The sequence below is a fragment of the Antrihabitans stalagmiti genome (assembly GCF_016482825.1).
Taxonomy (GTDB): domain Bacteria; phylum Actinomycetota; class Actinomycetes; order Mycobacteriales; family Mycobacteriaceae; genus Antrihabitans; species Antrihabitans stalagmiti.
The window spans coordinates 287,767-345,437 of the sequence record NZ_JAEMNV010000001.1 but is presented as its reverse complement, the minus strand read 5'-3'; the positions used below and the strand labels follow the sequence as shown (position 1 = coordinate 345,437).

The 57,671-nt window shown below is 63.8% G+C and carries 52 protein-coding genes (2 of these 52 only partly in view); 28 read left to right on the top strand and 24 right to left on the bottom strand.

From position 1 onward, the window contains the following. Positions 1-1,353: the 3' portion of an alanine/glycine:cation symporter family protein gene (locus tag JGU71_RS01650; protein ID WP_199701324.1), read on the top strand. Its footprint begins 195 nt before the window's first position; 1,353 of the gene's 1,548 nt are visible here — the last part of the coding sequence; the start codon falls outside the window, past its left edge; its stop codon occupies positions 1,351-1,353. 31 nt (positions 1,354-1,384) lie between these two features. Here JGU71_RS01650 and JGU71_RS01645 read toward each other — a convergent pair whose 3' ends face one another. Beyond that, a complete protein-coding gene (locus JGU71_RS01645; RefSeq protein WP_199701323.1) occupies positions 1,385-2,326 on the bottom strand; it encodes an ADP-ribosylglycohydrolase family protein in 942 nt (313 codons plus the stop codon). A 60-nt stretch (positions 2,327-2,386) separates the two neighbouring features. Here JGU71_RS01645 and JGU71_RS01640 point away from each other — a divergent pair, with 60 nt between their 5' ends. The 4 genes from JGU71_RS01640 to JGU71_RS01625 are packed head-to-tail and all read left to right on the top strand — an operon-like array spanning position 2,387 to position 5,581. Beyond that, on the top strand, positions 2,387-3,088 hold the full coding sequence (locus tag JGU71_RS01640; RefSeq protein WP_199701322.1) for an NUDIX hydrolase: 702 nt from the start codon (positions 2,387-2,389) through the stop codon (positions 3,086-3,088). Between the two features lie 5 nt (positions 3,089-3,093). Then, positions 3,094-3,723 carry a nicotinamide riboside transporter PnuC gene (pnuC, locus tag JGU71_RS01635; protein WP_199701321.1) on the top strand — a complete coding sequence of 210 codons (630 nt, stop codon included), beginning with the start codon at positions 3,094-3,096 and terminating at the stop codon, positions 3,721-3,723. Beyond that, a complete protein-coding gene (locus JGU71_RS29630; protein ID WP_199701320.1) occupies positions 3,716-4,768 on the top strand; it encodes an AAA family ATPase in 1,053 nt (350 codons plus the stop codon). Before pnuC ends, JGU71_RS29630 begins: the two co-directional genes overlap by 8 nt. 45 nt (positions 4,769-4,813) lie before the next feature. Continuing rightward, entirely contained in the window at positions 4,814-5,581 is a 768-nt protein-coding gene (locus JGU71_RS01625) for a CPBP family intramembrane glutamic endopeptidase (RefSeq protein ID WP_199701319.1), read from the top strand. Between the two features lie 3 nt (positions 5,582-5,584). On the opposite strand, the gene JGU71_RS01620 is transcribed toward JGU71_RS01625, so the two are convergent. The 3 genes from JGU71_RS01620 to JGU71_RS01610 form a co-directional block, all read right to left on the bottom strand. Further along, on the bottom strand, positions 5,585-6,601 hold the full coding sequence (locus JGU71_RS01620; protein WP_199701317.1) for a hypothetical protein: 1,017 nt from the start codon (positions 6,599-6,601) through the stop codon (positions 5,585-5,587). A 79-nt stretch (positions 6,602-6,680) separates the two neighbouring features. After that, positions 6,681-7,532 (bottom strand): SDR family NAD(P)-dependent oxidoreductase, encoded by an 852-nt coding sequence (locus tag JGU71_RS01615; RefSeq protein WP_199701315.1) that lies wholly within the window; start codon positions 7,530-7,532, stop codon positions 6,681-6,683. A gap of 14 nt (positions 7,533-7,546) precedes the next feature. Continuing rightward, positions 7,547-8,023 carry a hypothetical protein gene (locus JGU71_RS01610; RefSeq protein WP_199701313.1) on the bottom strand — a complete coding sequence of 159 codons (477 nt, stop codon included), beginning with the start codon at positions 8,021-8,023 and terminating at the stop codon, positions 7,547-7,549. A gap of 131 nt (positions 8,024-8,154) precedes the next feature. Here JGU71_RS01610 and JGU71_RS01605 point away from each other — a divergent pair, with 131 nt between their 5' ends. The 4 genes from JGU71_RS01605 to JGU71_RS01590 are packed head-to-tail and all read left to right on the top strand — an operon-like array spanning position 8,155 to position 11,235. Then, positions 8,155-8,841, top strand: a complete 687-nt coding sequence (locus tag JGU71_RS01605; RefSeq protein WP_307829450.1) for a glycosyltransferase family 2 protein — start codon at positions 8,155-8,157, stop codon at positions 8,839-8,841. Then, positions 8,838-9,875 (top strand): acyl-CoA dehydrogenase family protein, encoded by a 1,038-nt coding sequence (locus JGU71_RS01600; RefSeq protein WP_199701311.1) that lies wholly within the window; start codon positions 8,838-8,840, stop codon positions 9,873-9,875. Before JGU71_RS01605 ends, JGU71_RS01600 begins: the two co-directional genes overlap by 4 nt. Next, positions 9,860-10,609 (top strand): PIG-L deacetylase family protein, encoded by a 750-nt coding sequence (locus JGU71_RS01595; protein WP_307829449.1) that lies wholly within the window; start codon positions 9,860-9,862, stop codon positions 10,607-10,609. Before JGU71_RS01600 ends, JGU71_RS01595 begins: the two co-directional genes overlap by 16 nt. Continuing rightward, complete coding sequence (locus tag JGU71_RS01590) at positions 10,606-11,235, top strand: class I SAM-dependent DNA methyltransferase (RefSeq protein ID WP_199701303.1); 630 nt, start codon at positions 10,606-10,608, stop codon at positions 11,233-11,235. Before JGU71_RS01595 ends, JGU71_RS01590 begins: the two co-directional genes overlap by 4 nt. Positions 11,236-11,241: 6 nt before the next feature. Here the strand turns inward: JGU71_RS01590 and JGU71_RS01585 are convergent, their stop codons facing one another. After that, a complete protein-coding gene (locus JGU71_RS01585) occupies positions 11,242-12,651 on the bottom strand; it encodes a diguanylate cyclase domain-containing protein (protein ID WP_307829447.1) in 1,410 nt (469 codons plus the stop codon). Between the two features lie 192 nt (positions 12,652-12,843). Here JGU71_RS01585 and JGU71_RS01580 point away from each other — a divergent pair, with 192 nt between their 5' ends. After that, positions 12,844-15,048, top strand: coding sequence for a DUF2254 domain-containing protein (locus JGU71_RS01580; RefSeq protein WP_199701301.1), 2,205 nt, complete (start codon positions 12,844-12,846; stop codon positions 15,046-15,048). Here JGU71_RS01580 and JGU71_RS01575 read toward each other — a convergent pair. Next, the gene (locus JGU71_RS01575) at positions 15,023-15,244 is read right to left on the bottom strand and encodes a hypothetical protein (protein ID WP_199701300.1); all 222 of its coding nucleotides are present in this window, start codon (positions 15,242-15,244) and stop codon (positions 15,023-15,025) included. The genes JGU71_RS01580 and JGU71_RS01575 overlap by 26 nt on opposite strands. Then, positions 15,244-15,585, bottom strand: coding sequence for a hypothetical protein (locus tag JGU71_RS01570; RefSeq protein ID WP_199701299.1), 342 nt, complete (start codon positions 15,583-15,585; stop codon positions 15,244-15,246). Before JGU71_RS01570 ends, JGU71_RS01575 begins: the two co-directional genes overlap by 1 nt. 67 nt (positions 15,586-15,652) lie before the next feature. On the opposite strand from JGU71_RS01570, the gene JGU71_RS01565 reads away from it, so the two are divergent. The 3 genes from JGU71_RS01565 (at position 15,653) to JGU71_RS01555 (ending at position 18,934) form a co-directional block, all read left to right on the top strand. Next, on the top strand, positions 15,653-16,285 hold the full coding sequence (locus JGU71_RS01565) for a type 1 glutamine amidotransferase domain-containing protein (protein WP_199701298.1): 633 nt from the start codon (positions 15,653-15,655) through the stop codon (positions 16,283-16,285). 280 nt (positions 16,286-16,565) lie between these two features. Beyond that, positions 16,566-18,113: an aldehyde dehydrogenase family protein gene (locus JGU71_RS01560; protein ID WP_199701297.1), complete on the top strand. Its 1,548-nt coding sequence runs from the start codon at positions 16,566-16,568 to the stop codon at positions 18,111-18,113. Next, positions 18,110-18,934: an SDR family oxidoreductase gene (locus tag JGU71_RS01555; RefSeq protein WP_199701296.1), complete on the top strand. Its 825-nt coding sequence runs from the start codon at positions 18,110-18,112 to the stop codon at positions 18,932-18,934. Before JGU71_RS01560 ends, JGU71_RS01555 begins: the two co-directional genes overlap by 4 nt. 16 nt (positions 18,935-18,950) lie before the next feature. On the opposite strand, the gene JGU71_RS30325 is transcribed toward JGU71_RS01555, so the two are convergent. From JGU71_RS30325 to JGU71_RS01540, 3 genes are all read right to left on the bottom strand, one after another. Further along, positions 18,951-20,000 carry a GGDEF domain-containing protein gene (locus JGU71_RS30325; protein ID WP_199701295.1) on the bottom strand — a complete coding sequence of 350 codons (1,050 nt, stop codon included), beginning with the start codon at positions 19,998-20,000 and terminating at the stop codon, positions 18,951-18,953. Between the two features lie 137 nt (positions 20,001-20,137). Beyond that, positions 20,138-20,980, bottom strand: a complete 843-nt coding sequence (locus JGU71_RS01545) for a leishmanolysin-related zinc metalloendopeptidase (protein WP_199701292.1) — start codon at positions 20,978-20,980, stop codon at positions 20,138-20,140. Positions 20,981-20,991: 11 nt separating this feature from the next. After that, complete coding sequence (locus JGU71_RS01540; RefSeq protein ID WP_233528562.1) at positions 20,992-21,474, bottom strand: GtrA family protein; 483 nt, start codon at positions 21,472-21,474, stop codon at positions 20,992-20,994. Positions 21,475-21,584: 110 nt separating this feature from the next. Between JGU71_RS01540 and JGU71_RS01535 the strand changes: the two genes are divergently transcribed. The 4 genes from JGU71_RS01535 (at position 21,585) to JGU71_RS01520 (ending at position 28,722) form a co-directional block, all read left to right on the top strand. Continuing rightward, positions 21,585-25,508 (top strand): PDDEXK-like endonuclease domain-containing protein, encoded by a 3,924-nt coding sequence (locus JGU71_RS01535; RefSeq protein ID WP_199701291.1) that lies wholly within the window; start codon positions 21,585-21,587, stop codon positions 25,506-25,508. A 241-nt stretch (positions 25,509-25,749) separates the two neighbouring features. After that, positions 25,750-26,850 carry an ATP-dependent DNA ligase gene (locus JGU71_RS01530; RefSeq protein WP_199701288.1) on the top strand — a complete coding sequence of 367 codons (1,101 nt, stop codon included), beginning with the start codon at positions 25,750-25,752 and terminating at the stop codon, positions 26,848-26,850. Further along, positions 26,847-27,854: a non-homologous end-joining DNA ligase gene (gene ligD / locus JGU71_RS01525; RefSeq protein ID WP_199701286.1), complete on the top strand. Its 1,008-nt coding sequence runs from the start codon at positions 26,847-26,849 to the stop codon at positions 27,852-27,854. Before JGU71_RS01530 ends, ligD begins: the two co-directional genes overlap by 4 nt. Positions 27,855-27,891: 37 nt before the next feature. Beyond that, a complete protein-coding gene (locus JGU71_RS01520; RefSeq protein WP_199701284.1) occupies positions 27,892-28,722 on the top strand; it encodes an alpha/beta hydrolase in 831 nt (276 codons plus the stop codon). Here the strand turns inward: JGU71_RS01520 and JGU71_RS01515 are convergent. Then, complete coding sequence (locus JGU71_RS01515; protein ID WP_199701282.1) at positions 28,719-29,576, bottom strand: oxygenase MpaB family protein; 858 nt, start codon at positions 29,574-29,576, stop codon at positions 28,719-28,721. The two genes, JGU71_RS01520 and JGU71_RS01515, sit on opposite strands and share 4 nt — an antisense overlap. A gap of 95 nt (positions 29,577-29,671) precedes the next feature. Here JGU71_RS01515 and JGU71_RS01510 point away from each other — a divergent pair, with 95 nt between their 5' ends. Then, positions 29,672-31,156: a TIGR03560 family F420-dependent LLM class oxidoreductase gene (locus tag JGU71_RS01510; RefSeq protein ID WP_199701280.1), complete on the top strand. Its 1,485-nt coding sequence runs from the start codon at positions 29,672-29,674 to the stop codon at positions 31,154-31,156. Between the two features lie 8 nt (positions 31,157-31,164). Here JGU71_RS01510 and JGU71_RS01505 read toward each other — a convergent pair whose 3' ends face one another. From JGU71_RS01505 to JGU71_RS01480, 6 genes are all read right to left on the bottom strand, one after another. Continuing rightward, positions 31,165-33,201 carry a CocE/NonD family hydrolase gene (locus tag JGU71_RS01505; RefSeq protein WP_199701279.1) on the bottom strand — a complete coding sequence of 679 codons (2,037 nt, stop codon included), beginning with the start codon at positions 33,199-33,201 and terminating at the stop codon, positions 31,165-31,167. A gap of 45 nt (positions 33,202-33,246) precedes the next feature. After that, positions 33,247-34,572, bottom strand: a complete 1,326-nt coding sequence (locus JGU71_RS30320) for a cytochrome P450 (protein WP_199701276.1) — start codon at positions 34,570-34,572, stop codon at positions 33,247-33,249. Positions 34,573-34,574: 2 nt separating this feature from the next. Further along, a complete protein-coding gene (locus tag JGU71_RS01495; RefSeq protein ID WP_199701275.1) occupies positions 34,575-36,371 on the bottom strand; it encodes a peroxidase family protein in 1,797 nt (598 codons plus the stop codon). 107 nt (positions 36,372-36,478) lie between these two features. Continuing rightward, positions 36,479-37,105, bottom strand: coding sequence for a TetR/AcrR family transcriptional regulator (locus JGU71_RS01490; protein ID WP_307829446.1), 627 nt, complete (start codon positions 37,103-37,105; stop codon positions 36,479-36,481). A 22-nt stretch (positions 37,106-37,127) separates the two neighbouring features. After that, positions 37,128-38,276: an acyl-CoA dehydrogenase family protein gene (locus JGU71_RS01485; protein WP_199701271.1), complete on the bottom strand. Its 1,149-nt coding sequence runs from the start codon at positions 38,274-38,276 to the stop codon at positions 37,128-37,130. Positions 38,277-38,352: 76 nt separating this feature from the next. Further along, positions 38,353-39,117, bottom strand: coding sequence for an NRDE family protein (locus JGU71_RS01480; protein WP_199701269.1), 765 nt, complete (start codon positions 39,115-39,117; stop codon positions 38,353-38,355). A 105-nt stretch (positions 39,118-39,222) separates the two neighbouring features. On the opposite strand from JGU71_RS01480, the gene JGU71_RS01475 reads away from it, so the two are divergent. From JGU71_RS01475 to JGU71_RS01450, 6 genes are read left to right on the top strand one after another with little or no spacing between them, the layout of a single operon-like run. Further along, entirely contained in the window at positions 39,223-40,689 is a 1,467-nt protein-coding gene (locus JGU71_RS01475) for an SDR family NAD(P)-dependent oxidoreductase (protein WP_199701267.1), read from the top strand. 31 nt (positions 40,690-40,720) lie between these two features. Beyond that, positions 40,721-42,214: a glutamate-cysteine ligase family protein gene (locus tag JGU71_RS01470; RefSeq protein WP_199701262.1), complete on the top strand. Its 1,494-nt coding sequence runs from the start codon at positions 40,721-40,723 to the stop codon at positions 42,212-42,214. Between the two features lie 25 nt (positions 42,215-42,239). Continuing rightward, positions 42,240-42,617, top strand: a complete 378-nt coding sequence (locus JGU71_RS01465; RefSeq protein ID WP_199701261.1) for a DUF2784 domain-containing protein — start codon at positions 42,240-42,242, stop codon at positions 42,615-42,617. Between the two features lie 4 nt (positions 42,618-42,621). Beyond that, a complete protein-coding gene (locus tag JGU71_RS01460; RefSeq protein WP_199701260.1) occupies positions 42,622-43,866 on the top strand; it encodes a CoA transferase in 1,245 nt (414 codons plus the stop codon). Positions 43,867-43,869: 3 nt separating this feature from the next. Continuing rightward, positions 43,870-44,913 carry a nucleoside hydrolase gene (locus JGU71_RS01455; protein WP_199701259.1) on the top strand — a complete coding sequence of 348 codons (1,044 nt, stop codon included), beginning with the start codon at positions 43,870-43,872 and terminating at the stop codon, positions 44,911-44,913. After that, on the top strand, positions 44,910-45,788 hold the full coding sequence (locus JGU71_RS01450; RefSeq protein WP_199701258.1) for an amidohydrolase family protein: 879 nt from the start codon (positions 44,910-44,912) through the stop codon (positions 45,786-45,788). Before JGU71_RS01455 ends, JGU71_RS01450 begins: the two co-directional genes overlap by 4 nt. A 12-nt stretch (positions 45,789-45,800) precedes the next feature. Here the strand turns inward: JGU71_RS01450 and JGU71_RS01445 are convergent, their stop codons facing one another. Then, the gene (locus JGU71_RS01445) at positions 45,801-47,177 is read right to left on the bottom strand and encodes an NAD-dependent succinate-semialdehyde dehydrogenase (RefSeq protein WP_199701257.1); all 1,377 of its coding nucleotides are present in this window, start codon (positions 47,175-47,177) and stop codon (positions 45,801-45,803) included. Between the two features lie 69 nt (positions 47,178-47,246). Between JGU71_RS01445 and JGU71_RS29615 the strand changes: the two genes are divergently transcribed. Next, positions 47,247-48,731 carry a serine/threonine-protein kinase gene (locus JGU71_RS29615; protein ID WP_233528561.1) on the top strand — a complete coding sequence of 495 codons (1,485 nt, stop codon included), beginning with the start codon at positions 47,247-47,249 and terminating at the stop codon, positions 48,729-48,731. Between the two features lie 70 nt (positions 48,732-48,801). Here the strand turns inward: JGU71_RS29615 and JGU71_RS01435 are convergent, their stop codons facing one another. Genes JGU71_RS01435 through mutA form a run of 4 tightly spaced genes read right to left on the bottom strand, consistent with a single transcriptional unit; the run spans position 48,802 to position 54,509 of the window. Further along, positions 48,802-49,311, bottom strand: a complete 510-nt coding sequence (locus JGU71_RS01435) for an Rv2240c family protein (RefSeq protein ID WP_199701256.1) — start codon at positions 49,309-49,311, stop codon at positions 48,802-48,804. Positions 49,312-49,357: 46 nt separating this feature from the next. Next, on the bottom strand, positions 49,358-50,341 hold the full coding sequence (meaB, locus tag JGU71_RS01430; RefSeq protein WP_199701254.1) for a methylmalonyl Co-A mutase-associated GTPase MeaB: 984 nt from the start codon (positions 50,339-50,341) through the stop codon (positions 49,358-49,360). Then, positions 50,338-52,590 carry a methylmalonyl-CoA mutase gene (gene scpA / locus JGU71_RS01425; protein WP_199701252.1) on the bottom strand — a complete coding sequence of 751 codons (2,253 nt, stop codon included), beginning with the start codon at positions 52,588-52,590 and terminating at the stop codon, positions 50,338-50,340. The genes meaB and scpA overlap by 4 nt, the downstream gene beginning before the upstream one ends. Then, positions 52,587-54,509, bottom strand: coding sequence for a methylmalonyl-CoA mutase small subunit (gene mutA / locus JGU71_RS01420; protein ID WP_199701251.1), 1,923 nt, complete (start codon positions 54,507-54,509; stop codon positions 52,587-52,589). Before mutA ends, scpA begins: the two co-directional genes overlap by 4 nt. A gap of 164 nt (positions 54,510-54,673) precedes the next feature. On the opposite strand from mutA, the gene JGU71_RS01415 reads away from it, so the two are divergent. From JGU71_RS01415 to JGU71_RS01405, 3 genes are all read left to right on the top strand, one after another. Next, on the top strand, positions 54,674-55,357 hold the full coding sequence (locus tag JGU71_RS01415) for a TVP38/TMEM64 family protein (protein ID WP_199702762.1): 684 nt from the start codon (positions 54,674-54,676) through the stop codon (positions 55,355-55,357). Positions 55,358-55,423: 66 nt separating this feature from the next. Further along, positions 55,424-56,008: a hypothetical protein gene (locus JGU71_RS01410; protein WP_199701249.1), complete on the top strand. Its 585-nt coding sequence runs from the start codon at positions 55,424-55,426 to the stop codon at positions 56,006-56,008. Beyond that, positions 56,005-56,520, top strand: a complete 516-nt coding sequence (locus JGU71_RS01405) for a hypothetical protein (protein ID WP_199701247.1) — start codon at positions 56,005-56,007, stop codon at positions 56,518-56,520. Before JGU71_RS01410 ends, JGU71_RS01405 begins: the two co-directional genes overlap by 4 nt. On the opposite strand, the gene JGU71_RS01400 is transcribed toward JGU71_RS01405, so the two are convergent. Further along, a complete protein-coding gene (locus JGU71_RS01400; RefSeq protein ID WP_199702760.1) occupies positions 56,513-57,646 on the bottom strand; it encodes an SPFH domain-containing protein in 1,134 nt (377 codons plus the stop codon). The two genes, JGU71_RS01405 and JGU71_RS01400, sit on opposite strands and share 8 nt — an antisense overlap. Further along, on the bottom strand, positions 57,646-57,671 hold the final stretch of the coding sequence (locus tag JGU71_RS01395) for an NfeD family protein (protein ID WP_199701245.1). Its footprint extends 406 nt past the window's final position; 26 of the gene's 432 nt are visible here — the last part of the coding sequence; its start codon lies beyond the right edge, outside the window — the gene reads right to left on this strand; it ends in the stop codon at positions 57,646-57,648. Before JGU71_RS01395 ends, JGU71_RS01400 begins: the two co-directional genes overlap by 1 nt.

The window sequence follows — 57,671 nt, the reverse complement described above, 5'->3', positions numbered from 1 at the left end:
TCGCTGGCCGGACGCGTCGGCACGGGCAATATTGCCGGTGTAGCGACCGCGATCGCATTCGGCGGACCGGGCGCGTTGTTCTGGATGTGGGTGGTCGCCTTTTTGGGAGCGTCGACATCCTATGTGGAATGCACGCTGGGGCAGATCTACAAGATTCGCGACGCACTCACCGGCGAATACCGCGGGGGGCCCGCTTATTACTTGAGCCGTGCATGGTCTCACACCGCCGCGGCCCCCGCGTTCAAGGTGTACGGGTACATCTTCGCCTTTGTCACTATTCTTGCCTGCGGTCTGCTTCTCCCAAGTGTGCAGTCGAACTCGATGGCCCTGGCGATGAACAACGCCTGGGGCGTTTCCACGTGGTGGGTCGCGATCTGCACGGTGATCGTGCTCGCGTTCATCATCATCGGCGGCGTGAAGCGCATCGCTACCTTCGCCTCGATCGTGGTGCCGTTTATGGCCATCATCTACATCGTGCTCGCGTTGATCATCGTGGCCATGAACGCCAGTGAGGTTCCCGGCATGATCAGTACGATCTTCGCCAGCGCGCTCGGAATCGATTCCGCATTCGGTGCCATCATCGGTTCGGCGGTTATGTGGGGTGTCAAGCGCGGCATCTACTCCAATGAGGCGGGCCAGGGGACCGGTCCGCATGCTGCTGCGGCTGCGGAGGTATCGCACCCCGCAAAGCAGGGCCTGGTGCAGGCATTCGCGGTATATATCGACACCCTGTTCATCTGCACCGCCACCGGGTTCCTGATCCTGTCGACAGGCGCTTACCGGGTGTACGAGGGCGAGAGCGCAGATGGCCGGGTGATCGCCGAAGGAGGCATCCTGCCGGCTGACGTGGCAGTCGGGCCGACCTTCGTCCAGACCGGATTCGATACCTTGTGGAGCGGGGCTGGTTCGTCGTTCGTGGCAATATCGCTGCTCTTCTTCTGCCTGACGACGCTGATCGCCTACTACTACATGGCCGAAACCAACCTGCGGTTCGTCCTCGGTAAGCATTCGCCGGTGAACGTCAGGTTCATCGGTGGAACCGTTGGATCCAACGCGACTCTGCTACTTCAGGCACTCGTGCTGGTGTCGGTCGCGATCGGCGCGGTCTCGACGGCCAGCGAGGCCTGGACGCTCGGAGACATCGGCGTTGGCCTGATGGCTTGGCTGAACATCATCGGCATCATCATCCTGCAGCAGCCCGCGTACAAAGCACTCCGCGACTACGAGAAGCAGAAGAAGGATGGCGTCGACCCGATCTTCGATCCCGTAGCCCTCGGCATACCCAATGCGACATTCTGGGAGACCCGGGATCCGCTCACCGGGAAGGAACGGGATCTCCGCGTCGACGCGTGAGCGGAAATCTGGAGCGGGCCAACGCGACTGATCAGCGCTTGCCCTTCAGTACAATCTGCACCGCAATTCCGGCGAGGTCGTCAGCACGAAAACCCGGGTAGCCGTGCAGGATTCGACGCCAGCGTGCGGGCACCGCCGACGCTCCCCACCGTGCGCCAAGGAGTCCACCCGCGATCGCGGCTGTCGTGTCCGTGTCACCGCCGGCGCGCACGGCCATTTCTAGGGCGTGCTGGAGGTGCGCGGGACCGGAATCATCAGTGTTGGTGATCGCCCACCACGCTGTCTGAAGTGCGTGGACTACCCAGCCGTTGTTGGCGAAATCGGCCGGGACGCCCTTCTCGGCCGCGTCGAGCAACGGGGACCAGAATTCGGCGACTGCTGTCGGCGCCTTGCCGACGTACTCGCGGAGTCCGTCGAAACTGCTGTGCAGGACCGCATGCCTGATCGCGTACGTCCACATCTGACACGCCTCGGTCGCGCGGTGGTCGGCGTGTGTCAGTCGACTGACCGCGGCGGCCGCCGCAAGACACCCAGCCTCGTCGTCGAGATACGCAAGCGCCACGGGCGCAGTACGCATCAGCGAACCGTTGCCACCCGTCCGGCCACCGAGCCTCGAAGCGCACCTGGCCATCTCGCCAGCGGACTGCGAGCGAGACGAGAGAACCGATCGGGTCTGGATGCCCATATCAGGCGGGTTGGAGTCGAACCAGTCGACGAATCCAGCGGCGACCGCGTCGAGTCCGTTCCCCCGACCGATGTCCGCACCGTCCTTGGCCGCGATAGCGACCGCGATCGCCATCGAGGTGTCGTCCGTCCACTCCCCCGGAGCCCAGTTGAACGATCCACCGCCAACCATGTCGATCGCCTGCTCCGCGGTCGGGTGGGTGAACTCGTACCCAGCGCCGAGGGCATCGCCGGCAGCGGTACCGAGCAGCACTCCGGCAGCTCGATCGAGATCGATATCCGTACGCATAATTTCCCCTTAGATTGAATTTGCGCTAACTATAGCTCAATTGTGCGCTAAGGTACCGACATGGCCGAATGGCGCAACACAAGTGGCAAGACATTGCGGGACTATCCGAGACCCTCGCTCGCGGTCGATGTCGCGGTCCTGACCGTCGTCGACGCGCGACTGCACGTACTTGTCGTCGAGTCACCCCACGACGGTCTGGCCCTGCCGGGGACGTTCGTGCACCCCGACGAACGCACCCACGACGCGGCCGAACGGGCGTTGCGCACCAAAGCCGGCGTCGAGGACGTGCAGATGCATCAGCTCGCGATATTCGACGAGCCGACGCGCGACTATCGCGGCTGGGTCATGTCCATGGCCTACGGAACGGCGCTCGCCCGAGATCGCCTGCCAGGCAACGCCGTTCTCGTTGGCGTTACCGGCGGCGAACCGGACCAATCTTTGGCGTGGGACCACGCACGAATGGTGCGGCTCGCTGTCGCCGATCTGCGTGCTCGGTACGCAGACGAGGTAGATCCCGACAACCTGATCGGACACCAGTTCACAGTGCTCGAGCTACGCCACCTGTACGAGGCGGTCTACGAGAACCCGCTCCCCAAGGACACCTTTCGCCGGCAAGTAAGTGACGGCCTGGACAGCACCGGGAAGGTGTCGTCCTCGGCAGGCGGTCGGCCTGCGGAACTGTACCGGCGACGAGCCGGGACCTACCTGCCGCGATCTGCCGCGGGAGTTTTCGAAGGACATCGAATCGACGTGACGAGGTGATCGGCATGCAGGACTGGTGGATTGCACATTGGGTCGAGGTCATGGGATTCGTCACGGGCGCAGCGTGTGTGGTGCTGGCGTGGCGTCGAAACATCTGGAATTACCCGATCGGAATCGCGAACACGATGCTGTTCATGGGCTTGTTCTGGACCGCTGGCCTCTACGCGCAGGTCGGCTTACAGGTTGTGTTCCTCGTCCTTGCCGGTCATGGCTGGATCGACTGGATGCGGACCCGCCAGCGTGAAGCCTCCGCGAACCTGCGGCGCGACGAGGCGTTCGTCTCGAGCGTGCCGCGCCTCGCCGTGCTGGCGCTCGTTGCGGCTTTCGTACTGGTGACTCTCACCGTGCGGTGGGTGCTACTCGAGTTCACCGACTCGACAGTCGCGACGTCGGACGCCGCGACGATGGCCGCAAGCGTCGTCGCCCAGATCATGCTCAACCGCCGTTGGTGGCAGAGCTGGCTGGTGTGGCTTGCGGTGGATATCGCCTACGTGTGGCTGTATTTCTCGGCCGGCCTGTGGATTACGGCGTTGCTCTACGGCGGATTCTGCGTCATGTGCGTGCTTGCTCTTCGGGAGTGGTTGGCTGTGCGCCGCGCTGCTCAGGACAGCCGACCGGACCTCGTCCGTGTCTGAGGCCGGAGCTGGTCGACGCTTCCGCCACGGACTCGTGCTCGGAAAGTTCTACCCCTTCCACTCCGGTCACCAGGCCGTGATTCGCACGGCGCAGCGAGCCTGTGAGCGGCTGACGATCGAGATCCTCGGCGCGTCGGTCGAGACCATCCCGCTCGATGTTCGCGTGTCCTGGCTACGAGAAGAGCATCCGACCGCGCGGGTGGTCGGCGCGATCGACGACGCACCGATCGACTTCGACGACGCCGATATCTGGGATCTCCACATGCCGATCATCGAAGAACTACTCGACGAACCTGTCGATGCTGTGTTCACCAGCGAGCCCTACGGCATCGAATTGGCCCGCCGGCTCGACGCCGCGCGGGTGCACGTCGATCCCGGCCGACTCACCAATCCGGTGTCCGGCACCGCGATACGCGACGACCTCATCGGCAACTGGGCCGAGCTCCCTCCGTCGGTGCGGGCGTGGTTCACGCAGCGGGTCGTTGTTCTCGGTGCGGAGTCGACCGGTTCCACCACGCTTGCGATGGCGCTTGCCGAATCCTTTGCCACCGAGTGGGTTCCGGAATACGGCCGCACCTATTCCGTCCTGCGCCCCGGCGGACCGAATAGACCGTGGCGCAGTGACGAGTTCGATCTCGTCGTGGACCGCCAGATCGAGTCCGAGACACACGCGCGGCGGCGAACACCCATTCCGTTGCTCGTCTGCGATACAGACGCTCTCGCAACGACGATCTGGCACGAACGCTATGTCGGTCCGTGTCCCGAGCACCTTGTCGAACGCGCCGCACAGCACCGACCTCTGGCGTATGTGTTGACCGGCGACGATATTCCGTTCGTCCAGGACGGACTCCGCGACGGCGAGCATCTGCGCCGGGCCATGCAGCAGCGATTCCGGGAAGTGCTTGCGGCGCAGTCTGTCCCGTGGATCGAGGTGCACGGCAGGGTCGACCACCGCGCAGCCGAAGTGCGCGCGTTCGTCGAACCGCTGCTGGCGACAGCGTTGCGCATCGGCCCATCGCTGGAGGAAATACAGACCCGCGCGTGACCCCACGGAATATGCTTGTCGTTCGATGCGGGAGCAGGAGCACGCATGACATCGACAGCAGCGTGGGTTCGCGACCACCGCATGGTCGCATTCTTCGGTCTCACCTATGCGATCTCGTGGTCCCTTGTCCCGTTCGGGTCGTTTCTCCCGACCGGTGCGCTGATTGCGGCTCTCATCGTGATCAGCGTCGCCGACGGCCGAGAAGGCTTGCGACAACTCGGCTCACGCATCGTGAAGTGGCGAGTCAGCCCTTGGCTTTACCTCGCGGCCATCGCAATTCCGGTCGCCGTACTCACGTTCACGATCGCGACGAGCAGCGCTCTGGCATCGACTTCACCGTCGTTCGATCAGTTCGATGCCTGGTACTCGGTGATCGTCGTGTTCGCCGCACGGATGATCGATCCGCTCAACGGCCCGGTCGCCGAGGAACCGTCGTTTCGCGGTTTCGCGCAGCCGACGCTCGAGGTCGGCCGCTCACGGTTCGCCGCCACCGCAATTCTCGCCGTGCTCGTCACCATCTGGCACGTACCGCTGTACTTCATCGACGAATTCGAGCTGCAGCCGATCGAGTCCCTTGCGACCGTCGGATGCACCTTCTTCTACGCCTGGCTGTTCGCACGGTCGGGCGGCAGCGTCTTGATCACCTTGATTGCTCACGTCACGGAAGGCTGGGTCCGCATCGGACCTCTGTGGGGCGACGGACCCGACACCGACCGTGCCGTCACCATCTATACGGTGGCCTGGTTCACGGTCGGTGTACTTGTCGTCGTGTGCGATCGATCGATCTGGCGCGTGCGGACCGAACGCCCGTAGGCGCTATCCCTCGGCGACGATCGCGATGGCCGCGTCGGAGGAGAAGAACGGCTCCAGCCGCTGCCGAAGCTGATCGGCGAGCACACCGTTGGCGATGAGCGCGTCGATGATCGGCGGTGCGAATCGCGCAGCTTCGGCGATCAAATCGTCACGACTCAGACCCAACTGGTCGAGCAACTCGCGAACGGTTGACTGGCCGAAGTTCTCGAAGAAGGTGTCGATCCACGCGTCGACGAGCGCAAGGAGGTATTCCTTGTTGCGCGTCGACATTGCCGCTCCGTACGCGAGTTCGGCCAGTTCGCGGTTTTCTTCCTCCGACACGTACAGGCGCAGTTCGCTGACCGGTTCGTTCGCGTGCAGATCCCACACTTCGAGAACTGCTTTTTCGACAGGTCCGTTCTTGACCAGATCGCGGACTGCGCTTTCGGTCTGCTTGAGGGCGTACTGCGCACCCATGCCTGCGACGGCGTCGAGTTGACCTTTGCCGACTTTCGCGGCTGTCGAGACCACCTTGTCGCCGACCGAGAAGATCGACGACATACCGGGTAGTTTCTCGGCCTTCTTTCGGTTGCCTGCGACGAAGTCACCGACGATCGATCCGACGAACCGCGATGCGAGCTGAGCGACCAAGGGGCTCAACGTCAATCGCTCGAACAGCCGTTCCTGTGCGGTGGTGAGTCCGAGTCCGGCATTGATGAGTGCCTGGACCTGATCTCGATCGATCACGTCACCCAGATTGTGTTCCGAGGCGGCCTCGAGGTTGTAGAAGACGTCGGCGAACGGAACGACGAGTTGGGAGACGACAGCGCTGCCGCCGACCTGATCGACACCTATGCGAGCGGTGACCTTCACGTCAGCCGGATCGACGACGTCACCCAGTCGGATCGAATCTGCTCCGGCAAGCACCAGATCGATCTCTCTGACGACAACGTCGTCGAACCGGTCGGTGACCTCGGCCAGAATGAACTCGACGAGCGCGTCGAGCAATTTCCCTGTGACAGCCTGTGGATCGTTGCTCATTCGCTTTCTAAACCCTTCCGAAGCTGACGACTGATGTGTCGAACTCTTGCACACACCAATGGGGTTCGCCCGACTGGACTCAGCGCACCGCGAGTGCCTCGATATCGGCCAGCGCAGCGCTGCGCCGATAGAGGTCGTCCTGCTTCCCGATATCGCGCGAGGTACGGCTCGCGAAGCCCGGCGGCTGGGCTGTGAAGTATTCACCCGAGCGTCCGCGATAGCGGTCACCGATCGCGAGGTCGGCGCCCAGCTTGCTCGGCTTGTCAGGCGAGATCAGAAAAAGGCGAAGGGGCTTCAACACGAGCGCCGGCAACTCGCGGTAGACCTCGGAGTCCACGCCGCCGGGGTGCATCGCAGTCGAGGTGATGCCGGCAGGCAGCCGTCGGGCAAGTGCGTTACTGAACATCAGATTGCCGAGTTTCGACTGGGCGTAGGCGGTGAGAGCGAAGTACCGCGAGCAGCCGGTGAACGTCTCCGGATCGATTCTGCCGATGTTGTGCATCACCGAGGACAGGTGCACGATCCGTGCGTCGCCTGTCTTCGCGGCCGCAACCTGCAATTGCGGAAGGAGCAGGTGGGTCAGCAGATACGGGCCGAGATAGTTTGCCCCGAACTGCATTTCGAAGCCTTCCTCGGTGAAGTGCTGCTGCATCGGCGAGGCGCCCGCGTTGTTGATCAACGCATCGACATGGTCGTGACGTGCGGCCAGTTCGGTTGCGAAGGTTCGGATGTGCTCGAAGGACGACAGATCGAGAGACAGTACGTCCACCTCGGCTCCGGGGGTCCGCCCGACGATTGCCGTGCGCGCGGCCTCGGCCTTCACCTGGTTGCGGCAGCCCAACACGAGCGTCGCGCCCCTGGCAGCCAACTCGTGAGCCATACCGAGTCCGATACCGCTGTTCGCGCCGGTGATCACAACAGTCTTGGTCATGGGGTTACTTCTTACTAGCCCTCCCTCAATACCGCGACAGCGACCTCGCTCCGCATCGCTTCCAGCGCAGCGATCTGCCCTTCGGCAAGGGAAAGGAGATAGTCGAGTTCGGCACTGTCGAGGCGGTCGTCCTCTTTTGCCAGCAACCGCAACGCCCGCCACAGCGCGGCCTTGCCTTCGACGCCGAGCAGCATCGCTTCGAGTTCGGTGAGCGCGGTCAGCGGCGTCCGTCCGAACACGCGGTCAGTCAGCTGCAGACCTGCGACCTGGCCACCCAGCCACGCGCCGAGCACCGCGGTACGGCTCGGCGTGATGTCGAGTTTCTTCATGATGTCGCTCAGTTTTCGGCGGTCGTAGTCGATCTCGCGTACGAGCCTGTCGAGCACGTCTGTCGAACCGTGATGCGATGCTGCGATCCGCCTGATGAGTTGGGTGCCTCCGGTCGAACCGACGAAATGGGTGCCGACGTAGATGTCCAGTGCGCTTGCCATGGCTACCGAGTACCCGCCGAAACACGGCGCCAACCTGGACGGTCGTTCGGTTTCGCAACGATCGGAACGGGTATTCGAAAGCACGCCGGGACGTGCCGACCGCCGGCATCTTCGACGAGGGGTGTAACTCTGTGCCGCACAGTCTTATCCGTCCGGATATCACTCGGATCGTCGTCGTTGTTCCCGTTCGCAACGAAGAGGACCTGCTCCCCCACTGCCTGAGCGCGCTCGATCGAGCTACGACGAAGGTGGACGTTCCGGTACACGTCCAACTTGTTCTCGATGCGTGCACCGATAGTTCCGCCGACATCGCGGGCGACGGCGTCAGCACGTTCGCTGTCGACGAGAGAAACGTCGGAGCGGCGCGAGCTGTCGGCTTTTCGATCGCGGGGCGCACCTGCAGAGCCGACACCTGGTTCGCAACGACGGACGCGGATTCCGAGGTCGACGAGGACTGGCTGGCGTCCCAACTGGTCCGTGCTCGAGCGGGCGTCGAAGTTGTCGTCGGCACCGTCGGGGTGCGGTGGTCCGAACACTCAAAAGACCTCGCGCCTGTCTACGAACGCAGCTACCGAAATCACCCGGACCCGCACATTCACGGCGCCAATCTGGGGTTTCGCGCCGACATCTATTGGCGTACAGGCGGATTTCGCAAGCTCAGCAACGGTGAGGACGTCGATCTCGTCGACCGATTCAGCGCGCTCGGGGCGCGGATCGAATGGACCGATACCGCCGATGTCACCACGTCGGACCGCCGGATCGGCCGAGCGCCGGATGGGTTCGCCGCACACATCCGCGGGTTGGAATTGTCGGCATGAGCGCCTCGATCAGTGCCGAACCGCACCCCACCCGACCGCACGACTCCGAATCGCACGACACCGAAGCGCACGACACCGTTGCCACACAACTCCTGGCAGCCGAACAGGCAGGCGCGCTGGACCTGCCGCTGCCCGGCGCAGGCCACACCATCGAGCGCTGGCACAGGTTGGCGCAGCTTTCCTTTCGTGACACCGTGGTCGGTCGTTTGGCAGAAGCACACACCGATGCGGTGGCGATCCTCGCCGAGATCACCGGGCGTTCGATTCCGAACGGCAGCCTGTGGGGTGTGTGGGCAGCGCAACCTCCGAAACCCGCGCTGGACGCGACGCGACGTAATGGTCGATGGGTACTCGACGGACGCAAACTGTGGTGCTCCGGCGCGACGATGTGCACCCATGCCCTGGTCACGGCGCTCTGCGACGAGAACTGGCTGCTGTTCGAGGTCGACCTCCGCCAGCCCGGCGTTCAGCCCGTACCGGACACCTGGCATGCGGTCGGCATGAGTGCATCCGATTCCGGCGCGGTCGACTTCACCGCCGCCGACGCCGAAGCGGTCGGCGAGGCCGGCGACTACATCGACCGTGCCGGCTTCTGGCACGGCGCAATCGGAGTGGCAGCCTGCTGGTACGGCAGTGCGTGTGGTGTCGCGAAGGTACTGCACGCGGCAGCAGCCCGCGGACGGGCCGACGAGCACGCACTCGCTCATCTTGGCAGCATCACCGTCGCACTGCGCGGCGCCGCAGCCGCACTGGAAACGGCGGCCCACGCCATCGATGGCGACCCGTACGACCGCGGCGGCCAGGCCCGGATCAGAGCACGAGCCACACGCGCGGTCGTCGAACAGGCAGCGTCCACAACGATCGATCGGGTAGGTCGCGCTCTTGGAGCGGGTCCGCTGTGCGCCGACCCAGCCCACGCGCGCCGAGTCGCCGACCTGACCGTGTATCTACGACAAAGTCATGCCGAACGTGATCTGGCCGACCTCGGTCGTGACGTAGCTGAAAAGGATTTCACCTGGTGGCACAACCGCTGATAGATCTCGACGACGAAGGCACCCCGGCACACCTGTGGACGGCTTGGGGCGCAGAGCATCGGGCATTGGAGATCGAATCGTGTCAGCGGCTCGTCGTCGTCGCCCCCCATCCAGACGACGAGATACTCGGCGCTGGCGGCTTGATTGCGCTCGCGCGTAGCAACGACATTCCGGTGACGGTTGTGATCGTCACCGATGGCGAAGGCGCATATCCGGGCTCGGCGTCCTACACTCCGCGCGCACTCGCAAGCCTGCGCATCGAGGAATCCCGGCGGGCGGCTCGTGTTGTCGGCGCGCAGGCACCCACGCGACTGGGGTTTCCGGACGGTGCTGTCGGCTCGCGCGAAGACGAACTGACAAGCGCTCTTCGGGGTGTTCTCTTCCGTGAGACCGGCCCAGACGTGTGGTGCGCTACGACGTGGCGAAACGACGGTCATCCCGACCACGAAGCGGTTGGGCGAGCCACTGCGGCCGCATGTACAAGTAGCGGCGCAACCCTGCTCGAGTTCCCCGTGTGGATGTTTCAGTGGGCCCATCCCGACGACTCCGTGGTACCGAGCGATCGCGCTCGCACACTTGCGCTCCCGGCCAAGATAGTTCGTACGAAGCTGGCCGCGATCGACGAATACTCCAGCCAGACGATTGCGGCGTCGACGCATCCCGCCGATCGACCGATCCTGCCGCCACACGTCCTCGAGCGCTTCGCCGGTCGATCGGAGACCTTCTTCGTATGACCAGCGATCGGAACGAAAGCAGTCTGCCGCCGAGCTATTTCGACGACATGTACGAGAAGAACCACGATCCGTGGGAGTTTCGATCCCGCTGGTACGAGGAGCGCAAACGCGCCCTCACCCTTGCTGCACTACCGAAACCCACCTACCGCAACGCATTCGAGCCGGGATGCTCGATCGGTGTACTGACCGAAGCGCTGGCGACGCGGTGCAACCGGGTGCTGGCGACCGACGTGGCCGACAGTGCACTCGCGTCGGCACGGACCAGACTGGCGGACGTAGCCGGAGTCGAACTGCGGAGGTGGGCGCTCGGCGACACCTGGCCCGACGAACGTTTCGATCTGATCGTGATCAGCGAGGTCGGGTACTACCTGGATCTGCATGCCTTACGAACCGCCTGCGACGACGCCGTCGATCACGCCGAATTCGGCGCCACCGTGGTGTTCGTCCACTGGCGACACCCCGTTGCCGACTATCCGATGACCGGTGACGAAGTCCATGCCGTCGCGCACTCGACCGGGGGGTTGGTGCCGCTCGCGCGGTACAGCGACGAGGACGTCATCATCGATGTCTTCGTCGTCGGGCACGGCATGCCGACGTCCGTCGCGCGGGCAGGCGGACTCGTCTGAGGTTCGCTACGCAACGTCGGAGACGGAGTATTGGCCCGGGCCAAGGGCTTTCGCGCTGTACATCGCCTGATCGGCGCGGCGGATCAGATCGTCCGGAGTGCTGGATTCGTCCGATATCGCGACGCCGATACTTGCACTGAAGCTGACCGATCCGGCGTCACCCGCGTCGACCGAGGTGATCGCTGTATTGATGCGGGTGGCAATGTCGATGGCCGCCTCGAGATTGTCGATATCTGCGCAGACGACGACGAATTCGTCGCCGCCGAGGCGCGCAACGGTGTCGTCCGGGCGGACCGCAGCGGTGAGCCGCTGGGCAAGACCTATCAAGGCGGAGTCGCCAGCGTTGTGCCCCAGGCTGTCGTTGATGGTCTTGAAGTCGTCGAGATCGATCAGCAACAACGCACAGCGCGACCCGGCCGCATGCGCGCCGCCCAACGCCGCGTCGATACGTTCGAATGCCAATACGCGGTTCGGAAGTCCGGTCAAAGGGTCGTGCAGACTTTGGTGCCGCAATCGAGCTTCCAGTTCGATGCGGCGAATCGCAGCCGACACGACCGCTGCGACTGCCGCGAGAAACGAGAGGTCTCGCTGTGTGTAACACCGCACGCTTGTGCTGTGGGTCGTCAGCACGCCCCACAGGATGTCTTCGCCGATCGGCAAACTGATGCCGCTCTGCAGCCCTCGCGCAACCATACCCGTTGTCGCGAAGCGTGTTTCGTCCGCTCTGTCGGGACATACGACGATCGAACCGGTTGCCCACGCGTATCCCGCCTGCGACGCTGCACCGCTACCGAGCGTCGTCGGCGCAGGAGCAGGTCCGGTGTAAGCGAGAACGTTCAGCGTCTCCCCGTCGGCGGCGATCCGGGACACCGACGAACATTCCATTCCCACCATGGCTGCTGCGGCCGCGGTCGCTGCAGTGAGAACGGTGTCGAGGTCGGAACCGACGGCGAGCTCGCTCAGCGCGGCCAACGATTGTTGCTCGCATGCGCGCTGCGCCGCCGCTTCGAGTGCCTGCTCGAGCCGCTGCTCCTGCTGCCGCGAATGACGATGATCACGCGCAGTCGTGACGATCAGGGCCGGTCCGGCGGTGTCGCGCACCAGTACGTACACCGCAATGGTCACCGGAATCGCCTCGCCGGTCCGAAAGTTGTTGACCTCGCTGAATCCCGACCAGTCGCCGCAACCGGCAAGACCTGCTTCGAGTTCGGCGTTCGACAGCGCACCGACCGCCGTCACGAAGTCCGCCGTGTGGCGGGTACAGGCGTCGTCGAGATCTTCGAGACCGACGAGACGGACACCCGCGGGGTTCAGATAAAGCACTCGCCCCGAGACGAATTCCGACAGCATGACAAGGTCGGGCGATCGCGCAACGACCGAACGAAACACGCTCGGGTCCATCGCGTCGGACTCCACCGTGTCTCCCTTCGGGTTCTGTGACCAGTAATCCGACCATGCAGCGCCGCGACGTGCCGCAGGTTTGCCGTAATACGAGTATGCGTCACAGCTGCTCGAAATCCGGTGGGCATTGTGGCAGCGGGAACTGCGGTCCTGACAAACCGGCATTTGCGCTGCACGGGTCCGATTTCGGACGCATAGTTGTCAGTTATGAGCCGATGGTTCTCGGAGGCGATCGTCGACACCGGCCGACTCCCCCTGTTCTTTATGCTCGTCGCATTTTTGCTCGCGTTTCTGTTCATCAGGTTCAGCGTGCGAATGATTCGTGCCGAAGTGTCCTGGTGGCCGGGAAATGTCACGCCCGGCGGCATGCACATCCATCACGTGATGTTCGGCCTCGTGATGATGCTGCTGTCGGGTTTCGGCCTCGTCATACTCGCCAGCGAGGAAACCCCGGTCCCCAATTGCATTCTCGCGTCGGTGTTCGGTGTCGGCAGTGCACTGGTGCTGGACGAATTCGCACTGGTACTGCATTTGCGCGATGTGTACTGGGCTGAGGAAGGCCGGTCGTCGATCGACGCGGTGTTCGTGGCGATCGCGATCCTGACCCTGTTTCTCCTCGGTCTACACCCCATCGGATTGTCCGGTGACTTCGACGATTTCCGCAAGGATCCCAACACCCTCAACCTGATCGTTGTTCTCGTCGGTTTGGCGATCGAACTGCTGCTCGTTGTCATCACGTTGCTCAAAGGCAAAGTGTGGACCGGACTCCTCGGCATCTTCATCGTCCCGTTGCTCATCGTCGGCTCCATCCGACTGAGCCGACCCAACGCACCGTGGGCGCGATGGCGCTACACCAACAAACCGAGGAAGTTCGCGAAAGCCGTTGCCCGCGAACAGCGGCTGAGAGAACCCGTGATTCGCGCGAAAATCGTTCTGCAAGAAGCGGTGTCCGGGCGCTTCGGTGTACCGGCGGACCTGCCGCAACTGCTGGCCGAGCCTGAGATCGCCGCCTTACCCGCGCGGGAGACCGCTCCCAACGCTCTGCTGACCGCGTTGCGCTGGCGGCTGACCCGACAGCGCCTGCGTCCGACACCGTCGTGGCGCTTACCGATGGTCTTGGTTGTCACCTCGATCATTGCAGCGTTCGTTTTCGTCACGATCGATGCCGATGCGGCAACCGGAGCAGGCGACATCGTCGGCGGCGGAACCGATCACGGGTCGACCGCGACGCTGCTCAGCGTCATCGCCGGCGGCATGGTCACCCTCACCGGCTTGGTTTTCACTGCGCTGACCCTGGCGATGCAGACGGGCGCGGCGCAGATATCGGTGAAGATCGTGCCGATCCTGCAGCACGATCCGCTGCTGCGGTGGTCGATCGGAATGTTCCTGTCCACCTTCGTCTTCTCGCTGATCATCGCGTTGGATCTCGCGCTCGACAGCGAGACCTCGGAACCCGTCGTATCCACGGTCATCGCGTTTGCACTGGCCTTCGTCAGCGTTTTCCTGTTGATAGCGCTCGTCGCAAAGGTCGCGTCGGTCCTCAACCCGGGCCGCTTGCTCCGGTGGACCGCGACTCAGGGTCGCGACGCGATCCTGCGGTCCTACCCGGGCGAGGCGTCCGAACGCGCAACCGACCTGCCCGCAGTCGAACCGATCGCCGCCGCACTCGGCGAACCCACCACCATCCGCCTGCGTCGGCCGGCTGCAGACGGTCGAGTTCTGTTGGCGGTCAACGTCGCTCGCATCCAGCGCCTCGCCATCCGCTGGGGTGTGAACGCTGCGGTCGAACCGAGTATCGGCGAGTTCGTCGCACTCGAATCACCACTGTTCACGATCTACGGACCCACGGAACGCGTGCGCGAACATCAACTTCTCGACTGCCTGCTGTTCGGCGAGATGAACAGCCCGATGATCAGTCCCGTTGCCGCCCTTCAGACGATCGTCGACATCGCACTCAAAGCCCTCTCGCCTGCCGTGACGGATCCAGGTCGAGCGGTACAGGCGATCGACCACATCGAGGATCTGCTGTTACTGCTCGCGGAGCGCGTGCGACGCGAATCTGCACATTCGCAGTTGTCCCGCATTCGCGGCTATCAGCAGAGCTGGGCCGACTACGTTGCCGTCGCGACGGACGAGGTCCGCCACTACAGCACGCATTCGACTCAGGTGCAACGTCGGCTGCGATCGATGTTCACGACGTTGATCGCAGCGTGCCCGCCCGACCAGCACAAGCCACTGCTCGATCGAATCGCCGCGCTCGATGCCCGAATCGAACGCGAATGGCCGGACGCTCTGGACGCCATGCTGGCACGAGTGCCCGACCCGCAAGGTTTGGGTTCCGAGAGCGGCCGGTCCACCCGGACACATCCGCTGGTGGTCGGCCCAGCTACTCCGGCGCCTGATCCTCACTGACGACGGGTTCCGTCGCCTCACGATCGTCGGCATTGCCAGGATTGCCTTCCGATCGCCGCTCCTCGGTGACGCTTTCTTCGATGTTGTTCACGATCTCGGCAAGGTCGCGGTCGCGCTCGTGTCCACCTTCCGGCGGTACTTGAATCTCATCGATCTTGGCCTGGGTCTCGCTGTCGTTATCGGGCTGTTCGCTCATCACACCTGCTCCTCCAGATCGATCGGGTCGACCTCGTCCAGCAATTCGGCATCGACCGCGTTCAGATCCGTGACGTCGTCGCTAACCTGCTCGAGGACGTCGGGGACCTCCTGCGCGAGCTTGCGGTCGAGGCTCTCACCTTCGGCCTGCTCAGCGGCCGTGACGCCGAACTTGTCGATCCCGGCAGAACGTTCCTCCGGAGCGATACCCGCATCGAGAACATCATCGACCCCGGAATCCACGAGGGTGTCCTCTGGTTGAAGCTGATCTTCGGAGTCGATGCTGTATTCGCCTGTCGATCCTTCGACTTCGGTTTCTTTGCCTGCCATGTTCACCGCCATACCCGAATCCGCCACGACGAAACGGCCTGCAGGTTTCCGAGCGAGCGGCCACGGGAATCCAACATCAATGACAACCGAAGAAACAACGACCGATGCCGAACGGACCGATGTGCCGGAGCACGTACTGGCGGGCATTCGGGTAGCCATACTCGCCACGAACGGCGTCGAACAGGTCGAGCTGACCGAACCCCGTGCAGCCATCTTCGATGCGGGCGGAACGACCGAACTTGTGTCGCTCGAAGTCGGCGAGATTCAGGCTATGAACCATGACACCGAGGCTGCCGACGTCTTCACCGTCGATCGGGCAATCTCTGATGTGTCGGCCGACGACTTCGAAGCTCTCGTATTGCCAGGAGGGACAACGAATCCGGACACGCTGAGGCAGAGCACCGAGGTCGTCGACTTCGTCAAGAGCTTTTTCGCCGCCGGAAAGCCTGTCGGTGTCATCTGTCACGGAGCCTGGACCCTGGTCGAGGCCGATGTCGTGCGCGGCCGGACGCTGACGTCGTACCCGAGCATCCGGACCGATATTCGCAACGCGGGAGGCATAGTCGTCGACGAGGAGGTCGTCGACGATCACGGCCTGGTGTCCAGTCGCAATCCCGACGATCTGCCTGCCTTCTGCGCGAAGATCGTGGAAGTGTTTGCGGTGACCCGACATCCGGTCGTCGACGCCGGAGCGACCGCGGATGTCGGCTAGGTCGAATTAGGGTCGGGCGCGCCGGCTGCAGGAGTTGAACCGGCGTGCCCTGGAGTCGGCCGTTTCCCGGGAAGCGAACGACTCTTGGCAGGTGCTTACCCGGGCTTCGGGTGCACAAACATGAGCCCTAGCGCAGCTGTCGCGCCGGGTTTGTATCCGAAGTACAAATGGACAGCACTCGTTTGAACCTGGGCGCCAAGCGAGTGCGCCGAAATTGTGTCAATCTCATAGTCGAGTGTGTTGAATCACAGCGAAGACACAATGACGCAGGAGGTCGACGATGACCACAGCCGACGCAAAACCGACAGCCGACCCTCGGATCATCGAGGTGCACAACCCCGCAGACGGGCGCTCGGTCGGAACGGTCCCCATCGAAACAGCCGACGACGTGGCGGCGAAAGTCCGCGAACTACGGCTGTACCAGCCGGAGTGGGAGGCGATCGGACCACGGGGTCGCGCGGAATGGCTTCTGAAACTGCAGGATTGGATCTTCGACAACGCCGACCACATCGTCGATGTTGTGCAGTCCGAAACGTCCAAGCCTCGGGTCGACGCCAGCATCGAGCCACCCTTCGTGGCCGATCTCATCGGTTACTACGCAAAGAATGCAGCGGCGTTCCTCGCCGACGAGCATCCGTCACCGCACAACCCGCTCGGCATGGTCAAGAAGCTGACGACCGTGTACCGCCCACATCAGGTCGTCGGCGTGATCACGCCATGGAACTTCCCGTTCGCGATGCCGGGCCTCGACGTGATTCCGGCCCTTATCGCCGGTGCCGCCGTCTTGCTCAAGCCGTCCGAGGTGACGCCACTCGGCGGTGCGGAACTGGTTCGTGGCTGGAAGGCCATCGGCGCGCCGCCGGTACTGGAACTTGCGACCGGGTTGGGCGAGACAGGCGCAGCCGTCGTCGACAACGTCGACTACGTCCAGTTCACGGGTTCGACTCGAACCGGAAAGGCGATCGCGAAGGCGTGTGCCGAACGGTTGCTCCCCTACAGCCTCGAACTCGGCGGCAAGGATCCCGCACTGGTACTTGCCGACGCCGATCTCGACCGTGCGGCCTACGGAATCGCATGGGGCGGCCTGTTCAACTCGGGCCAGGTCTGCATCTCGGTCGAGCGCGTCTACGTCGAAGCGCCCGTGTACGACGAATTCGTCGCGAAGCTGACCAAACATGTCGGGGAACTGCGGCAAGGCCAGGACGGTCGCGAGTATCGCCACGATGTCGGCGCCCTTGCCAACGCCAACCAGCGCGACATAGTTGCCCGGCACATCGAGGAAGCCGTTGCGGCCGGTGCTCGCGTTACGGTGGGCGGAAAGCCCGGCGCGACAGGCACTTTCTTCGAACCGACGGTCCTCGTCGACGTCGACCATTCGATGAGCTGCATCCGCGAAGAGACGTTCGGCCCGACGTTGCCGATCATGAAGGTTGCCGACGAAGCCGAGGCAATCCGGATGGCGAACGACTCCGTCTACGGCTTGTCGGCGACGGTGTGGACCACTGACAAAGAGCGCGGTGACCGCGTCGCACGGCAGTTGGAGGCTGGTGCGGTGAACATCAACGACTCCGGTGCGAACCTGTTCAGCTTCGCACTGCCCATGGGCGGCTGGAAGGAGTCCGGCGTCGGCGCACGATGGGGCGGCGCGGCCGGTGTGCGGAAGTACTGCCGCGTCCAGGCGATCACCACACCACGAATGCCGACGCAACAAAAGGAACTGATCTGGTTCCCGTACTCACCGCCCAAGGTGAAGTTCGCGATGGCTGTTATGCGTGCCTCCGGTGCGCGTGGCCTGCGTCGCCGTCTCGGCTTCGGGGGAAGCAAATGACTGTCGAAGGCAAAGTCGTCGTCATCACCGGTGGTGCACGAGGAATCGGGTTGGCGACGGCAACGGCGCTGCATCGCCTCGGCGCGAAGGTTGCGATCGGCGACGTCGACGAGACGACCGTCAAGGAATCCGGAACAGAACTCGGGCTCGACGTCTACGGCAAACTCGACGTCACCGATCCCGAATCGTTCACGACCTTTCTCGACGAGGTCGAACGGCAGCTCGGCCCGATCGATGTGCTGATCAACAACGCAGGCATCATGCCGACCGGGCGCGTCATCGACGAGCCGGACCGGGTCACCCGGCGAATCCTCGACATCAACGTGTACGGAGTTGTGCTGGGCAGCAAGCTCGCCGCGCAGCGGATGGTGCGACGCGGTAGCGGCCATGTCATCAACATCGCGTCCCTTGCGGGCGAGACTCCGACGGCCGGGTTGGCGACCTACTGCGCCAGTAAGTATGCGGTCATCGGGTTCACCGAATCTGCGCGCATGGAGTATCGAGAGAAGGGTGTGTCGTTTTCGACGGTCCTCCCGACCTTCACCAATACCGAACTCACTGCAGGCACAGCAGGCGCGAAGGGCCTCAAGAACGCCGAGCCCGAGGACATCGCGAATGCGATCGTTTCGCTGATCGAGAAGCCTCGGCGGCGGGTTGCGGTGACGCGATTGGCCGGACTTCTCGTCGCGTCGGCAAAATTCCTGCCGATTGCCGTGAGCGAGTTCATCGTGAAGAAAACGGGAATGGACCACGTCTTCCTCGAAAACGTCGACACCGCCCAGCGCGCAGCGTACGAAGCGCGAGCTCGCGGCGACGTCTGACGTCACGTTGCGTAGTTCAGAAGCCGGCGCCGGCCGCGACCACAGTGTTGCGGCCGGCGTTCTTCGCCCGGTACATCAAGCGATCGGCGAGGTCGATCAGGCGGTACAGCGTCGCGCCGTGTACGTCGTCGCTGTTGACCTCCGACACCGTCACTCCGATGCTGACCGTCAGACCTTCGTGATTGGACACGGTCTGAATCGTCCGTCTGATGCGTTCGGCTTCACCTTCGGCAGTCACCAGATCAGCGTCGAGAATCACGACGAATTCTTCGCCGCCGATACGAGCGACAGCGGCCGAATCCGACGCCGTCACCTTCACCGTGTCGGCCAGACGCCGCAGCAGTATGTCGCCTGCCGCATGGCCTTCGCGATCGTTGAAGTCTTTGAAACGATCGACGTCGATGACAAGCGCCGCGATGGTCCGCCCGGACGCCGCCGCTCGACTCGCTATCGCGGTGAACTCGGTCAGCAGTCCGCGACGATTCAACAAGCCCGTCAGCGGGTCGAGGCTGGCACGGTATTCGGCCGACTCCAATGCCGACGACAGGAGTTGGCGCAGCCGCACAACCGTCGCGGTGGGGACAGCAAGGATGATCGCAAACACCCAGATCGTCATGGCCCCCGTGACGAACGACTCGGCTCGCACCGTCGTGACGACAATGCCGATCACCAGGCAGATCGCGACCGTGATCGCGGCAACCCGGGGCGAGAAGGACACCGCAACGTTGGTTGTGACGACCGCGAGAATTCCTAAGACGACCTGTGCGGCGGCGGGGTCGGTGAGAACGAGCGACGACGCGGTGATCGCGGCTGTTCCCAGTACCGCTATCAGCCCGTACACCTTGGTGTCGAACTCTCGGAAACGAAGGACCAGCGCGACATTGGTACACGCGCAGACTGCGATTGCCGCGACTACCGGATACGAACCTGGCCGGATCGCATCCGGTGTCACACACGCAACGACGATGACCGGCAGTAGCAGGAGGTTGGTCAGCGCTCTGACGAACATCCGGTAGTCGAACCCCGGGCGTCGTGGTTCGGACGGGTCATCGTCACTCGAGCGCACAACACCCCCAATGAAAGTCAGGAGGCCCGATCCCACCTGCCGATATTCGAATGGCAGCGTCCTTACCGTGCAGGAACGCTGTCCACATTGTTGCTGGCTTCGCGCGGTAATGTCGACAAAACGGCGCAGTCAGATCGTCACGATTGGGGCAGCTGTATGGGAACTGTCGGTAGAACCATCCCTCGTCCGATCGGCGCCAGGTGTGGAACGAGACCGCCGGCTTCGGCAATCGCCATCAGGTCGGGAAGGGTGAAAGCGTCTGCTGCCTCCACATCGACCTGGTAGCCGAGGTCGCCCAAACTCGCCACCGTGACCCTGCTCAGCGGATTGCCTGGCTCAGCGATGAAGCCCGACATCAACTCGTTTCGGAACACGGTCTCGCGCCAATGACCCTCGGCTGTCCCTGGCCCGCCGGTGTTCTCGACCGGAACGGCGACGGACGTCGTAGCCGCGCGGAGCGTCCGATACTCCCCCATCGCGGCCGGACCGGTAAAGGTCGGATTCGAGGTACCGGCGCCGGCGAGCAGACCTTTCGTCCGCCACAGGGTGCCGATACCGAGCACGTGGCCCATCTCGTGTGTGATGACGTCGGTCAGGGTCTCGTTCGATTCCATCTCGGCCAGGTCGGCGATATCGAACGACATGATGCCTTTGACAGGCAGTTGTGAATCCGGTGCCGACGACACGGGCCTGAGGTGCGTCGGTCCTGCCTGTCCGAGGATGCGACCGGTGCCGTCGATGTCTGCGCCCTGGGCGAGGATCAGCAGGTCGTCGACGGCTTCACCGTCGACGTTCACACTCGGCAGATCGCCGACGATGACCGTGGCCCAACGATCGGCCGCCGTGGCGAATGCCGCCTTCTGTGTGTCCGTCAAGCCCCCGACGAATCGCACCGAGATCGTGAACGGCGACGTCGTATCGGCGAGTTCGGCTGCGCGGGTCGGGTCTGCGCGTGCGACATACATCTCGTAAACGGCCATGTCCCGCAACCCTACTCGGACAGCGCACCATGCGCCGTCGAGCGAAACACCACGAACCGCATCGCGAGATACATAAAGATCGCCTCGCAGCCACCGGCAACGAGACGCGCGAGATGGTATTCGAGTCCGATCGCAACGAGACCGGTACCGACACCGAGAATGAACGCGAAATAGTTGATCGCGATGACGATCGCGTATCGAACCGCCTGCCGTCCGACCGGAGAATGCGAACGGAAGTTGAAGGTTCGATTCAGCACGAAGCTGAGCGCGAACGCCATGACATAGGCAACGGTGACCGACACAGGAACCGGCCAGTCCCAGAGCCCGTGGAATACCGTCAGCAGCAGTAGATCGACCGCAAAAGTGAACGAGTTGATACACGCGAACCCGAGCAGTGTCGGAGCGACGATTCGATCGAGCCCGAACGGCAGGCGGCGGACAACCGCCTCGCACATTCTCGCGAAGGTGTCGACCGTGGTCGCTGTGGCCGTCATTACCCCAGCCTGACAATGCGAGATGACCGGAAGACGACGGCGAGGTGAGCAAACTGCGTTCCGCCTCGTACGCTAGGTCCGCACAAACGAAGAGGAGCGAGTCAGCACCCATGCAGCCCACCCAAGCGAAACCTGAGGTCGGCGCTGCGCAGGAGCGTGCCCGTCAGGTCACGAGTGCCGTCGCCACCTGGCGAGGCCAACTGATCGACTTGAGCTGGCGGAATCAGCTGCTGTTCTACCGCGACCTTCGCTTCGGAACGCTCGACCTGGCAGACGCCGATCCAGTGGCTGTCGAGGCACTGCTCGGCAAGCAGGCGGTGACGCTGTCCCGGTTGTACCGCAGGCACCTGCTCGCCGACCGAATGAAGCGACTCCGTGCGATCCGCAACAAGGCACGCGAAGCGCTCGAGGAGCGTGGCATCACAATCTGCTACCTCGCCGTCGGGATGGCGACGTGGCGCAACGCCCAGGGTGCGGCAATACCCGCGGCGCCGGTGCTGCTGCTCGAAGCCACGATCACGGCGACCGGAGCAGCCGAAGACGATTTCGAGATCGAACTGACGGGTTCGCCCGTCGTCAACCCGGCGTTGCTGCACCTACTCGCGGAGCAGTTCAGAGTCTCGATCGACGGCGACGAGCTCGCCGGATTGCTCGACGGTTCGGGTTTCGATCCGCGCCCCGTGTTCGACCGGCTTGCCCATCGCGCGGGGTCGATAGCTGGTTTCGCGATCGACGACCGTCGCGTTCTCGGCACGTTCTCCTACACCAAGCTGCCCATGGTCGAGGATCTGGAAGCCAATCTGGCCGCGATGATCGACCACGACGTCGTCGCCGCCATTGCGGGCAATCGACATGCCGCGCAGGCGTTGTCGTCAGCCGGCTCGCCGGTAGGCATCGAGGACCCGGATCGGATGCCGCCTGCCGACGAGTTCCTCGTGCTCGACGCGGACTCGTCGCAGACATTCGCGATCAACGCGGCGGTCGCAGGCCAATCGATGGTGATTTCCGGGCCGCCCGGCACCGGGAAGAGTCAGACGATCGCCAACATGATCGCGACGTTGGTCGCCCGCGGTCAGAGTGTGCTCTTCGTGGCCGAGAAACGCGCGGCGATCTCTGCGGTCCTCGATCGACTCGACGGGGTCGGACTCGGCGACGTCGTTTTCGACGTGCACGACGGCGGTGGGTCGAGGTCGGGCCTCGTGCAGACCTTGACCAGCGGGTTCGGTCAGGTCGGTGCGCCTGCACACGACGAACTCGCGCTGCACGAACGCCTCGTCGTTCGGCGCGACCAACTCAATGCACACGACGAAGCGATGAACCGGCGCCGCCAGCCCTGGGATGTCAGCGTGTACGAGGCGCAGAGTGCGTTGCTGGGCCTTTCGGCAAAGTACGGTTCGGCAGCGGAAACCGATGTTCGGCTCGGCGGAGCTGCGGTGTCGGCGCTCGATTCGATCGCGATGCGACGGATCAGAGAGGAGTTGGCCGAATTCGCCGGACTCGGCGGCTTGACGATGAGCGCGTCCGACACTGCGTGGGCCGGTGCAGACATCGCTGCCGCGGACGCCGCAGAACATGCGATGAGGGCAGCGGTCCAACTGCACTCGAAAACGGCTCCCGAAGCGTGGCGCGCACTCGACGAGGTCGCGACGCAGTCCGGGTTGCTCGGCGCGAAAACCGTTGCGGGCTGGGTCGAATTGCTCGGCTTTCTCGATCAGGCAGCTGCAGTCCTGCGGCAGTTTCGGCCCGAGGTTTTCGAGGCACCCCTCGATGAGCTGGTCGCAGCGACAGCGCCGCGCCAATTGCCGAAGGATCGCTCGGCCGCAGTTGCGCTGTGGATCGGCGACGGCAAACCGAATCGAAAGGTGTTGCACGCCGGCCTACTTTCGGCTCTCGAGGTGCGCAGGCGGTGGGCGGCGCTGACGCTCGACGGTGGGAATCCGCGAGTCCCGAACGGGTTGGCGGGCGCGCAGAACCGTTTGGGTCGGCTGCGGGCGGAGTTGGCGATACTCGGAAGACATTTGAGCTGGGTCGATTTCGACGCCATGCCACGACCGCTGTTGACGCAGACTCTCGCAGCGCTCGCCCGCGACGAACGGTCGCTGCGAAAGCTCCCCCGCATCAACGAATTGGCTTCGCGCTTCAGCAGAACAGGCCTAGACCCGCTGCTCACCGAGCTCCGCTCACGCAAACTCGACCCGGAGGCCGTCGCCGCCGCATTCGAAATGTGCTGGTATCGATCGGTTCTCGACAGAGTCGCCTTCGACGATCCGCTGATTGCCAATTTCGATGCCGGACTGCACGATTCCCATGCCACCGAGTTTCGCGACATCGACGCCCGCCACATCCGGGAATCGAGCCAACGAGTCCGCGACGCGGTCGGAAAACGTGCTGCCGCAGCAGAACTCGCCCACCCGGAGCAGGCCCGGATCATCGCCGCCCAGGCAGCGCGCAAGCGCGGCCATCTCTCGTTGCGCCAGTTGTTCTCCGCAGCACCGGATCTCGCGATGGCGATGAAGCCGTGCTGGGCGATGAGCCCGCTGGTCGTCAGCCATCTCCTACCCGGCGACAAGCCCTACTTCGACGTCGTCGTGTTCGACGAAGCCAGTCAGATCATTCCGGCCGACGCCATCGCAGCGATCACCCGAGCACGCAGCGTCGTCGTCGCAGGCGATCGAAAGCAGTTGCCACCGACGCAATTCTTCGCCGTCGACGCAGAAGACACCGGCGAGAACGTCGTCAACGACGACGGCAGTATCAATATGGCGCTGACGACTGGCTTCGAGTCGATCCTCGACGTACTTACAGCCGCGTTGCGAAGCGACCGGACCCGGGCACTGACATGGCATTACCGCAGCCGTGACGAGCGGCTCATCGCGTTCTCGAATGCGTGGGTGTACGACAACTCACTGACGACATTCCCCGGCGTCGCAGGCCGAGACTGCCTGTCGCTGGAGCTCGTTCGGCAAGCGCGCACAGCGGTTGCCGACGACGACAGCGTCACCGCCGAGGTCGACAAGGTGGTCGCCAAGATCCTCGATCACGCGGCGAACCGTCCGCACGAATCGCTCGGCGTGATCACCATGGGCATCAACCACATGGAACGGATCGACCGCAGGCTGCGGGAGCGGCTGCGGACCAAGCCGCGGCTGCGCGCATTCTTCGACGACCCGCCGCGTGAGGCCTTCTTCGTCAAGAACCTCGAGCGTGTGCAGGGTGACGAGCGCGACGCGATCATTCTGTCGATCGGCTACGGAAAGCGGCCGGACGGCAGTCTGAGCCACAACTTCGGACCGCTCAACCAAGAAGGTGGGCATCGTCGCCTCAACGTCGCGATCACGCGTGCACGCAGTCGGATGACGTTGGTGTGTTCGTTCAGCCACAACGACATGGATCCCGAACGGTCGACGGCGCCTGGTGTCGCCATGTTGCGCGCTTATCTGCAGTACGCGGCGGCGCGCGGCGAGCAACTCGACAGTGGGCCTACGCGTCCTGTTCTCACGCCTTTCGACGTCTCTGTGCGCGATCGACTGGTCGCAGCGGGTGTGCCCGTCGTCGCCAAGTACGGTGTCGCCGGGCACTGGATCGACTTCGCCGCAGCACATCCCGACGATCCGGACCGGCGGGTGCTTGCCATCGAAGCCGACGGTCCGAGCTATCACTCGTCGGCGACCGCACGAGACCGCGACAGGCTTCGCCAGGAGCAACTCGGCCGGCTCGGCTGGTCGTTCCACCGCGTGTGGGCGACGGATTGGTTCACCGACTCCGAGGCCTGCATTGCCAGGGCGCAGGCGGCGTATTACCGGGCTCTTGCCGTTGATGCCGCCGCTTTGCCCGTCGAGTCCGGGAGGCCGATCACCGACTACCGCGACGGCGAGCTTGTCGCCGCCCTGATCTGGATCAGCTCCGACGGCGTCATTCGTGACAACGACGAGTTGTACCGAGAATTTATGGCAGCACTCGGATTCGGCAAGAGCGGAACCCGAATCCGGGCGAGGTTCGACAAGGCGTTGCGCTACTCACGGGTGCGGCTGTAAATCGGTACCGTCGCGGTGACGTCAGGATGCACACAACGGGGTCGGGATGCAGTCGATCGGTCACACACCGACGCGAATCGGTGCAACCTGATGCACCGCCGTGCCACCGGGCATCGACACCGCTCCACTGCACCACCACTGCCGAAACCGGTCCCCCACCAGAGGATCGACATCTCCCGAAGGGAGCACGCGGTCATCGAGATCCTGTGGGCCGCGTGAGCAATCGCTTAGCATCGTCGGTGTGGACCTCCCCGTGATGCCTCCCGTGAAACCGATGCTCGCAAAAGCTGCGCCCGAAATCCCCCGCGGCGCAGGCATGAGCTACGAACCGAAATGGGACGGCTTCCGCTGCATCGTTTTCCGCGATGGCGGCGAACTGGAGCTCGGCTCGCGAAACGAACGACCGCTCACACGCTACTTCCCGGAACTGGTCGAGCTACTTTCCCAAGCACTCCCCCAGCGGTGCGTCGTCGACGGCGAAATCGTGCTGGTCACCGACAAGGGACTCGACTTCGACGTTCTGCAGCAACGGCTGCATCCAGCCGAATCGCGAGTTCGCAAGCTGGCCAACGAGACTCCGGCCAGCTTCGTCGCCTTCGATCTCCTCGCGCTCGACGACACCGACCTGACACCCGAACCCTTCAGCGAACGGCGACGCAGGCTCGAAGAGATCATCGACACCGCGCTCGCACGAGTGCACCTCACCCCGCTGACCACCGATGCCGACGTCGCGCAGGACTGGTTCACCCGATTCGAGGGCGCCGGCTTCGACGGCGTCATGGTCAAACCGCTCGACCTGCCGTATCAGCAGGACAAGCGCGTCATGCTCAAGGTCAAGCACGAACGCACGGCCGACTGTGTCGTCGCAGGTTTTCGCTGGCACAAGGACGGTGTCGGCGTCGGGTCGCTGCTGCTTGGCCTGTTCGACGACGACGGCCGGATGCACCACGTCGGCGTCGCGAGCAGTTTCACCGCAGCCCGGCGCAAAGAACTCGTCACCGAGTTGGACCCGCTGCGCGCCAACGCTTTAGCCGACCACCCATGGCGGGAATGGGCCGATGCCCAAGCGCAGGCGACCGGAAAGATGCCCGGCGGAGTGAGCCGCTGGACCGGGACCAAAGACCTGTCCTGGGAAGCACTGCGACCCGAACTGGTTGCCGAGGTTCGCTACGAGCACGTGATGTCCGGACGCTTCCGGCACGGTGGTCGACTCGTCAGATTCCGCTCGGACCGAACCCCCGAGTCGTGTACCTACGCTCAACTCGACGAAGTAGCACCGGCAGAACTCTCCGCAATCTTCGACGAAGCCGCGGCGGCGACCAAGGGAGCAACCACACCATGAGCGACGACCCGATCATCATCGAAGACGGCGGCAACCAGATCACCGTTACCAGTCCGGACAAGATCTTCTTCCCCAAGACCGGGCACACCAAGCTCGACGTCGTTCGCTACTACGAGTCAGTGAAAACTCCGCTGCTCGCCGCGCTCGGCGGTCGACCGCTGCTGCTCGAGCGGCACCCCGAGGGAGCGGGCGGCAAGTCGTTCTTTCAGAAACGTGTCCCGAAATCTGCGCCGTCCTGGCTGACGACAACCGAGGTGTCGACGCCGAACGGGACGACCAGCGACGCCCTCGTGGCCGCCGACCTCGCCCACATCATCTGGGGAGTGAACTTGGGCTGCATCGGATTTCATGTCTGGCCCTATCACGCGGACACCCCTGAGTTCGCCGACCAGCTACGCATCGACCTCGATCCGTCACCCGGCATCGGCTTCGAGCAGTTGCGCGAAGGTGCCGTCCTGACCCGCGAGCTGCTCACCGAGCTGGGTATCGACGCACACGTCAAAACCTCCGGCTCCCGCGGTCTGCACATCTATGCCGCGCTCGAACCGAACTGGGACAGCTACCAGGTCCGCGCGGCGGCGGTGGCGCTCGCCCGCGAGCTGGAGCGGCGGCACCCGGACAAGATGACGGCCGCGTGGTGGAAAGAGGAACGCGGCTCCCGCGTCTTCGTCGACTTCAACCAGAACGCACCACACAAAACGGTATTCGGCGCATGGTGCGTCCGGCCGAAAGTCAGCCCACAGGTCTCCACCCCGATCACGTGGGACGAGCTGGATACGGTTGTCCCCGAAGAACTGACGATCGTGACGGTCCCCGGTCGCGTCGCCGACGGCGTCGATCCGTGGGCAGGGGTTGCCACGAATCCACAGTCCATCGCACCGCTGCTCGAGATGTCGGATCGAGACATGGCCAACGGCATGATGGACGCGCCATGGCCACCCGTCTATCCCAAAATGCCGAACGAACCACCACGCGTTGCGCCGAGCCGTGCCAAGAAGACCTGAATAGACGTAGCCTGGCGGCAAAGAAACGGAGCCAGTAGTGACACAACATCTCGAAGGCAATTTCACCGGCGCAGCGGGCGACCGCATCTACTGGCAGTCGTGGTTGCCTGAGTCCGTCAGCGCGGTCGTGGTGATCTCCCACGGCGTCGCCGAACATAGCGGCCGCTACGAACACCTGGCAAACGAACTGGCCGACAACGGTTATGCCGTGTATGCGATCGACCATCACGGCCACGGCAAGTCGGCGGGCAATCGGTCCAACATCGACCGGATGGCCGGAGTCGTCAGCGACCTCGACACTCTGATCGGCATGACTGGCGAATCACATCCCGGTCTGCCGATCTTCCTGCTCGGCCACAGCATGGGCAGCCTCGTCGCATTGCAGTACGTGACGGGGTCGCCGCGCAACCTCCGCGGTCTGGTCGTGTCTGCGCCACCACTCGAGATCACGGTCGGATCGTCCATCGAACGCGCCGCCGCGCCCGTGCTGTCTCGGTTGCTACCGAATCTGCCTGTGCTGCAGCTCGATTCGTCGGAAGTCAGTCGCGACCCGAAGGTGGTGCACGACTACGACACCGATCCGCTCAACTTTCGCGGCCGGCTGCCGGTCCGCACCGGCGCCGAGGTACTTGCGACCGCACAGAACATGCGCGGCCGCCTGTCGCAGCTCTCGCTTCCGGTGCTGATTCTGCAGGGCTCGGCAGACAAACTCGTCGATCCGATCGGCGCTCAGGTCGTCGCAGACGGGGTCTCGTCCCCCGACATGACGTTGAAAATCTACGACGGTCTCTATCACGAGGTGTTCAACGAGCCCGAGAAGGCGACGGTCATCGACGACCTGGTCGCGTGGCTCAAAGCCCACCTCTAGACGAGCGGTCGGTCGAACCGCATACGCAACCGCAGGTCCGCGAGATAGAAGTTCATCGGGAACTTTCGTAGCGGTCCCGGAAGCCGACGTGTGATGGCACCGATCGCGCCCATGGATCGGTCGAAAATTTTCTGATCGCGGGCAGTCCACGACAATCCCATCTGGTCGCGGAACTGCTGTGGCAGAAACCCGGTGACGACGAACCGCTGCGCCGGACCGAGCCACGCTCTGATCGGTAGCGGTAGGAAGTCGAACATCACCAGGCCGTACAGGTATTCGCGGACCGTCGGGTCGATCGAGATCTCTTCCACCGAGCGTTCCCAGAATTCGCCGAACGCTTCGCGGTCACGCGGCCACATGCTGCGATCCACCTGCAGGGTCGTCGCCAACCGCGCCGAGTGCAGATACATCTGGTCGAGCGCGGCGGGTTCGACCGGGCCGTGCATTACCAGCAGGGTGTCCTCCAGGCCCTTGTACAGGCACGCAGCCACCCACAGCTGCAGCTTGGGGCTGAACGCGTTGTACTTGACGGGACTGTTCGGACCGGAGTGCACGGGTCGGTGCGAGGTGTTGACAGCCTCGCGGTATCGAAGCCGTTCTTCGTCGGTGCCCAACAACGCGACCGATAGATACGAGATCGTCGTACGCGCCCGCTTGATCGGATGTTTCGTGACCTTGCCGCTGTCGACGGTGCTTTCCACCACCCCGTAGCCGACCGGTGCGCTGCTCAGCTGCATGATCACGTTGGCGGTTCCACCGAGAACGGCGGCAACACCATAGATGTACGGGTCGAGGTCGAAATCAGGGTTCGGTTCCAACGGAGCGACCTGATCCGACGCACTGGCAATCGACATGATGCCTTCTCCCTACTGCGTCGTCGTTGATGCAGTGACACCAATACTCTCTCATCGTATCTATCGGTGTCAACGACCGAACTACTATTGCCACGATGGACGTCCGAACGCTCCCCGACCCAAGCGTCGTCGTTCTGATCGGACCCGGCGCCGCAGGCAAATCCACCTGGGCGGCAGCCAATTTCCCGCCCGCGACCATCGTCTCCAGCGACCGACTTCGAGCATTGGTCGGCTCGGGCGAGGACGACATCACGGCAAGTGCCGACGCCTTCGCGATACTCGACACCGTTGTGACAACACGTATCGCGCGTCGCCTTACGACGGTCATCGACACACTCGGCTTCGACGAGACGCGTCGGCTCGCCTGGGTGGCAGCCGCACGCAAAGCCGGCATTGCGTGTATCGCCGTCGCCTTCGACATCGACGCCGAGGAAGCGAAACAACGAAACAGGTCGCGTGCCAAGCGGATACCGGCCGACGCGCTCGACAGGCAACTGCGAACCTGGCGCGCCGTGCGTGACACCCTCGAATCCGAAGGCTTCGACGAGATTCTCCGTCCACAGCCTGTACGCCTTGTCGCAAAGCCGTTCGTGACCGCAGCAACCGCAGCACAACGTCAAACAAGCACGCCGACCCGATTACGCTTCGGCCTGCATCTCACCGGCTTCACGTTTCCCGGCGGATCGAAGCACACCGCTGTGCACCTCCGCGAGATCGCGACGGCCGCCGAACGTGCAGGCTTCGACGCCATCTACGTCATGGATCATTTCCGTCAGATTCCGCAGATCGGCAGACCGTGGGAAGACTTCCTGGAGAGCTACACCACCCTTGCTTACCTGGCCGCGTGTACCGAACGCGTCCGGCTCGGCACCCTTGTCACCGGCATCACTCACCGAAATGTTGCGCATCTGGCGAAAATCGTTGCGACGCTCGATGTCCTGAGTTCGGGCCGAGCGGTCTGCGGACTCGGGCTCGGGTGGTGGGAGGACGAACACCGTGCCTACGGGTTGCCGTTCCCATCGACCGGCGAGCGATACGAATCGCTCGAAGACGCGCTCCAAGCATTGCCGAGAATGTGGGCACCCGGCGCCAAACCGTTCGAAGGCCGAACCCTCACCATCGCGGACACGTCGTGTTACCCACGACCGCTGCAGGCGCGGCTGCCGATCATCGTCGGCGGTTCCGGTGAACAGCGCACCTTGCGTCTCGCCGCTCACTACGGCGATGCGGCGAACGTTTTCGGTGACGCCGCAAACGTGCGCCGCAAGACCGGCGTCCTCCGCGACCATTGCATCGCACTGGACCGCAGCCCTGCCGACGTCGAGATGACCCAGCTGTCAACGGTTCTCATCGGTGCCGACCGACACGACGTCGAGCAACTCGTGGAGTCGATGCGGCCGCGTCGCTGGACACCGGCCCGCTATGCGACGTCGGTGAACGCAGGAACGGTCCATGACCACGTCGGCCGTTTTCGCGAACTCGCCGACGCAGGAGCTGCCGAGGTGATGGTCCGGATCGCAAACCTCACCGACCCGGCACCGCTCGAACTCGCCGCGAAGGTGATCGAGCGGTTTCGCTAACTCCCCGGTCACCAGCCTGGACGACCACCGATCGGGATGTTGACGTAGCTCGGCGCGTTCGGATCGAGGTCGAGATGCTGCGGCTTCAGTTCGCTCTCGTTGAGCAGCGGACGCAGCAGCATGCCACGAGGGAAGTTGCTCGCGAACACGTCGACACGAAGCCTGTGGCCCGGCTGCAGTACCGCGTCGGTGGCGGTCAGTCCGATATCGATGGCCGTCGGCTGACCGGGGACGATCGGCTGACGGGTGTCGAGGGTAAGGATGTTGTACGGATCGGTGAGGTCACCGTTGCTCGATCGCGCACTCTTCGATTCGTCGATGGCCCGCAGGGACGAGGTGATCTGTCCTGACGTCAACACGGTCGAACGACCATCCGGCGCAACATCGTTGATCGTCGCCGACCAGTAGCCGTCGGTCGCGTCGAGCACGGTGTTGAGGTGCACGTTGACGGGTCCTGAGATCAACGTCGGCTCCGCGACCGGTGCACTTGTGAAGGTCAGCCCGTTCAGTTCGTGCGGACGACCATCCTTGGCGCAGCCGGAGAAGATAGCCAACGCACCTGCGGTGATCTGCGCATTGTCGCGGGAGCACAGACTTGCCAGACCCGGTCCGACCGTAAGTCGAGTGAAGCCACCCGGCTCCTGCCTGCCCAGGCTGCCGTCGTGCAGGCTGGTGTTGGTCGTTCCGCTCGGTGCGCCCGAGAGATACATCCGCTCGTAGTTCATACCTGCGCGCGGGAACTGATCGGTCGTGGTCCAGGAACCGCCCTGTTGGAACGAGGTGATCGGACCGTAGGTGTCGATTCCGTTGTCGATGCCTTTGAGCCACTTGTCGAACCACGCGCGCTGCAGCACGTCCAAGCGCGGTGGGTAACCGGGTGAACCGAAACCGGCGCCGGGGTTGATGTGATAGCTGTCGTCCATGATCAGCTGCTTCTGCCCCGGCGGAACGTCGATCGCGTTGTAGATCTTGGGCTCGGAGTTGGTGAAGATATCGTGCCAACCGCCGATGACGAACGTCGGAATCTTGATCTTCTCGGGCTCGACGAGCATGCCTTGCCGCAGCGAACTGTCTTCCTGCAACAGCTCCTGCAGGTTCGGCGGTATCTGATCCACGCTCGGCACGGTCAGCGCGGCAATCACCATGTCGAAGAACGTCAACGGACTCGCCGCTCGGTCGGCGAGCCACTTCCAGTCGAAATTGCCCTGCAGGATCGACACCATGTCGGGCGTGAGCTTGGTGAGGTTCACCGCGGCCAGCCACAACGGGATGAAGCCGATACCGAAGCCGCCACCGGTGGCAAGGATGTCGCGCAGCAGATCGCCTCCCGGCTCGGTCGGGAAGATCGCCTTCAACGCAGGCGGTTGCGCCGCTGCCGCCTTGACCTGGTTGATCGCCGAGTACGAGACACCGGTCATCCCGATCTTGCCGTCCGACCACGGCTGCTTGCTTGCCCAGTCGATCACTTCGAGGGTGTCCTGCTGCTCGCGCTCCTGGAACACCTGCCAGATGCCCTGCGAGAAACCGGTTCCGCGGACGTCCACGACGACCTGGGTGTATCCACTCTGAATGAGTGAGCGGTCGACGCTGAAGCTGCGAATCAATCCGCCGCCGAATGCGCGGGTGAGGTCGGTGATGCCGTCGAACGGGGTCCCGGAGAAATTGATGTCACGGAACAACTGCAGCAGCACGTCGGACAGGCCCGGGATCGACCCTGCCGAATCCGCGATCATCGAGATCAGCTTCGTGTACGGCGTCATGTTGACGATGGTCGGCGTCGGCGTATCGACGATCCGGCCGGCGGCGTCCATCGGGCGATAGACGTTCGACTTGAGGACCGTGCCGTCGCTCATCGTGATGGGCACGTCCCAGTCGATGTGCACCCCGGGATACTGCTGCGGACCGTCTGCGACCGCAGCCCACGCGACCCCCGCTGCCCCACCGTCCGGCGCCGCCTGTGCGCCAGGCGATACGAACGCCGACACCATCACCGCGGCGACAACCACTACACACGCACGCAAACGCCAACCAACACCGTTGTTCATCAGCCCCGACCGATCCGTCCTGCAGAGAGGGAAGTTGGACTGAGGCTAACCCACCGAGCGCGACTCCAGCCGGATTCGTAGGTCGAAAATGTCGAGTGTGTGCGGCAACGCCTTTGTCGTGTCGAGTACCTTTCCGACGATCTGCGCATCGTGGCTCACGAGAAGTCGCGCCAGCACAGCGATTCCGAGAAATATCGACAAGCCCGAACCCGGGCAATCCTGAGCACCGTGGCTGAAGAAATTGAACGACCAGTCCTGCGCGGCGGAACCCGATATCCATTCTTCGGGGGCGAATCGGTCCGCGTACGGGATGCGATCACGATTGCGGTGATTTCCCAGATTGAAGATGAACACCTGCGTTCCCTCCGGCACCGAATCGCCGGCCAGCGCGGTCTCCATCGTTGTGACCCGTCCGAACAACGGCGTCGTCGGCCAGAGCCGCATCGCCTCCTGCAGACATGCAGCGAGGTAGGTCGCTCCGGCCACGCTCGACGCCTCGTCGAGGTCGAGCGTCGACAATTCTTCGCGCACCTTCGATGCGACGTCGCCGTCGCTTGCGATCACGGCGAGCGCACGAAAAACATTGGCAGGCAGCGTATCTCCCATAGCAAACATCCAATGGACCACCTGACCCGCCGGGCTCGTCAGCTCGTCGTGCGGCGCCTCCGCGACAAGCGCTGCCAAACTGCCTGGCGCTGCCTGATCGACATAGCTCGTCACCTTCGCCATAAACGGGGCGAAGTGTTCCGACTCCTCGCTCGGCGTGTTGTTGGCCTCGTCCATCAGGGTTCCGAGCAGGTCCGACAACTCCTCGTCGTCCGCAGCCGGGTCGCCGAAGATGACCCGGCGGGTGACTCTGCGAAACGCGTCGTTGACGCGATCCCAGTTCAATTCCTCCGCTGCCTGCCTGTCCGCTTCGTCGTACGCGACACCGAGAAAGGTTTGGGCGAGCCGGTGCAGCGGCTTGCCGGTGTCGAGTACGGCCTCCGCGAATCTACGACGGTTCTCCCAGACACTCCCCCTCGAAATCGTCAGCGCATCAGGCTGGAAGTGCGACATTCCTTTCCGCTTCGTTTCCGGATCCGCAGCGAAGGGGTGTGGGGAACCATCGAGCACCGCTTTGATATCGCTCGGTCGATGGACGATGACGGACATATCCTTACCGACCCGGATATAAAACGGTCCCTTGTCGAACTTGCGAACGAGCCCTTCGTAGAAGCGCACGGCCAACTTGTCCGCATCGACCTTGGTGGCGACGCCCGTCACCGTCTTGCGGCGCCGGAACAAGCCCTGCACGACGTTCGGAACGGCAACCTGAGCAGTGAAACGGACGCCTTCGATGGTCGACGCGGACGGTATCGACTTTCCCACTGTCAGTCTCCGAACGGCATGTAGGCCTTGACCGTGCCGGCGAGGCGACTGATCGGGTTCTTCGATTCCGGGGCGTTGCCCCATGGTGCGAACACTCGATCCACTCCCTGCACGGCCGGCGCCAGCTCTGGATAGTGGCGCAACAGAACGTCTTTCATCGTGGTGTTGTTGACCCAATCGAAGCCCAGTTTGGTGTAGATCTCGGGCCGGAAGTCCTTGGTGAAGAAGCGATCGCTCTTGAAGCGCCGCGACGCCATCAGAATGAAGATGCGAAAAGCTGTGTCGGAGAAGCCGAATCCCTTCGGCGGCTTCTCGGCGTACATGCCGACCTGCAGATCGACGAGGTCGATGTCGCCCTTGTAGATGTCGGCGATCTCGGCGGCCCACTGCTTGTTCGGGGTGAGGTCGGCGAACGACTTGCGCCGCGGCATGTTGATCGCCTCACGAAAGTCGTTGTAGCGCGGCACTCCTCGTTCGCGGTCGCGCACGATGTCCAACGTCGCGAGATCTGTGACCTGACCGTCCACCCGGGTCAACTTGCGTAATGCGTTCGGGTAGTTGTGCAGGCACACAGCACCGGCGCTGGCAACGCCGAAGGTGAACCACATGTCGCCCATCTCGTAGCGGTCCATGAAGTCGCGTGTGTACTTACCTTGAATGTCGGTGAAGTACGCGCGCTCCAACAGTTCACCGCTGGCAAGGGAGCGGAATTCCCAGTCGTCGGGGATCAGTGGATGCATCCGATAGACCGACGTGAATTCTTCCGTGAGCGCGAACGGCGCGCTGTGATGGTCGGTCGAGGATCCGATGATGCCACTCAATATTTCGCTGTCACCGACTCGTCCAAGCCTGTCTTTGAACGTTTCGCCGAGCGCGCCGTACCAGTTGGCGTTCATGCCGATCTGCAGTGCCGGGTGTCGCAGGACGCACGTCGTCCATTCCACGGTGTGGATCTTGGCGATCAACGCGGCAACCACCAACCAGGCAATCTCGAAGAGCCGCTGATCGTCGAACTCCGGGTACTCCTTGTGCAGCGCGTCGCAGACACTGTTGTGCTCACGCGCGAACAGCGTGTGCAGCAGACCGACCCCGACCCACCAGTTCTCCTTCATACCCGTGAGATCGATGCCCGGCTCGTCGCTGTGCGGCAGTCGCAGATCGTCGCCGAGTTTGACCTTCCCACCTTCGAACGTGCGGATCTCCGCTTGCCGCTCGGGTCCGCTGCCGTAGATCTGCGACGCGTCCCACCAGTGGGTTTCCTGATTCACGTAGATCGGCGCGTTGCCGTTGGCCGGCCCCTGCCCCTCGAGCAGGGGCGTCTTCCGGATGAGCATCCTGTTGCCGGGCCACTCGTCGCCGTCCCGCAGTGGGACCTCGATCGCGCCGTCTTCGACGCCCGACCCATGGAAGAACCAGTTGTGGTTCTCGAATTGCAGCCACGCTGCTGCGAGCGCGTTGATGATCCCCGCGGGCTTGAACGTATCTCGGGCCATCAGCTTTTCGCTGATGTCGCGAGGGTTCGGATCGAGCAAACGGGCACGGTCTGGCTTCGTCTTCGCCAACGGGACATTTCGACCGAATCCGGTGCCCTTGGCGCCCATCTCAGGATCGGAGAGGTCGTTCCAGGTGCCGTCGGGTGTTCTGGCTCGTAGCACTTCCGGCGGCGGCTCGGCGACCTCGACCTTCGGTCTGATGCCTGGCGCTTCGAAGAGGTTGTCCTTGCGCAGATCCTCGCGCAGCTTGCCCAAGCTGGCCAACTGCAAAGCGAGCGAAGGATATTCGTACCATTGACGACCCATGGCAGTGCTCCATCTTCCGACACGCCCGGCGGGCCGACAGGGCTGGATGGCACCCGACGGGCGAGTCGAGCGTACGCCGAGTGATCACCATCACACGCGGGAATTCGCTACCGCAGCTTGGGAAACGTCTCCGCTATCAGCGTCACGAGCAGGTCCGTCAGCATCGTCCCCACTTGGTCGCGGGTCAGCGAGCCGCGAACGATCCATTCCCTGCCCGCGGATTTGGCCATGCCACCGTAGGCGCGAATCATCGCGATCAGCTCGTCGCGGTGCGGTTCGCCGGTGATTCCGACAATTTCGAGGACACGCTCGGCAGCGGCTTGATCGGCGTCGTCGAGGATGCGTTGCACTTCAGGATCGGCACCGACGCCTTCGGACCCCGTCACCGCCACCCACGTCGCGCCGTGAGCTTCGATCGACTTCAACAACCACTCGACGCTGACCCCGACGCGATGGCGAACCGATCCGGTCGGCAGCTTCACCGTCTCCATCGGCGGGACACCGACCATGGCACGGACCACTTCGAGGTAGAGATCCCGCTTGGTGCCGAAGTAGTGGTTGATGAGCCCACGCGCAACGCCCGCGTCTTTCGCAAGGTCCGACGTCGATACCGCAGCGTACGGCCGCTCACCGAACATCCTGATCGCGCAGTCCAGGATCTGTTCACGGCGCTCGTCCGGTTCGAGCCTGCGCCTGCGCGGGGTTTCGGTGATGCTCGTATCCGTGGTGCTCACAACCACTACTTTCCCATTTCCGTCAGAGGGTCCGACTGATCAGGTCCTTCATGATCTCGTTGCTACCTGCCAGAATGCGCAGTACCCGAGCACCCGTGTAGATCTGCGAGATCGGGTACTCGGTCATGAATCCGTAGCCGCCGAACAGTTGTAGGCACCGGTCGGCAACGACGCCGAGTTGGTCCGTGAGCCAGTACTTCGCCATCGCAGCCGTCTGCACATCGAGTGCGCCGACCTGGTGTTTCTGGATGCAGTCGTCGAGGAACACCCTGCTGATTCGGGCGATCGTCGCACACTCGGCGAGCTCGAACTTGGTGTTCTGGAAGCCGAAGAGGGTTTTTCCGAACGCCTCGCGTCCCTTGGTGTACTCGAGCGTCATCTCGACGGCCGCCTCCATCATCGAGACGGCGATGATGCCGGTGATGAGGCGCTCCTGCGGAAGCTGCTGCATCAACTGCACGAACCCTTGGCCCTCGGCGTCGCCGAGGAGGTTCGATACCGGAACCCGCAGCCCGTCGAAGAATAGTTCGGCGGTGTCCTGCGCCTTGCCGCCGATCTTCGACAACACCCGTCCGCGCCGAAATCCCGGTGTGTCGTCGGAGACCTCGGCAACGATCAGCGAGACCCCCGCAGCACCCTTCGACGGATCCGTCTTGGCCGCGATGATGACGACGTCGCAGTGGTGGCCGTTGGTGATGAAGATCTTCGAGCCCGTGATGACGTATTCGTCACCGTCGCGGTCCGCGCGGGTCTTGATGTTCTGCAGGTCCGAACCCGTTCCTGGCTCGGTCATGGCGATGGACAGCACGGCCTCGCCGCTGGCTGCCTTCGGCAGGATGCGCTTCTTCAGTTCCTCGTCGCCGTAGTGATAGATGTACGGGGCGACGATCGGGTTGTGGACGGCGAGTCCCATCGAGTCGTCGCCCGCTCGGATCTGCGCTTCGACGATCGCGGCCTCGTGCGCGAACGTGCCACCGCCGCCACCGTATTCGGCCGGGATCGCCGGACACAGCAGGCCGAGTTCGCCTGCGCGGTTGTACAGATTGCGGTCGGGATAACCCTGCGCGATGAACTTCTCGCGATTCGGGACGACCTCTTTGGCAAAGAACGAGGTCGCCAGCTCGCGGACGGCCTCGACTTCGTCGTCGCTCCACGGCGCACGAACAGACAACTGAACCTCCAGGGTTGATGCAGATCGACTCCGCCCAGCGTCTCACCCCTATTGGCAGGTTGTCAATAACTGGCGGTCAGTCGAAGTGGCCCTCGATCTCGACTGTGCCCGTCGTGCCGCGCTCGTCGAAACTGCGTTCGGTGACGACGAACGTCCGATCGGACCTAACACGTAGGACCGTGCTCGCCCGCGTGCCGTACCCAGGCACGTTGATGAACGCCGCGGACGCGGCGCGCTCACGTTCGAGACCGAGACCGGTGTGCGGAAGCTGGTCGTCCGGTGCAGGTGTTCGGTTCGACAGCAGGTCTAGGTAAGGCTCGACCCGACCGGTATCTCGGGCCAACTCGGCGGTCAAGCCCTCGACACCGTCGACAACCTTCGGCCACGGCGTATCGAGGCTTGCGTTCGATACTCCGTGCACGCCAGGCTCGAGCGGTCGTGGGGCCTCGAAACGGTTGCTGTACCACCAGAGTTCGTCCTCGGTGCCGACAAGGAAGTTGAAGCCGTTGTAGCGGTGCCCTTCCTTCGCCAAGTCCGCGAGGAAAGACCCCGGATCAGCCTGCGAAAGCAGGTAGTTCACAGCCAATTCGCCACGGGTCCGCGCATCCACGACCTCGTCGTCCGGTATCCGAACGTTGGTCACAGCCGCGAACCGTCCCGCTCGGGAAATTCCCATCCAGGTTCCGCCGTTCTCGACCGAGACGTCGCGTCCAGCGAGGACGCCACCCTCGCTCCACCAGTGCAGCGGCTGAGCATCCCGTTTGTAGAACTCGTCACGATTGGCCGCGACGAGCAGCGGGATGTCGGGATGAGCACGCCAGCCGAGGAGGATGAGACACATAGCTTTCATCGTGCCCTTCTCACGGATTGGGGCCGCACAGGCCCATCGTGAGACAATCGGGGCTCGCACGTCCCCGTCCCCGAGCACTGAGGAACACCGCACGCAATGGCCGAGAACCCAACCACTGCGGCGTCCCCCATCTCCGCGCAAGACCTTGCCACCTGCATTCGCGTCCTCGAAGACGCGGGCGAGCTGGACGCGGACCACCCCGATTCGATGGTCGTGCAACGTGCGGTCGGCCACATGTTCAAAAAACTCAAGCGCCGCAGGCGGATCGCCGCACGCGACAGGGTCAGCGCCGCGGACCGGGCCGTCGTCGCCGCCACCGCAACGGGATCACCCGACCGGATCGACGACGAGACCGCCGGAATCCTGCTGAAGCCGAAAATGCTCGAATCGGCCGACCCCGACAACGCCGATGTCGCGATCGCAGGCGAGCTGATCCGCCCACGCCCCTGCTACATCTGCAAAACCAGATACACCGTCGTCGACGTCTTCTATCACCAACTCTGCCCGGATTGTGCTGCTCGTGGTCGATCGAAGCGCGACGCGAGCACCGACCTGACGGGTCGTCGTGCGCTGCTGACCGGTGGCCGAGCGAAGATCGGCATGTACATCGCGCTGCGACTGCTCCGCGACGGCGCGCACACGACGATCACAACCCGATTCCCGAACGACGCCGTCCGTCGTTTCAAGGCAATGCCCGACAGCGACAACTGGATTCATCGTCTGCACATCGTCGGCATCGATCTGCGCGATCCGGCTCAGGTCGTCGCATTGGCCGACGACATCGCCGCAGCTGGACCCCTCGACATTCTGATCAACAATGCGGCACAGACCGTCAAACGCTCCCCCGGTTCCTACGGCGCTCTGGTCGACGCCGAGAACGGACCCCTCCCCGTCGGCGTGCTCCCTCAGGTCGTCACGTTCGGTAAGACGATGCAGGCACATCCGACGTCGCTGACAAGTTCGCTCGCGTCGATCCTCGATGTCACAGATCTCGCACTGGTCGCCGGATCCGCTACACCACAACGGATTTCGCAGGGTATCGCGATCGATGCGGGCGGCCTCGTCCCCGACCTCGCAGAGACGAACAGCTGGGTGCAGACCGTCGGCGAGGTCGATCCGGTCGAGTTGCTCGAGGTGCAACTGTGCAATTCGGTCGCACCCTTCATTCTCGTCTCACGGCTGCGGCCGGTTATGGCCGCCGCGAGCGCACACCGCAAATACATCGTCAACGTGTCCGCGATGGAAGGTCAGTTCAGCCGGGCCTACAAGGGGCCGGGCCATCCGCACACGAACATGGCCAAAGCTGCACTGAACATGCTGACGCGGACCAGTTCGAAAGAAATGCTGGAGACCGACGGCATCCTGATGACCGCTGTGGACACCGGCTGGATCACCGACGAGCGACCCCACCCGACGAAGATGCGTCTCGCGGACGAAGGCTTCCATGCTCCGCTCGACCTCGTCGACGGCGCCGCACGCGTCTACGACCCGATCGTGCAAGGCGAACAGGGCAACGACCTGCACGGCTGCTTCCTCAAGGACTTCGAACCCTCGCCCTGGTAGATCGGTGCCCATACTGGGTACGGTCGGGTGTGTGGGCGTAGACGTCGAAGAACGCAAATTCACCCGCCAGGACCGACAACGGTTCCGGGCCAAGGTGCACTCCTGTCTGCAGGCGCTCGGTTCGATGCTGAACGACGGTCATTTCGAAGTCTCAGAGCCGAAGATCGGCATGGAGATCGAGCTGAACCTCGTCGACGACGCGATGCAGCCTGCGATGGCGAATGCCGAAGTGCTGGCAGCGATTGCGGATCCGGACTATCAGACCGAACTGGGCCAGTACAACATCGAGATCAATGTCGCCCCGCGCCCACTGCGCGGTCGGCACATCAGGGACCTCGAGACGGACCTTCGAAAATCTCTCGATTCGGCGGACGCCCGCGCCAGGTCGGTCGGTAGCCGACTCGCGATGATCGGGATGCTGCCGACCCTGACAGAAGAGCATTTCGAGCACAAGTGGATCTCGGCGAACCCTCGTTACGACCTCCTCAATCAGCAGGTGTTCGCGGCACGCGGTGAAGACATCGAGTTGCAGATCTCCGGTGTCCCGCTGCCGGACGGGACGGGCGAAGAACTGTCGACGATCTGCGACACGATTCTGCCGGAGGCCGCGTGCACCTCGGTCCAGCTGCATCTGCAGGTTGCACCGGAAAGCTTTGCCGCGCATTGGAATGCGGCGCAGGCCCTGGCAGGCGTTCAGGTTGCGCTTGCCGCCAATTCACCGTTCTTCGCGGGTAGAGCGCTCTGGCACGAGACGCGTATTCCGATCTTCGAACAGTCGACCGACACCCGCCCGCAAGAGCTGAAGAACCAGGGAGTTCGTCCTCGGGTGTGGTTCGGCGAACGCTGGATCACGTCGATCTTCGATCTTTTCGAGGAAAATTCACGCTATTTTCCGTCGTTGCTGCCGGTCTGCTCCGACGAGGACCCGCAGGCGATGTTGGCGCGCGGCGAAGCGCCGTCGCTGGCGGAACTCAAATTGCACAACGGCACCGTCTATCGGTGGAACCGGCCGATCTACGACATCGCAGGCGATCGTTATCACCTGCGGTTGGAGAATCGGGTCCTGCCCGCCGGCCCGACGATCATCGACACCCTCGCCGACGCCGCGTTCTACTACGGCACGGTTCGTGCCTTCGTCGACGCCGACCGTCCGGTCTGGACCCAGATGTCGTTCGACGCAGCGGAGGAGAATCTGCATGCTGCGGCGCGCGGCGGTTTCGACTCGCGGTTGTATTGGCCGGAGGTCGGGTGGGTGCATCCGCAGGAACTTGTGCTGCGCCGACTGCTGCCGATGGCCGATGCAGGGCTTGCGTCGTACGGCATCGATGCCGAAGTTCGCGATCGCTACCTCGGCGTCATCGAAGCGCGTTGTGTGAGCAGACGATCCGGATCGACGTGGCAACGCGAATCGGTCGTCGCTCGTGAGCGTGCGGGCGACAGCAGGCAGGTGGCACTCGCGGGGATGCTGGACGACTACATCACCCAGATGCACGCGGGTGAACCGGTCCACACCTGGGAGTGGTGACGCGTCTGCGCCTACCATGGGGACCATGGGATATCGGGTGCTTGCAGACGCGACCGTCGTCGTGCACTTCGCCTTCCTCGTCTTCGTCGTCGTCGGCGGTTTTCTCGCCTGGCGCTGGCGCATCCTGATTGTGCCGCACATTCTCGCCGCAGTGTGGGGTCTCAGCGCTGTGACGATCGGAATTGTCTGCCCACTAACCGTTCTGGAGAACTGGGCACGCGAGCAGGCAGGCATCGCAGGCTTGCCGCCGAGCGGATTCATCGACCACTACCTGACCGGAGTCATCTATCCGGACAGTGCCATCGGTCTCGTACGCGCTCTTGTGCTCGGCGCTGTGCTCGTGTCCTGGATCGGATTCGTGGCGATACGTATTCGCGGACGCGCCGTTCCCGTCGGACGTTAGGCGAGTGGCCTACCTTGCGGCGCGGCTTCCTGTGCTGTCCCTCGCTACGCGAGCCGTCTCCGCCTTCGCCGACGCGGCCGACCGCTATCGTGTCGCGGTCGGCATAGAGCCTGTATCGCCGACCCAGCGGGCCGACCGCATCGCTGCTTCGTTTCTCGGCGACCGGCTTATGCGCATCGACGGGCGGCCCGTCTCCGGATTCGCCGAGTTGTCAGGCTTTTTCGAGACCCGAGACGGCTGGATACGAACGCACGCCAACTATCCGCACCACCGTGCTCGCCTGCTCGCGACGGTCGGGCTGGGTGGGGAGCCTGACCGGGACACCTTTGCGGCCCACGTTCGTGTGCTGTCCGCGAACGACATCGAGCGCGATGCGGCCGAACTCGGCGCGATCGCCGTGCGGGTTCGCGACGAGACCGAATGGTCGGCGTCGGAACCTGGCGTCGCCGCCGCCGCGGGTCCGTTGGTACAGAGCGACATTCGAGAAGATTGCGTTGCAACAACTTTGCGTTCACCGACTCGCGCGCAGCCCCTGGCGGGCGTTCGTGTTGTCGACCTCACTCGGGTCATCGCCGGACCTGTTGCCACCCGCGCTCTTGCCCTGCTCGGCGCGCAGGTGCTGCGCATCGATACCCCACGGCTACCCGAGATCGAGTGGCAGCACCTCGAGGTCGGGCAGGGCAAACATTCCGCTCTGCTCGATCTGCGGACGAACGACGACGCAAAAACCATGCGGGACTTGCTGACCAGCGCCGACGCCCTTGTCACCGGCTACCGACCGGGAAGCCTCGAGCAGTTGCTCGTCGCGCCCCCGGGCATCGTGAGCGGTCGAGTCAATGCCTGGGGTGATATCGGGCCATGGGCGGGGCGGCGTGGCTTCGACAGCATCGTGCAAGCCGCATCGGGGATATCGCTGATCGAGGGGACGCACACGCCGGGCGCGCTGCCTGCCCAAGCCCTCGACCACGCGACCGGCTACTTCCTTGCCGCCGGGATCGTCGATGCTCTGGCCGAGCGGCTCGTCGACGGTCGCGGCCGCACCGTAGCCGCTGCGCTCGCTCGAACTGCCAATTGGCTGCTCACGCAACCACGCTCGGCCGAACTGGCCGACACCACACAACCCGGCGACGACACCCTGGTTACCCACGCCGGACTGCGCACGGCCCGCCCGGCAGCCGCCGACTACGACGACTACGCGTTCCCGGCACGCCCGTGGGGACGCGACGCCGCGACCTGGAACTGGGGGTAGGACATGGCGAAACGGATCCTGCTCGACGTGGATACCGGCATCGACGATTCGCTCGCGCTGATCTACCTCTTGGCGAGTCCGGACGCCGAGATCGTCGGAATCGCAAGCAGCGCAGGGAATGTGTCCGCGCAGCAGGTCGCGGCGAACAACCTGGCCTGGCTGGATGTGTGCAAGGCACCCGACATCGAGGTCGCGCTCGGTTCCGCACGCCCGCTGGTGATTCCGTTGGTGACAACCGAAGAGACACACGGCCCCAAGGGAATCGGCTACGCGAACCTGCCCGAGTCTGCGCGAACCCTGTCGACGCGCACCGCCGCCGATCTCTGGGTAGATACCGTGCGAGCCCATCCCGGTGCGGTCACAGGACTCGTCACCGGCCCGCTCACGAATCTGGCGATCGCCTTGTACCGCGAACCCGAACTCCCCCGACTGCTCGACCGTCTTGTCGTCATGGGCGGGGCATTCAACTACGCAGGCAACACAACTCCGACCACGGAGTGGAACATCTCGGTCGACCCCGAAGCCGCGAAAGTGGTGTTCGACGCCTTCTCGGGTCTGCCTGCCGACCGGTGTCCGATCGTGTGCTCGCTCGATATCACCGAGACGATCGAGATGTTGCCTGCCCACGTCGCCCGGCTTGCAGCAGCCGCGGAAAGCGTTCCGGTGGAAACGATATCGCCGGACGACGCGCGGACCGTCCGCTCGAGTGCGTCGAATCCGATCGTTCGACACTTCTCCGATGCCGTGCGCTTCTACATGGAGTTTCATCGCGACTACGATCAGGGCTTCCTCGCGCACATGCACGACCCTTTTGCCGCAGCCGTCGCCCTCGACCCGTCGCTGCTCGTCACCCGGCCTGCCACGGTCGACGTCGAACTCACCGGAACCCTCACGCGGGGAATGACAGTGGCCGACCTCACCGGGATGTGGGGTCGTCCGCCGAACGCCGCGATCGGGGTACGAACCGATCCCGATGTCTTCTTCGACCGACTCATCGAACGCGTCGGGCGCTATGCCCGCACCCTCTACCCAGCGGAGACCATATGAGCACCGAGACCGAGCGGGTCACCGCATTCTGGACCGAACTCGGCCTGCCCGGAATCATCGACGTCCATACCCACTTCATGCCGCACAACGTCATGGAGAAGGTCTGGGCCTACTTCGATCAAGCCGGACCGATGACTGGCCGGCCATGGCCCATCAACTATCGCGTCGCCGAGGACGAGCGCGTCGAGATCCTGCGCTCGTTCGGTATTCGCGCCTTCACGTCGCTGCTTTACCCGCACAAGCGCGATATGGCGGCCTGGCTGAACGAATGGGCGGGCGAGTTCGCCGAGCGCACGCCGGATTGTCTTCGAACGGCAACGTTCTACCCGGAGCCGTTCGTCGACAGCTACGTCGAAGCAGCGATCAGCGCAGGTACCCGGGTGTTCAAGTCGCACATCCAGGTCGGCGAGTATCACCCCAACGATCCGCTGCTGCATCCCGTCTGGGAGATGCTCGAAGACGCGGGCATTCCAACGGTGATCCACTGCGGATCCGGTCCGGCACCGGGCCTTTTCACCGGTCCCGAACCGATTGCCGAAGTGCTGGAACGGCATCCGCGACTACCGCTGATCATCGCGCACATGGGAATGCCCGAATACGCCGAATTCATAGATCTCGCACTGAAATACCCGAGCTTGCGGCTGGACACGACCATGGTCTTCACCGGTTTTCTCGACGACACGGTTCCACTCGGCCCCGAAACGATGCCCAAGTTGGTCGACTTGAAAGACCGCATTCTGTTCGGCAGCGACTTCCCGAACATTCCCTACGGTTACGACGTCGCGCTGCAGGGTTTGGCGCGGCTCGGCTTGGGCGACAACTGGTTACGCGCGGTCTGCCACGACAACGCGGCCGAGATGTTCGGGGTCGAGTAGTCGCCGGGGAAACTAGGCCGCGGACACCCGGACCAGTTTCTTGTTGACGAACTCGTCCATTCCCCACGATCCGAGTTCGCGGCCGAAGCCCGACCGCTTGACCCCGCCGAACGGCAGACCCGGCAGCGTCGTGCCGTGCTCGTTGACGAATGCCATGCCGACGTCCAATTGATCCGCTATGTCACGGGCGCGCTCGAGGTCGGCGCTCCACACCGATCCGCTCAGCCCGAATGCGGACGAATTGGCAAGCGTCACAGCTTCGTCGGCGGAGGCGACCTTGTAGACGACCGCGACCGGACCGAACAATTCTTCGGAGTACGCAGCCATGTCGGGGGTCACGTCGGTGAGCAGAGTCGGCTCGATGAAAGCTCCGGGCCCGTCGATCTTCTTGCCCCCGGTCAGCACGGTTGCTCCATCCGTCACGGCGGTGTCCACCTGCTTCAGCAGGTCGTCGAGTGCGGTCTGCGACGACAGCGGACCGAGCACCGTTTCCGCGTCCAGCGGATCGCCTGGTGTGATCGCCTCGAACGACGCGACCAACTTGGCGACGAAATCGTCGTATACGTCGGCGAGCACGATGAAGCGTTTGGCTCCGTTGCACGCCTGTCCGGTGTTCGACAGCCGACCTTTGGTTGCCGATGACACCGTCGCAGCCATGTCGTCGGAGTCGAGGACGATGAACGGGTCCGATCCGCCGAGTTCGAGAACGACCTTTTTCAGATTGCGGCCCGCGGTTTCGGCGACGCTGGCGCCGGCCTTCTCGCTGCCGGTCAGCGACACACCTTGCACGCGGCTGTCGGCGATGATGTCAGCTACCTGATCCGTCGAAGCGAAGATGTTGATGTAGGCGTCGCGTGGCAGGCCCGCCTGCTGAAATATCTCCTCGATCACCGACGCCGACTGCGGACAGCTACTTGCGTGCTTGAGCAGAATCGTGTTGCCCAACATCAGGTTCGGCGCCGCGAACCTGGCGACCTGGTAGTACGGAAAGTTCCATGGCATCACCCCGAGCAACGGTCCGATCGGGCGTTTGTGCACGACGGATTCGTCCGCGCCCGCAACATCGAGTGATTCCTCGTCGAGTAGTCCGATGCCGTTGACGGCATACCACTGGAAGATCGCCGTCGAGATTTCGACTTCGGCCAATGCTTCGGTGATGGGTTTGCCCATCTCGGTGGAAATGATCCGAGCCAACTCGTCCGCTCGCTTCTCGTACAGCGCCGCGGTCGTGGCCAGCATCTCTGCGCGCTCTTCCAACGTCGTGTGGCGCCAGGCCTCGTAGCCGGACTGCGACCGCGTCAGCACGTCAGCGACCTCCGCCTCGTTCAGAGTCGGAAATTCTCGGCCTTTTTCACCGGTGGCGGGATTGACGGTTTGGTACGTAGTCATATCAAGGGAACTACCCAGCGTGGCCGGTCTCAATCAACTCCGGCGGCGAGCAGGTAGCGTTGAGCACCGATGGAGACACTTACTCGCGGCCAAGTTTTTGCAGGCTTCGTCATCGATCGCCTGCTCGGTCGAGGAGGCATGGGTGCTGTCTACGCGGCGCATCATCCCCGTCTGCCTCGCATGATCGCGCTGAAGTTGCTCAGCTCGCAGCTGTCCGAGGACAACTACTTCCGCGCCCGATTCGAGCGCGAAGCCGAGCTCGCCGGTCGCCTCGATCATCCGAACCTCGTATCGGTGCTCGATCGCGGCAGCGAAGGCGGACAGCTCTGGATCGCGATGCAACTCGTCGAAGGGATCGACGGGTCGGCAGCGCTGGCACGCGGTGAGATGCCGGACATGCGTGCTGTGCACCTGGTCCGGGAGACCGCGAAGGCCTTGGACTACGCACATGGTTTCGGTTTGCTCCACCGCGACGTCAAGCCCGCCAACATCCTCGTCGCCGAGCCGTTCGGTCCTGAGGAACGAGTACTGCTCGGGGACTTCGGTATTGCGAAAGCGCGCGACGAATCCACCCAGCTCACCCAGGCAGGCGACATGGTCGCGACGCTCGTCTACGCCTCGCCGGAACAGCTAGAGGGCAAAGAGCTCGACACCAGGTCGGACGTCTATTCGTTGGGCTGCACGTTCTTTCATTTGCTGACCGGTCGGCCGCCGTATGCAAGCGATAGTCCGATGGCGGTGATGCACGGCCATCTGTTTGCTCCCGTGCCTCGATTGAGCGCGGTTCGCCCGGATCTGCCGCCTGCACTCGATCACGTCATCGCCCGGGTATTGGCCAAGGACCCGAACCAAAGATATTGGCGCTGTGGGGATTTCGTCAACGACATCACAGCTGCATTCGCGGGTGCTGCGACGGCTCCGGTGCCGCCGACTCCAGTTCCCACCGCGCGGCGCAGACCGTGGCTGCTACCTGCAGCACTCGGCGTTGCTGCGGTTGCGGCCGTCGGCGTCGGCGCGGTCGTCGTCGTCACCGGCGATTCGTCGACCACCGCGACCGGGACGACCTCGACAACCCGGGCCACGACGACCACCACGTCCGCAGGGACGACCGGCTCTCCCGCCGACGGCTATACGCGCGCGCAGCCCGCGATCGAACTGTTCCCGCAGTTGCTCCCCGCAACCGAGAACGGCAAAGGCTTTCACGATGCAACGTGCAACATCTTCCACGGCGAGAATCCCGACGCACAGTCCAACTTCGTCTATACCGTCACCTGCATCGACCGCGACAACCTCGAGTTCAAAGTGATCGCGTACGAGAACGCGGCCGAAGCGAGCAAGGCGAAGGATTCGCTACCGCGCAGCGCGTCGGCCGACCGGGTGAGTCGCTACGGCAATTCCGTCGAGATCAGCAAGTACGTCGGCGAGAACCAGGTGCCGTTCATCGTCGTCGGCTTCTACGACGCACCGCAGTCGAGTTATCTGGTGGAAGCGGCCTGGCCGGCACACACCAGCGACGAGATCGTCACAGCCTGGTTCGACGTAGCGCCGCTGTGAGGCAGCAAGCTGCTCGTGCGTCCTTTCGGAGGGCGGGACCACCGAAAAGACTCACGAGCGGCGAAGCCGCCTAGGCGCACCGATTCGCCGCTGTACGACTGGTTCCGTCCCGCTTCTCGGCCGCCGCATTGAGCGCATCGGCCGTCTTGACGGTCGGCCACCGTTCTGTCTCGTCGGCCAGGGTGCGCGTTGCCGACGCGTACTCCTGCAGCGCTGTGACGACAGCGTCGGGAACATCTTCCTGCTGGTCGAGAGCCTCGTCGACGGAGTCGGCCGACTCTCGCAATGCTGCCTTGGCCTCGTCGAGCCTGACGAGGAGGTCGGCGCCGGCGACGGCGTTCGAGGCGATCATCGCCTTGTACTTGTCGGTCGCTCGAAGCGCGGTCGTCTGAAACGTCCCGCACACCTGTTGCCTGGCTGCCTCTTCGTCCTGTTTGCGCTGCTCGTCGCGTTCCTGGCGGTAGCTCGCGACGTCCGACTCGTTGGCCGTCGGCGTACCTGACTCGGCGCTGCACCCCGCAACGACACCGACCACCATGGCGGCCGCCGCCGCCGCTACACCCCGCGCAAAGTTGGTCACTGTTTCGGTTCTAGCAGCGACCGACCGACCTGTCGAGCCGACCCGATCAGCTGTCGAACGCGTCGAGGATCTGCTGGGCCGCGAGCGCGGCGGTCAACGAACCCTCGCGAACCTGCGACTCGACGGTCGTCCGAATCGCTTTCACCTTGTCGCTGCTCGCGAGTCGGCGGAGCAATTGCTCGTTGACCATCGTCCACGTCCAGTCGATCTGCTGGCGGCGTCGCTTCTCCTGGAATTCCCCCGCGGCCTCGAGCACTTTCTGATGCCGCAGGACTGTGTCCCAGAATTCGTCGAGCCCGGATTCCTCCAGCCCACTCATCGTGAGAACGGACGGTGTCCAGATGGCGTCGTGCGGATAGATCAGCCGAAGCGCACCCTGCAATTCGCGGGCTGCGCCTTTCGCTTCGATGAGGTGCTTGCCGTCTGCCTTGTTCACCGCGACCAGATCGGCGAGCTCGAGCACACCTTTCTTGATGCCCTGCAACGAATCTCCGGTCCGCGCCAATGTCAGGAAGCAGAAGCAGTCGACCATGTTCGCGACCGTCACCTCCGACTGACCGACGCCGACGGTTTCGACGAGGATGACGTCGTAGCCCGCCGCCTCCAGCAGCACGATCGTCTCGCGAGTCGCCTTCGCTACGCCGCCGAGGGTTCCCGAGGTCGGCGACGGGCGAATGTAGGCCTTGCGTTCGACGGCGAGGCGCGACATGCGGGTCTTGTCCCCGAGTATCGACCCGCCGGTGCGCGTCGACGACGGATCCACAGCGAGCACCGCAACCCGATGTCCCTGACCGATCAGGCGCATGCCGAGAGAGTCGATGAACGTCGACTTACCAACGCCGGGAACACCGGTGATGCCGACACGATGCGAACCGCCCGAATCGGGAAGCAGCTCGAGCAGCAGCTGCTGCGCCAGGTCGCGGTGATCGCTGCGAGTCGATTCCACCAGGGTGATCGCACGCGCCAGCGCAGCCCGCTCGTTGTTACGAACGGACTGCGCGAGGGTAGGAATATCGATCGGATTCGTCACCGTGTGAGGTCGTGTCCCAGCGCCGCGCCAAGCTTTTCCAACAGCCCGATCGCCGCGTCCGCGATCACCGTTCCCGGCGGGAAGATCGCTGCGGCGCCCGCCTCGTAGAGCGCGTCGAAATCGCCTGGCGGGATGACGCCGCCGACGATGACCATGATGTCGGGACGACCCGCATCGGCAAGAGCTTGCCGCAGTGCGGGTACCAGCGTCAGGTGGCCGGCAGCGAGCGACGACACACCGACGACGTGGACGTCGTTGTCGGCCGCCTGGTTGGCGACCTCTTCCGGCGTCTGGAACAGCGGGCCGACGTCCACATCGAAACCGATGTCGGCGAACGCCGTTGCGATCACCTTCTGGCCGCGATCGTGACCGTCCTGGCCCATCTTCGCAACGAGGATGCGGGGACGACGACCGTCCTGCTCGGCGAACTTCTCGACAAGTTCGGTAGCGCTTGCCATATTGCTCGACTTTCCAGCCTCGTCGCGGTACACGCCACTGATGGTGCGGATCTCGGCCTGATGACGTCCGTAGACCTTTTCGAGCGCATCGGAGATCTCGCCGACCGTAGCCTTGGCACGCGCGGCGTCGATGGCGAGGGCGAGCAGGTTGTTCTCCATCCCGCCCTCGTTCGAGGCGGCCGCCCTGGTCAGTTCCGCAAGAGCCGCCTCGCATGCTGCCGAATCACGCTCGGCACGAAGCCGTTCCAGCTTCTCGAGCTGTTCGCGCCGCACCTTCGAATTTTCGACCTTGAGCACCTCGATGGTGTCCGGCTCGTCGGGTACGTACTTGTTGACGCCGACGAGCGGCTGGCGGCCGGAGTCGATCCGCGCCTGGGTACGTGCGGCGGCCTCCTCGATGCGCAGCTTCGGGATGCCCTCGCCGATCGCCTGTGCCATACCGCCTGCAGCCTCGACCTCCGCGATGTGCGCGCGTGCCCGGTTGGCCAGTTCGTTGGTCAGCCATTCGACGTAATGCGAACCGCCCCATGGATCGATCGGGCGGGTGGTCCCCGACTCCTGCTGCAACAGCAACTGCGTATTACGCGCGATACGGGCGGAGAAGTCGGTCGGCAGTGCCAGCGCCTCGTCGAGTGCGTTCGTGTGCAACGACTGTGTGTGGCCCTGGGTTGCGGCCATCGCCTCGACACAGGTGCGGGCGACGTTGTTGAAGACGTCCTGAGCCGTCAACGACCATCCCGAGGTCTGCGAATGTGTGCGCAGCGACAGCGATTTCGCGCTCTTGGGTTCGAACTTCGCGACCAGCTCGGCCCACAGCAGCCTGCCTGCACGCAGCTTGGCGACCTCCATGAAGAAGTTCATGCCGATGGCCCAGAAGAACGACAACCGCGGTGCGAAGGTATCGATGTCCATGCCGGCTTCCAGCCCGGCACGGATGTATTCCACGCCGTCGGCGAGGGTGTACGCCAGCTCGAGGTCGGCCGTCGCACCCGCTTCCTGAATGTGGTAGCCCGAGATCGAAATCGAGTTGAATTTCGGCATTTTCGCGCTGGTGAAGGCGAAGATGTCGGAGATGATCCGCATGGACGGCTTCGGCGGATAGATATAGGTGTTGCGGACCATGAACTCTTTGAGAATGTCGTTCTGGATGGTGCCTGCAAGCTGATCCGGAGTGACACCCTGCTCTTCGGCTGCAACGACATACAGCGCGAGGATCGGCAGCACCGCACCGTTCATCGTCATCGACACACTGACGTTTCCGAGCGGGATGTGATCGAACAGTTGCCGCATGTCGAGAATCGAATCGATTGCGACACCGGCCATTCCGACGTCACCCTGCACCCGGGGATGGTCGGAGTCGTAGCCACGGTGGGTCGCGAGATCGAACGCGACCGACAGGCCCTTCTGACCGCCCGCAAGGTTGCGACGGTAGAAGGCATTCGAATCGGCGGCGGTCGAGAAGCCCGCGTACTGGCGAATCGTCCACGGCTGATTCACATACATCGTCGGATACGGGCCACGCAGGAAAGGCGCTGTGCCCGGGAAGCTTTCGACCGGATAGCCGGATTCCTTCGCGGCATCCCGATCGGCTTTCGTGTACACCGGGCGAACGTCGATCCCCTCTGGTGTCGACCACACGACCTGCTCGGCGCTGTAGTTGTTCGCCGCGGCCGCTGCGTTGATGTGCTCGTCGACCTGCTCGGGCGTCGGCGGCCCCACGACCGGAAAGTCCGGATCGTGCAGCGGGACTTCGGCGAAGCTGCCGATCCTGTGCGTTACCTCGCGGGTCATGCTGTCGCTCCCAGTGTGTCGAGCAACTCCGAAAGAGCTGCCACCGCGTCGATGCGCGCTGTCAGGAAACCATCGGGGCGATCGGCTCCTTCGGCGTCGGCAAATGTTTTCTCGGGTCCGGCGAGCAGAACGGTGTCGATACCCGCGACGCGGAGGGCCTCCACCGCGGGTACTCCGTCTGTGCCGTAACGCTTGTCGCTGCCACACAGGACCGCGACCGTTGCCCCCGCGTCACGGACGACATCGAGGACGCTTGCCAGGTCGAGCGGTCCGGAGTTGACGGCTTCGATTCCGCCGGAGGCGAGCAGGTTGGTGACGAACGTCGTTCGGACGTTGTGCTCGGCCACCGGACCGAGGGCCGCGAGCAGCACCTTCGGCCGAGAACCGTTGCTTGCCAAGTACTTGTCGGAGCGATCACGCAGCTTTTCGTACGCCGCGCTGTAGCGCGCCACGCCTGGCAGCGGCTCCTCGGCGTCGGCTGGGAACGGCTTCTCCCCCAGGTTCGGGAATTCGTTGATTCCGGTGATCGAGGTCTTGCGATGTGCCACATCGGATTCGCGGGCGGCACGGGTCGCTGCGATGCGGTCGCCGATCACGCCGGATTCGAGCGCGGCACGGTAACCACCTGCAGCTTCGATCTCCTGGAAGAACGCCCAGGCCTGCTCGGCGATTGCACCGGTGAGACTTTCGACGTACCACGAGCCTGCACCGGGGTCGAGTACTCGGCCGAGGTGAGCTTCCTCCAGCAGCAACAGTTGAGTGTTGCGAGCGATGCGGGCCGCGAACGACTTCGAGATCTCCAACGAACCGGCAGGCACTGCAACGTCGAACGGCAGTACGGTCACTGCGTCCGCGCCGCCCACACCGGCACCGAATGCGGCGAGAGTCGTGCGCAGCATGTTCACCCACGGATCACGCTGGGTCATCATCGCTGCCGAGGTCACCGCATGCTGTGGGGCACCCCCGAATTCGGACGCACCGCACACCTGGGCGATCCTCGACCAGACCTGTCTGCCTGCTCTGAATTTGGCAATGGTCTGGAATTGGTCGTCGGTTGCGGCATAACGGAATTCGAGCTGACCGAGCGCGGCGGAGATCGTCAGCCCTGCTCCGGTGAGGCTCCTGACGTACTCGAGCCCCGCCGCAATGCCTGCACCGAGTTCTTCGGCGTCGCTCGCGCCGGCATTGTGGAACACGGTCCCGTCGACGGTGATCGCCCTGACGGTTTCGGCCCGATCGTGAGCTGCCGCAGCAAGTTCGAGTGCATCGTCGTACTCGACGTCGACGATCTCGCGACCCGAGCGCGCGGCGAAGCTCGTCGTCAACGGCGCGGCACCGAGATTGACCGTGACGGACGTCCGATCGGTGACGCCGTCGCCTGCGCCCGCGCGTTCGTCCAACACCGCGAAGAGCGCGCGTGCGGCCTCGGCCACGTCGGCACCCGCATCGAGGGTCAGCGGTGCGAGGTCGAGTAGCACCTCGTCCAGCGCAGCGGAAATGCGTCCCGCAGGCAGTCGACCGTTGCCGACGCCGAGCCAGATCGCACTGACCCCGTTGCCGAGTGCGTCCAGTATCGACTGGTTCACCTCCGCCGGATCGGCGAGGTCGAAACGCCCACTCACCAACCAGCCACGGTTGACGTCACGATGCGCATCTCGGCCGCGAACGAACGGAAACACACCGGGAAGTGCTGTTTCGGGTTGCTCGTCGAGGACCGTGTACAGCGGTGAGACCGTCACGCCGTCGTAGGTGTGGACGTCGAGGAGTTTTTCCGGGTTCTCGGGGAGTTCGCCGACATCCACCCGTCGCGACTTGGCGAGAACGCCGGCGACCGCGCGCTGCCATGCCGCGTAGTCCGCCGCGGCTCGCGACGGTTGCGGAGGTGCCGGTTGTGAGTCCGTCGATTGTGCGGTCGACACTGATGCTGTCCTTTTCCGCTCGAGGGAGCCCGTTCGTAGGAGTCCGGCGCGAGCTGTGGTCACGTTCGACCTTGATGCTAACCGCCGTTCTGCAGCCGTCCGACCTCGACTCGAGCTACCGGCGGGTAGCCTTTGCCCTTGTGAGCAGGCGACTTCGTAGTCCGATGGAGTCGGGGGTCGGAGCGAAGCTGTTGCTACTCCTCTGCGCGGTGATCGCCCTGTTCGTCGTCGGCGCACTCCTCCCGCATCCCGATGTGGAGCAGGTGCGCAGGTGGGCCGATTCCGTCGGCCCGTGGTTTCCCCTCGTCTTCTTCGTCGCCCATGCGCTGATCACCGTCGCACCCTTTCCGCGAACCGTGTTCACCTTGAGCGCCGGCGTGCTGTTCGGGCCTCTGACAGGCATTTTGCTCGCGGTGTCGGCGACGACGGTGAGCGCGGCGCTCGCATTGCTACTGGTTCGCGCGGTCGGGCGGGACAGCGTCGCCTCCCGGCTGACGCATCCGGCCATTCGGTCCGTCGACGTGCATCTGGCTCGGCGGGGTTGGCTCGCCGTCGGATCGCTACGGCTGATTGCACCCATCCCGTTCTCGGTGATCAACTACTGCTGTGGCCTCTCTTCGATCCGGCTGGTTCCCTATCTGGTCGCCACCGTCGTCGGTGTGATTCCCGGCACAGTCGGCGTCGTCCTGCTCGGCGACGCCCTCACCGGCAGAACCGATCCTGCCCTTCTGGTCCTGTCCGGCATCTGCATCGCCATCGGCATCGCCGGGTTGGTGCTCGATGCCAAAATGTCGGTCGGCGCACCGGAGGTGCCGCCGGCGACACCGCCTACAGCGGTCAAGCCCTGAGCCTTACTTTCTACAAGTCAAGTTTGTAAGCTTGATTTTGAAATGTAAAGCCAATACCCTTGACTCATGTTCGTGATGACGATCGACCAGCGAGGCAGTCGAAAAGACGTCGACCGAGTTGGAGCCATACTCCGGGCGCTGGCCGACAGAACGCTCGTCCGACCGTTCGAACGCACGGCAGGTGACGAGATACAAGGCGTCACCGACAACCCGGAGACCGTGGTCGATATCGCACTCGACCTGGTCCGCGATGGACACTGGAGTGTGGGAATCGGTGTCGGCGAGGTCGAAGAACCACTGCCACAGCAAACGCGCGCAGGTCGAGGACCAGCGTTCGAGGCAGCACGGGTCGCAGTCACCCGCGCCAAGAACGCTCCGGCGGCCGTTGCCGTCAACGGATCCGATACCCGGGCCGCCGAGGATGTCGAAGCAGTCCTCACGTTGCTGGCACTGCTCATCACCAAACGCTCGACACAGGGACACGCCGCCGTCGACCAGATGCGGCTCGGCCGAACTCAGTCGGAGGCTGCCGATAAGCTCGCGATCAGCAAACAGGCCGTGTCGCAACGGCTCTCCACCGCCGGCTGGCAGGCCGAGGGTCCAGCACGGGCCCTCGCCGCACGACTCTTGGGTGAGGCAGACAACCGATGACGATCCTTGCGCTCGTATTCCTCGGCATTGCCGGGGTAGCGCCCGCAGCTTTGAGCCCGAAGAAGATTCCCGCCTGGCTGGCACCCGTAGCCGCACTCGTCGCGCTCGCGGTCGCGGCGATCGCCGGCGCGGAGACGACCAAGGTCAGCGGATTCGCTCTCGGTGCGACAGCCGTCCTCACCCTGGTTGCGGCAGCGCTCGGCGGTCTTCCCTTGGCACCGGCCGCCTTTCGCATCGCCCGCCGCGATGCGACGCAACCAACACAGCAACCAGCGACAGGCGGTCCGCTCAAAGGCGGCCGCATCATCGGCATACTCGAACGCGCAGCCATCGCAGGCGCGGTACTCGCAGGCTGGCCCGAAGGTATGGCCATCGTGCTTGCGGTGAAAGGTCTCGCCCGCTATCCCGAACTACGCGAACCGCACGCATCCGAGCAGTTCATCATCGGCACGTTCACCAGCGTGCTCTGGGCAATCGCCGCCGGTGCGATCGGCAGGGGCATGCTCAGCTGAGCTCGTCCTGCTTGTGTAGCGGTCCGAGCGCCTGCACTGGCTGGCGCGCGATGGCCTCGGCGTCCGCGACAGCTCTCGCGATGTCCGGATCGGTGCGGGTATCGAACCAGCCGGCGACCTCGTCCGAATCGTCCTCGGGGCGTGGCAGATTCGCGTCCGGCTCGGTCGGCTCGTAGCGGAACACACCGTCCTCGCCGGGCACACCGAGGTTGCGGGCGAAGCCCTTGAGCGCGTCACCGAAGTCGCTCGGCACAAGCCACACCTTGTTCGCGTCACCCTCTGCCATCTTGGGCAGCGTCTGCAGATACTGATAGGCGAGCATCTCCGGCGTCGGTTTGCCCGCTTTGATTGCGGCAAAGACCTTTTCGATCGCCTTCGCCTCACCTTGAGCCTGCAGGTACTTGGCGGCACGCTCACCCTGCGCACGCAGTATGCGTGACTGCCGCTCGCCTTCCGCCGCAAGAATGGACGCCTGCTTCGCGCCTTCCGCCGACAGAATCTGGCTCTGCTTCTGCCCTTCCGCCGTCTTGATAGACGACTCGCGAATACCTTCGGAGTTGAGGATCATCGCCCTCTTCTCGCGGTCGGCCTTCATCTGCTTCTCCATCGACTCCTGGATCGACGGTGGCGGATCGATGCTCTTCAACTCGACGCGAGCAACGCGCAGACCCCAACGGCCCGTTGCCTCGTCGAGCACACCGCGCAACTGGCGGTTGATGGCGTCACGCGAGGTCAACGTCTCTTCCAGCGTCATACCGCCGACGACGTTGCGCAGCGTCGTCACCGTCAACTGCTCGACGGCGGCGATGTAGTTGCTGATCTCGTAGACCGCGGCCTGCGGATTTGTCACCTGGAAATAGACGACCGTGTCGATGTGCAGGGTGAGGTTGTCCTGCGTGATCACCGGCTGCGGCGGAAACGACACAACCCGTTCACGCAGATCGACCTTCGCCCGAATGCGGTCGGCAAACGGAATCAGGAAGGTGAGCTGGCCCGACACCGTTCGCGCATATCGGCCGAGCCGCTCGATGACGGCAGCCTCTGCTTGCGGCACAAGCGCAATCGACTTGTACACTACAACCGCGACGAACAGGACGATCACGGCCAAAGCGATCAGAGCAATCATCACGGGCCCTTCCATACAACGGCGG

Excerpts from the sequence above, each read along its gene's own strand:
- JGU71_RS01645 (WP_199701323.1), bottom strand. The coding sequence starts at position 2,326 with ATGCGTACGGATATCGATCTCGATCGAGCTGCCGGAGTGCTGCTCGGT.
- JGU71_RS01640 (WP_199701322.1), top strand. The coding sequence starts at position 2,387 with ATGGCCGAATGGCGCAACACAAGTGGCAAGACATTGCGGGACTATCCG.
- pnuC (WP_199701321.1), top strand. The coding sequence starts at position 3,094 with ATGCAGGACTGGTGGATTGCACATTGGGTCGAGGTCATGGGATTCGTC.
- JGU71_RS01625 (WP_199701319.1), top strand. The coding sequence starts at position 4,814 with ATGACATCGACAGCAGCGTGGGTTCGCGACCACCGCATGGTCGCATTC.
- JGU71_RS01620 (WP_199701317.1), bottom strand. The coding sequence starts at position 6,601 with ATGAGCAACGATCCACAGGCTGTCACAGGGAAATTGCTCGACGCGCTC.
- JGU71_RS01615 (WP_199701315.1), bottom strand. The coding sequence starts at position 7,532 with ATGACCAAGACTGTTGTGATCACCGGCGCGAACAGCGGTATCGGACTC.
- JGU71_RS01610 (WP_199701313.1), bottom strand. The coding sequence starts at position 8,023 with ATGGCAAGCGCACTGGACATCTACGTCGGCACCCATTTCGTCGGTTCG.
- JGU71_RS01600 (WP_199701311.1), top strand. The coding sequence starts at position 8,838 with ATGAGCGCCTCGATCAGTGCCGAACCGCACCCCACCCGACCGCACGAC.
- JGU71_RS01590 (WP_199701303.1), top strand. The coding sequence starts at position 10,606 with ATGACCAGCGATCGGAACGAAAGCAGTCTGCCGCCGAGCTATTTCGAC.
- JGU71_RS01580 (WP_199701301.1), top strand. The coding sequence starts at position 12,844 with ATGAGCCGATGGTTCTCGGAGGCGATCGTCGACACCGGCCGACTCCCC.
- JGU71_RS01575 (WP_199701300.1), bottom strand. The coding sequence starts at position 15,244 with ATGAGCGAACAGCCCGATAACGACAGCGAGACCCAGGCCAAGATCGAT.
- JGU71_RS01570 (WP_199701299.1), bottom strand. The coding sequence starts at position 15,585 with ATGGCGGTGAACATGGCAGGCAAAGAAACCGAAGTCGAAGGATCGACA.
- JGU71_RS01565 (WP_199701298.1), top strand. The coding sequence starts at position 15,653 with ATGACAACCGAAGAAACAACGACCGATGCCGAACGGACCGATGTGCCG.
- JGU71_RS01560 (WP_199701297.1), top strand. The coding sequence starts at position 16,566 with ATGACCACAGCCGACGCAAAACCGACAGCCGACCCTCGGATCATCGAG.
- JGU71_RS01555 (WP_199701296.1), top strand. The coding sequence starts at position 18,110 with ATGACTGTCGAAGGCAAAGTCGTCGTCATCACCGGTGGTGCACGAGGA.
- JGU71_RS01545 (WP_199701292.1), bottom strand. The coding sequence starts at position 20,980 with ATGGCCGTTTACGAGATGTATGTCGCACGCGCAGACCCGACCCGCGCA.
- JGU71_RS01540 (WP_233528562.1), bottom strand. The coding sequence starts at position 21,474 with ATGACGGCCACAGCGACCACGGTCGACACCTTCGCGAGAATGTGCGAG.
- JGU71_RS01535 (WP_199701291.1), top strand. The coding sequence starts at position 21,585 with ATGCAGCCCACCCAAGCGAAACCTGAGGTCGGCGCTGCGCAGGAGCGT.
- ligD (WP_199701286.1), top strand. The coding sequence starts at position 26,847 with ATGAGCGACGACCCGATCATCATCGAAGACGGCGGCAACCAGATCACC.
- JGU71_RS01515 (WP_199701282.1), bottom strand. The coding sequence starts at position 29,576 with ATGTCGATTGCCAGTGCGTCGGATCAGGTCGCTCCGTTGGAACCGAAC.
- JGU71_RS01510 (WP_199701280.1), top strand. The coding sequence starts at position 29,672 with ATGGACGTCCGAACGCTCCCCGACCCAAGCGTCGTCGTTCTGATCGGA.
- JGU71_RS01505 (WP_199701279.1), bottom strand. The coding sequence starts at position 33,201 with ATGAACAACGGTGTTGGTTGGCGTTTGCGTGCGTGTGTAGTGGTTGTC.
- JGU71_RS01495 (WP_199701275.1), bottom strand. The coding sequence starts at position 36,371 with ATGGGTCGTCAATGGTACGAATATCCTTCGCTCGCTTTGCAGTTGGCC.
- JGU71_RS01480 (WP_199701269.1), bottom strand. The coding sequence starts at position 39,117 with ATGTGTCTCATCCTCCTCGGCTGGCGTGCTCATCCCGACATCCCGCTG.
- JGU71_RS01475 (WP_199701267.1), top strand. The coding sequence starts at position 39,223 with ATGGCCGAGAACCCAACCACTGCGGCGTCCCCCATCTCCGCGCAAGAC.
- JGU71_RS01465 (WP_199701261.1), top strand. The coding sequence starts at position 42,240 with ATGGGATATCGGGTGCTTGCAGACGCGACCGTCGTCGTGCACTTCGCC.
- JGU71_RS01455 (WP_199701259.1), top strand. The coding sequence starts at position 43,870 with ATGGCGAAACGGATCCTGCTCGACGTGGATACCGGCATCGACGATTCG.
- JGU71_RS01450 (WP_199701258.1), top strand. The coding sequence starts at position 44,910 with ATGAGCACCGAGACCGAGCGGGTCACCGCATTCTGGACCGAACTCGGC.
- JGU71_RS01445 (WP_199701257.1), bottom strand. The coding sequence starts at position 47,177 with ATGACTACGTACCAAACCGTCAATCCCGCCACCGGTGAAAAAGGCCGA.
- JGU71_RS29615 (WP_233528561.1), top strand. The coding sequence starts at position 47,247 with ATGGAGACACTTACTCGCGGCCAAGTTTTTGCAGGCTTCGTCATCGAT.
- scpA (WP_199701252.1), bottom strand. The coding sequence starts at position 52,590 with ATGACCCGCGAGGTAACGCACAGGATCGGCAGCTTCGCCGAAGTCCCG.
- JGU71_RS01415 (WP_199702762.1), top strand. The coding sequence starts at position 54,674 with ATGGAGTCGGGGGTCGGAGCGAAGCTGTTGCTACTCCTCTGCGCGGTG.
- JGU71_RS01410 (WP_199701249.1), top strand. The coding sequence starts at position 55,424 with ATGTTCGTGATGACGATCGACCAGCGAGGCAGTCGAAAAGACGTCGAC.
- JGU71_RS01405 (WP_199701247.1), top strand. The coding sequence starts at position 56,005 with ATGACGATCCTTGCGCTCGTATTCCTCGGCATTGCCGGGGTAGCGCCC.
- JGU71_RS01400 (WP_199702760.1), bottom strand. The coding sequence starts at position 57,646 with ATGATTGCTCTGATCGCTTTGGCCGTGATCGTCCTGTTCGTCGCGGTT.